Raw genomic sequence first — 54300 nt, forward strand, 5'->3', positions numbered from 1 at the left:
TCACAAGGGTGGCAGGGGCTGCCGTGCCGTGGGTCGTGTGCTCCGTCGGCACGGCACGGGGCGGGGGGAGGAATCACACGACGCCGCTCTCCCACCACCAGGAGCCGGAGCCGTACGAGGGGTACTGAACCCGGCTGTCCGTGTGCTGCCAGGAGTGGGTGTAGGCCTCCAGGCCGGAGAAGCCGCAGGTCTCGGCGATCTTGTACGTCTGAAGGGTGGTGTGGCCCGCGACCACGATGTCGGCGGCGACTCCGTAGACGTGCATGCTGTTGGAGGCACCGCCCACCGAGGAGTTGTGGGCGATGCTGCGGAAGCCGGAGTTGACGGTGATCGAGCTGTCGCCGGCCTTCTTGCGTACGGCCTCGAGCTTGTACATCAGGCGGCGCACGTTCTCCTTGACCTGGGTGGCGCTCACCTTGCCGCCACCGAACCCCGAGCCGTCCTTGGAGTAGAACTCGCTCCAGTCGAAGTGCGCGGACGAACCGTCGCTGCTCTCCAGGCTGTTCAGGATGCTGTGCGTCTGCGGCCCGACCACACCGTCGGACGTCAGGCCGTAGGCGGACTGGAACCGCCTGACCGCGCTCTCGGTGGCCGGTCCGAAGGCGCCGTCCCAGGCGACACAGGTCTGCTGGGCGCCCGATGCCGCCCAACCGCCCACGCGTACCTGCAGTTCCGTCACGTCGGCGCCGCTCATACCCTGCTGGAGAGTGCGCGTCCAGCCGTACGCCGCAGCCGGGCCCGCCGTCCCCACACCGACGGCAAGCGCCGTCCCCGCCACTGCCGACCAGCCTGCCGCGCCGCGCAGGAAGGTGCGACGGCGCATGCCGTCGTCCGCGCTCCCCGCGGCGTTCAAGTCCGCCATGCCACATCCCTTTCCGCGGTACCTCGGTCCTGGTGATCCCTGCCGCTGCCGGCCGTCCGGCGCGCAGGTGGGTCTCAGCCGAACGCCTTGACCGCCTGGTAGTAGGTCCATGCCGTGCTGTCACAGGCGGTCCTGGTGCCGCCGGTGTAGTTGAGGCAGACGCGCTTGAGATCCTCGTAGAGGGCGCTGTCGAGGCGGTTCTTGTTGGCGCTGAAGGTGCCTGCGGCCTTGTAGTTGCGGTAGCCGAAGTCATGGCGGGCGCAGGACATGGAGAAGGGGAATCCGAACGGGTTGTCCGGGGAGCTGGAGCAGTAGTCGGTGGACCAGTCGAACGCGTAGGCGGACCAGGCGGCCTGGTTCGCGCGAGCGGCGGCCCAGGTGCTGTAGCTCGACGCGCTGGTCTGGGTCCAGCTCGCGAGGACCTGGGACTTGTCCGCGGGCGCGGCGTCGGCGGCGGTCGCGGTGCCGACGACGGTGATGACGGTCAGGGCAGAGGCGGAAAGGCCGACGGAGAGTCTTCGGTGCATCGCAACACCTCCATGAGGCCGCGAACCGCCAGTCGGTTCGCAGGTTCATGACAAGATGATTGAGGCATCAACAGGGCTTGCCAACCCCCCGGCGCTTACCGAGTGGTGAAATCCTTACAGGTCGGCGCCTCCCGGAGCGCGATTCGGATCCTCCAAGTGTGCTGATCAGTGCACCCGGGCCGGGGATGGCGGCCGGCGAAGTGTCAGGGCTCCACGCCCCAGTGCCGTGCGATCGCCTCAAGGCGCTCGAGCTCCCGTCGGGCCGCCGGCAGGTGTGCGAGGTCAAAGGCCATTGACGCGCGGGCGGTGACGTAGACGATGTCCTCGCGGGTGGCGGCATCCAGGCGGGGTGACGCGGCCTGAAGGCGGCGGTTCGTGACCGACAGGGAGATCGCGACGCTGTCGAGGTCCTCGCGGAAGGAGACGGGCAGTGCCGTGCGCCGGTCGTCCTTGGCGTAGTCGGCAGTCACCCTCCACACCCCCGCTGTGCACGGCGTCGGGGCGAGCGCCCCCAGTTCAGCCCTTACTCCAGCAGCCGGTCCGCTGCGCACATGGCGGCTGAGGCGGCCGAGGACGTGTTGAACCACGCCGTCGACGCGGAGATCACCGAGTAGATTCCGGATGAGCGGGTCGCCTGGAGCTCCATCGGTGGGGAGGCGCACCAGGCCGGCGTCGTCACCTTCCACTACATCGACGACCACACGACCAAGATCATGCTGCAGCTCGACTACGAGCCCGAGGGCCTGGCCGAAACCGTCGGGGACAAGCTCGGCCTCGTCAAGCGGCAGGCCACTGGTGACCTCAAGCGCTTCAAGGGGTTCATCGAGTCCCGCGGCGGCACCGAGACCGGCGGGTGGAGCGGCGAAGTCTGAGCACCGCGGACAACAATGGGGCAGGCGGCCGCGGGCGGCGTTCTCGGCCGCCCGTTCGCCATCGGCCAGATCGGCCAGATCGGCCAGATCGGCCAGATCGGCCAGATCGGCCAGATCGGCCAGATCGGCCAGATCGGCCTCGCGGTCCGCGGGGTGCTGACGGATTCGCCCGACCTGGCCCTCGGCAGCCCTCCACCGTGCAGTCGGTGCGGACGGCGTGGTCGATGAGGATCACCGCGCCGGTGGGGACGCCGTCCTGTTATTCGTAGCGGTACTTCAGAGACTCCGCCTCTGCCCGTTCGATGTCGGCGATCGTCAGCTCCGGCATCCGCAACTGGGCGAGCGTCACCTCGGCCGAGGTCGGCTGGCTGTCTGTCGGCAGCCACTGCTCCGGCTTCCACGCCCCGCTGCGCAGGAGCGACTTGGGGCAGTGCGGGTAGACCTCCTCTATCCCGAGCACCAGCGCGCTGGCCGGCGGCTTGCCCACGGCGGTCAGCTGGGACAGCAACTCCGGGCGGGTGGAGACGCATGCCCGGCCGTTCACCCTGAGCGTCGTGGTGCGCCCCGGGATGAGGAACAGCAGCCCGGCCCGTCCGGTGGCGATGACGTTCTGCAGGGTGTCCAGACGCTTGTTGCCGGTCGCGTCCGGTATCGCCAACGTCCGTTCGTCCAGGACCGCTACGAACCCGGCGGGGCCGCCGCGCGGGGAGACGTCACAGTTGCCCTCGGCGTCCGCGCTGGCGACCATGACCAACGAAGAGCATGCGATCAACCGCCGTGTCTGATCGGTGAGTTCGGTCATCTGCTTGCGCACGGCCGCGGCGCCGGGAAGATCGTAGACCCGGCGCAGAGCCTCCTCGTCGGACACGGCGTCGAGGCGGAGCGCGTCGAAGGCACTGCTGGCAAGGGGTGTCGTCATGCACCTGACCCTAGCGGGCCGCATCGCTGTTGATGTTGGTCCTGCGACTGCAGGGGCATCGAGACGCCGCGCGAGGAGGGGGCAGTACGGGCCACCCCAGGACTCCGGGGGATCGGTGATGTGGATCACAAGTTCTGGACCTCAACCATGCTTGAGGAAGCAGGCTGTCGGACATGACGGGGCGGCCGGTCGACGGAAGCCCTCCCCTTGAGATCCAGGAGACGGACATGGCCACGCTGCTTCACATCGACACCTCCCTCAACGCCGAGAACTCGCACTCCCGCGCGGTGACGGCCGCCTTCCGCGAGGTGTGGGAGAGCGAGCATCCTCACGGCACGGTGATCTACCGGGATCTCGACGCCGACCCCGTACCGCACCTGCGGGCCGACGCCTACTACGCGGGGTACGTCGCCCCCGCCGACCGGTCCCCCGAGGAGAGGGACGCCTTCGCGCTGCGCGCCCGGCTGATCGAGGAGGCGGAGGCGGCGGACGTGATCCTCCTCAGCGCCCCGATGTACAACTACTCCATCCCCTCGACGTTGAAGGCTTGGATCGACCATGTCTTCGCCGTGGGCCGTACCGCGATCACCGAGCACCCCTCGCTCGCGGGCAAGCCGGCGGTCGTCGTGACCAGCCGCGGCGGTTCGTACCAGGAGGGCACCCCCCAGTACGGCAACGACTACGTGGAGAGCTACCTGCGACAGGCCCTCGGCGGCGGTCTCGGTCTGAACGTCAGCTTCATCGTCCCAGAGCTGACCCTGGCCCCGAGCGTCCCGGCGATGGCCGATCTGGTTCCGCTCTTCGAGGCCTCCCGCACCGAAGCCCTCGCGGTCGCCGCGTCCCAGGCCAAGGAACTGGCCATCCGTGTGACCGCCTAGCTGCGGTGGACGGCGTGGCCCTTCGACGTTCCGGACGCCACGGCGAACGCTCAGTTCCTCGGGTGGTCAGGGCCGGTGGCGGGCACGCCCAGCGCCAGGCCTGGTTGTCGCCGCGCTCGGCGAACCTGACGCCGTCGTCGGGACCTGGCCACGGACGTGTGTCTCAGGAGCCGTCGGAGAGGAAGTACTCGGCGAGCGGGGTGCCGGCGAACTTCTCGTGCATCAGTCGGGAGAAGAGCAGCAGCGAGTGGCGCGGCCGGTGGAGCACCGCGAGATCCTGGGCCTGCCCCGCCGCGTTGCGGGTGACGGTGACGACGACCTTCAAAGGCTCGCCCTGGACCGACGCGTCGTAGATCTCCAGGAAACCCTTGTCGCCGAAGTCTCCGGCGTAACTGAAGTCCTGGAACTCGTACAGTTCGCGAGCCTTGACCACGATGGTCCGGACCGCTTTCGCTCCGCGCGCCGTGCCGTTCATCGCGGCGCCCTCCAGGGTGGCGTCGTCGGCCAGTTCGTCCAGCCACCACGGGTAGTAGTCCAGCTCTTGGCGATCGGTTCCGCTGTCTTCCGTGCTTGTCATGACGTGTCTTCCTTGATGTTCCGCCCTGGGGACGCGTGTTCGGGGTGGGCTGATGGCCGCTGTCACACCAGCCGGCGGATGCGAGCAGGCTGGAAGGGTCAGCGGCTGATGTGGAAGGTGAGGTGCCTCTCCGTGGTGCCGGCGGGAACGGTGTGGACGTAACCGCCGGCGCCGTTGTAGGTGCCCGATCCGCCCGTGACGGCGACGTCGACGGGGGAGTGGGAGGGCAGGTGGAGCAGAGCCTGTCCGGTGATCTGCCCCCGAGGCAGGGCGAAGGTGCCCAGGCACTGGAGCGCGTCCGGACCGATGTGCACGTAGGTGCACACCACGGCGTGGTCGCCGACCTTCTTCCCGTCCTGGTAGAGGTCTTCGGCCGTGATCAGCTGATCACCGAGGCTGGGCCCCTTCCGGCCGGTGTCGACGGTGTGGGACTGGGTCTGTTTGGCGACCAACTGGATGGTTTCCGCACGCTGGTGTGCGCCCTGTGCGCTGCTCGTACTGGCCGATGCCAGATGAACGCCGGTGAGGACCACGGCGGCCGCGGTGACCGAGAGGAGTGGGCGTAGGTGGAGCTTGCGCATGAAGCGCCTCCTGAAGTGTTCGCACATGTGTTGTCGTTGCCCGCCGGGACATCGCATCGCCGGGAGGGGCGATCCGGATGCTCAGACGAACAGGACGCTCTCGACGTCGTCGTTGGCGACCACGATCCTGGCCGTCGTGCCGACGCGACTGCTGAGCACGGGGCTGATCCGTACAGCGGCGGCTCGTACGACTGCCATGAGCTGTTCCTCTCGAACGGCGGTGAGGCTGCCGGGCGCGCCTCCAACGTCGGGCGGGCCGGCGGATCGAGGCGGGCCGGCCGGAGGGGCGCGCTCTCGGCCCGTCCGGAGGCCGGTCATCGGCCAGGGAACCTCTGCGTGACTTCCTGGAGCACCCAGCCGTTGCCGTCCGGGTCGCTGAAAGTGGCGTAGGAGCCGTAGCTGGCACGCTCGGGGTGCGCTCCGGCGATTCGTCCCTGGCCCTCACCGCCGTGGACGACGTCTCCGGCATCGTGGCCGTGGAAGAAGAGGCCCTTGTCGTCGTGGAACACCTCGCTCACCTCGATTCCACGGCCGACCAGGTCCGCGCGGGCCTCTTGTATGTCCTCGACGACGAGGTACAGGCCCTGAGTCGATCCGGGGGCGGCCGTGGTGAGGCCGTGCCCGAAGATGATCGATGACTCGGACCCCGGCGGCGTGAGGTGGACCACCCGGTAGTCCTCGGTGATGTCCGCGGCGAGGTCGAGCCGGAATCCGGCCTTCTCGTAGAAAGCCCTGGAACGGTCGACGTCCGAGACCGGCAGGACCAGAAGCTCTAGTTTCAAGTTCACTTCTCTGATCACTTTCGTTGTCCTCGTACGCGCACTCGGCGCGGGACGAGGGGCAGTGGTGGTCGCCACCCCGTGCGGCGGCGATCCCCCGGGGAGATGTCAAGCCAGGTAGAAGTCCCTGCGTGCCGCGATGAATTCCTCGATCGTCCGGGCCGGCGTACCTGTGAGGCGCTCGACGTCGTCCGAAGCCCGGTCGTACCTGTTCTGCTGATGCAGGCGGCACATGGTGACGATGTGCTGCTCGACGTGCGGCGGCAGACCGATCGTGGAGAGCACCTCCTCGCGCCACTGCTCCAGGGGGACGTCCACGTACGAGACCGGCCGGCCCAACTCCTTCGAAAAGGCCTCGGCCATCTCGGTCATGTCGACCGTGCGTGGGCCGGTCAGCTCGTAGACGTGACCGCGGTGGGGGCCGGGATCGCGCAGTACGGTGGCGACCACCCTGGCGACGTCGTCCACGGCGATCGGCGAGGTGCGGCCCGTTCCGAACGGCAGCTCGATCGTGCCCCTCTTGCGGATCGTCTGCGCCGGCAGCGTGGTGAACAGGGGGTTGTCCAGGAAAGACGTGGGCCGGATATGGACCACCGGCACGCCCGACCAGTCGAACACCTGCTCCGCAAGCCAATGCAGCCGCTGCTGGCGGGACTCCGCGGTGCTGGTGGCGGTCATCTGCGACACGGTCATCTGCGACATGTCCACAAGTGCGTCCAGCCCGCCGTACTCCCGGGCGACGCTCGCCACGACGGTGGCGGCGAGCAGATGGTCCGGTGATACCGGCATGGCGAAGTACATGCTTCGAGCGCCCTCCAGGGCGGCCGCGACGGTCTCGGGGCGCGTGAGGTCACCGAGGGCGACCTCAGCCCCGAGTGCCCGCAACTGCGCGGCACGCTCGTCGTCCCGACGGACCATGACACGCACCGGTACGTCCCACGTACGCAGCGTCTCGAGGACCTTGCGGCCCACGCCGCCCGCGCTTGTGACGAGGGCGAGGTCTCCGACAGCCATAAGCCTGCCTCTCCTTCTCTGTGACTGGACAAGATCGCAATCGCATCGCATCCGCGGCCGGAATCGGGAGCGCGGCCGTCTCGGCGGCGCCTGCCTGGGTGGTGTCGCGGGCGGAGCAGGAGGGACTCGCTGAGCCCCCTCCTGATAATTAAGAGCATATGCTCCTAATTCTCGAGGCGCAAGGCGTTCTCCTCCGCTGTCGGGTGGACGTGTCCCCAGGCGATCACGGCGCACTCTTGAGCGGACACCCCGCATTCGAGTACCCGGGGGAGCATCCTCGGATTGTGAATGTCGCTCACGAACCTGGCGGCCGGACTCCCGCCTCCGACGACTGCTTCGGCGCTGTTCGAGCCTACGCTCCGGCGAAACGGTAGTCGCGGCCAACGGGGAAGGCGCCGTCTCCCGCCGCGCCGAAAGCGCGCTGTGCTCAGTCGCCGGGGGCGACCTCCCGACAGTTAGGGGCATATACTCGTACCTTGAATTCCGTATCTGGAGGAGAGCATGGCCGGCACCGAGAAGGACGCCACCAGTTCCTGCAACAACCTGGCTCTGCGTAAGGCGGCCCGGTATCTCAGCGCCACCTACGACAAGGCGCTCGCTCCGACGGGCCTGCGCGCCACGCAGTTCAGCATCCTCCAGAAGCTGAGCAGGCACGAGCAGATCACCATCAGCAGCCTCGCCGAGATGATCGCGATGGACCGCACCACCCTGGCAAGCAACCTCAAACCACTTGCTCGCGAGGGCCTGGTCATCGTCGAACCGTCGCCGACGGACCGCCGTGCCCGCATCGTGACCCTCACCCCCGATGGCCTCGCCCGGATGACAGCCGCCCTCCCTTACTGGCGTACCGTGCAGTCCGAATTCGAGGAGAGCTTCGGCGGTGAGAAGGCGGCGCGGCTCCGCGCCGCTCTCGAAGACGTCCTGGACACCGGATTCCACCCCTGGGCCGAGTAGACGGCGACAACCGGAGCATCGAATCGGCCGGCGCCGGCTCACCTCGTGTCGCAGATCCTGGAGCCGAGCCTGGGTGCGGGTGGCGAACAGGTGATCTTGGGCTAGAAGATGTGAAGGAAACATCCGACCGCGACCGCTCCGGCGGCTGCGATCGATGTCAGGCGGACGAGGATCTTCTGGGACTTCACGGCAGCCTCTTTCGGGACCGATGCGGCGGCGTCACGACAGCGCGGTGCTGCGGCTCCCATGAGGGCGCCAGCCGGTGCGATAGGCGGTCTCAGTGGCCTGGACGGGTGACCATCCAAGGCGGCTGGGGCGGCAGGTCACAGGCCCCCCATGCGTATGAGCCACCAATCCGGGTTGTAGACCCCGCTCGCCGAGTCGTGCGTGACGGGTGGACGCACTTCCACGGTCTCCTCGAGCCGGATGCGTTCCGGCAGCTTGGAGAACCGCGGACTGCGCTGCCGCTCCCTCGCGTCGGCGGATGTGCGTTCGTGTTCCATGCTTGCTCTCCTCATCGCGGCGTTCCCGCCGCGCTCGACGTTTCCCCCCGGTCGGCGACCGGGCTCCGGCAAAGGACTCGCGGGGGCTTCGAATGACGTCAGACGACGGCTGCTCGACGTCGCGTGAGTCGGGGACTCAGGCTCAGCAGGGTCCCGGCGAGGACGGCCCACACGGCCAGGGTGATCACGGGGCCACTCAGGTGTGAGCCGTTGTAGTAGCCGAGATCGGCGATGCCCCGCACGGCCGCTCCGGGCGGGAGCAGGGCGGAAACCGCTCGGGCCCCGGCGGGCAGCAGGTCGGCGCCGATGACCGCGCCGCTCGTGGCGTTGCCGACGGTCAGCAACAGCAGCGTGGTGACCGGTAGCCCGATCGGGCCGAGGACGGCACCCATGAGCGTGGTCGTGAACGCCGTCGCGGCGGCCAGCAGGGCGAGGACGAAGATCAGCGGTGCCAGTGGGGCCGGGGTGGCGCCCAGCGCGGGGCCCACGACGAGCGCCCCGACGGCGCCGATGGCGGCGGAGGTGCCGATGAGCAGGACGAACCGGTGGCGCAGGCGCATGACGCCGGTCAGCCCGAGGACGTTCGAACCGAGGACGAAGCCGGCCAGGCTCACGCCGAAGGCCAGATAGAAACCGGCCAGGCCCCGGGCGTCATGCTTTGCCAGAGGGACGACGTCCGCGGTGGTCACGTGCGCGCCGGCACCGCGGGCGTATGCGCCCACCAGTGTGCTCACGGCCGACGTGGTGGACGCGCCGGCGGCTCCGGCGATCTCCAGCTTCAGGTGGCCGGGAGTTGCGGTACCGAGCACGGCCACGACGTCGTGCCGCTCCAGTGCGAGGCGGGCCGTCGCGGCGTCCGAGCTGGGGTGGACCGTGACGGCGTTCCCCAGGGCCTGCTGTATCTCGCCCGGCAGGGTGGATCCGGTGACGGCGATGGGTACCTGGTGGGGCTGTGGGTCGCGCTGAAGGCCGACGTAGCACGCGATGAAGGCGGCCACCACGATCAGGGAGATCAGGAACGGCTGGAGCCACGCCGTCACGGGTGGCCGAAGAGCCCCCTGCCCCTGTCTGTGGGTCTGCTCCACACCCGCGGGGTGCGTCCGCTGCCGCTCGGCGGAGACCGATCCAGTGGGGATAGCCATGGCACAACCTTTTGCTCGGAGAACGCGGGGAGCGGTCCCGGCGGGGGCCGCTTCTGAGATAAGAGCATATGCTCCTATTGTGGAAGCGGCAAGCGAGTGGAGGCCTCGGACAGCGAGTGACCACCACGCGCGGATGCCGACAACAGGGAAAGCTGAGTGATGGCGCGAGAGACCAACGAGAGACAGAGGAGAGATGACCATGCGCATCGCCGTGGCCGGAGCAACCGGAAACATCGGAGCCCGCACCGCCGGCGCCCTGGAGCAGGCCGCGCACGAAGTGGTGCGTATCAGCCGTTCGCTCGGCGTGGACCTGATCAGCGGGGACGGTCTCGACGCCGCTCTGAGGGGCGTCGACGCCGTCGTGGACGCCACGAGCTACGAGGCAGCCGACCGAGACGATGCGGTCGCGTACTTCGGCACCGCCACCCGCAATCTGCTCGCCGCCGAACAGCGAGCCGGTGTCCGTCACCACGTACTGCTCTCGATCGTCGGCATCGACCGGCTCGAAGGCAACGCGCACTACGCCGGCAAGCGCGAGCAGGAGCGCCTCGTGGCCGAGAGCCCGGTGCCGTGGACGATCGTTCCCTTCACTCAGTTCCATGACTTCGCCGCGACGGTCACCAGCTGGACCGAAGAGGACGGCGTCGCCCGTATCCCACCGCTGCTCGTCCAGCCGATCGCACCCGCGGATGTGGCCGACATCCTCGCCGAAACAGTCACGGGCACACCGCGGGGGCGCCACCGCGACGTCGCCGGCCCGGAGCCGCAGGACCTGGTGGACATGGCCCGCCGCACCTGCAGCGCACGTGGACACACGGTCAAGCTGGTTCCGACATGGTCCTCGGTACTGGGGCCGGAGGCGGCCGGGAACGTCCTCCTGCCCGGCGAGGACGCCCGCATCGCGCCAACCACCTTCGACGATTGGCTCGCCAACGCCCGCTGATCGCGCGCCATCAGTCACGGCATCAGCGGGCGGGGCCCAAGAACTTGTTCTGCGGCAACGGCCATGGCCAGTCGGCCAGATGTGAGGCGGCGCGCCGGAGTCAGCGGTCAGCGTGCCGGTGGCGCGCCCAGAGCGGCAGGGCGTACCAGCAGGCCAAGTACCAGAGCAGCACGGCTCCGACGAGCCAGGGTACGAGGGCGTTGTGGGTGGCGACCCGCAGGACGAGCAGGAGCGAGGAAACCATGGTTGCCAGCAGCAGGAGCAGGCCGACGAAGGTCAGGCGCGATGCGAGGCGTACGGCTTCGGGTTTGACCTGCTCCCCGGACACCAGGCGGTGTAGCGACACCGGTCCGATGAGGGCCCCCGTGGCGCAGGCGCCTAGGACCACGGTGACGATGTAGATGACCTGCTCGACGTGGCCCAGCTCCGCGTACTTGGGGGTGAAGACCACGGTGAGCAGGAACCCGAACAAGATCTGCACGCCGGTCTGCGCCACGCGGACCTCCTGGATGAGCTCGCCCCACTTGCGGTCGGCGCGCTCTTCCGCGGTCTCGTCGCGCCCGGTTCGTCTCTCCGTATCAGTCATGGACTCCGGATAGCCGCTCATATGATCGCGCAAACAGGTCGGGATGCACGACGGTGTACGCGTGGGACGACAACGCCGCCACAGCGACTCAAAGGTGGCTAGGAGACGGATCGTTCCGGTGTGGCCGGTGACCGCCGAACTTTGCGGTACGCGCCGCTGCCAGGCCAACGGCTCAGGAGCAGGAGCGAACCGCATCGTCCCAGGCACCGGGGCTGCGGTGCTGCGTTTCCGGCGGCGCGCGATCGGTCTCGGCCTCTGGTCGCAGTCAGACCGTGCTGAGGTCGCAGGCGTACGTGGCGGAGCCAGAACCGGCATAGGCCTCGAGGTCCAGGTAGTACGTCCCGCTGCCCGAGGCCGTGCGGGTGTACGTGAGGGACTCGTCGCTTCCCCGGCCGTCGTTCACCGACCTCGTGAGCGTGGTTCCGGTCGAGTCGAGGAGATAGGCGTCCGCGTCGTAGGCGTCCGGTACAGCGCAGGAGATGGACGCGGTCCTGCCGGAGGCCAGGGTGAACTTGAAGTAGTCCCGGTCGGACGTGGTGCTCAGGGCGCCGGTCAGGGTCACTGGGGGAGTGCTCGACGTGAGGTCGTCGGCGGCCGAGCGGGAGTCGTTCGGCTCGCTCTCGCCGACCGTCGTGCCGCCCCCGGAGGTGCCGCAACCGGTATCGGGTGTGCCGCTGTACAGGTTGGGGTCAGCGACGCCGTTGTTGACGCTGCGTCGGTAATAGCCGCAAGTCGGACGGTTCTTGAAGTCGAATGTCTGGCCGCTGGTGAGGTGCCAGATCTTGTAGTCGGAGAAGGTCAGAGGCTTGCCGGAGACGGCCTGCTCCGGCTGGTGGTCGCCGAGCACGACGTAGGCGTCGCTGCCGAACAGTGTGGCCAGCCCGTTCTTGTCGATGTAGAGGGAGCTGCCGCCCTCGTCGATTCCCACACCCCACGCCTTGCCCTGGCTGGTCAGGCCGTCCTTGATAGCGCGCGCGACGAACGCCATGGTGCGACCCATGCGGTCGCGGGCGACGAAGTGCGAGTCGTTGATGGTGTCGCCGTAGTTCGGCCAGTTGAACATGCCGGTGGTGAACGTGAGGGACTTGTCGTAGGGGTTGGCGAGCGCGGTGGCCGAGGTAGCACTCGCGGTGCAGGCGTCGTACACGATCGAGCTGTTGATGTGGAGCCCGGCACTGCCGCCGCCAGAGCCGCCGCCCTTGGCGACGACGGACTGTACGGAGGCCTGGAGAGAGGTGCCTTTCCAGGCCGCGTAACGGCACTGGTCGCCCCCGGCGAAGTAGACGAACTCCGCGTTGCGGATGTCACTGTTCAGCTGGCTGTTGTTGCCGTCGGACGCGGCAGTCAGCGTCCAGGTGGTACAGGAGTTGACGCCGGAGAGCCCGGTGATCGTGTCGCACTCGGGCGTCTTGCTGCCCGATGTGGGCGCCGAGCCGGCCAGCACGACCACATCGAGGCTTCCGGTGTTGCCGCGGATTGCGTCGATCGCCCTCGTCATGGAGCCGCCGACGACACTGCCGGCGCCGTTCATGGTGAAGGCCGGGCCGGACCAGCTCGATCGGCTGACGTCCGATGCGCTGCCGAGGCGGATGCGGTCGGCGGAGGCGTGGGCGGGGTCACTGGTGACGGCGAGGGTGGTGGCGGCGGCCGCGATCACAAGGAGCGAGGCGAGGGGCCTGCTCAGCGCGCGTGAGGTCATCGGTGCTCCTGGGTTGCGGGAAGAGACGAGTGCGGGGAGGAACGCGCCTCCCCGCATCGCCTTCTGACGGACCGACAGCAGCGTGGCGAGTCGGCAGTAGCGGAACATACAAGCAGTGTCTTGTTACGGGAAGATGTAAGTGCGAATTCGGCGGGATGGCTCTATCGGCGCATCCAAATCGCAATATAAACGGGCATTCAGCAACTTTTTGCGGCAGCGGGATGGGGCTGCGGGGATGTAATTGGCGTTACATCTATGCAAGGTCTCGGGACACCTGTAGTTTCCTGCCTTGTCAGAGGGAGAGGACAGACCTTCCCCGGCAGTACTTCCGAGAGGGACCGATCGTGATGTCACATTCCTCCCGCCGCACCGTGATCAGAGTCGCGACCGCCGTCGTGGCGCTGATGACGGTGAGTGCCTGCGACGACGGGTCGGACACCGGCGAGGCCGCGTCGGCCGGCACCGCGAAGGTCGCCGGCGTGACGGTGAAGAAGGACCAGGCCCTGCACGACGCTCTGCCCGCCGGCATCAAGAAGTCCGGCACGGTCCGCGTCGCCACCGACGTCCCCTACGCGCCCTTCGAGATGTTCGTCAGTGAGGGCGGCAAGGAGCTCACCGGACTCGACTACGACCTCGGTCAGGCCATCGGCGCGAAGCTCGGGGTGAAGTTCGCCTTCACCCCGCAGAAGTTCGACGGCATCGTGCCGGCCCTGCAGGCAGGCAAGTTCGACGCCGCGATGTCGGCGATCACGGACAACAAGGATCGCCAGAAGGTCGTCGACTTCGTCGACTACTCCCAGTCCGGGTCCGGCATCCTGGTCGCCAAGGGCAACCCCAAGAAGATCACCACCCTGACCGACCTGTGCGGGTCGCCGGTCGCCGTGCAGGCCGCGACCAATCAGCTCAAGCTGCTCACCGCGACACAGGCCGACTGCGCCGCGGCCGGCAAGCCGAAGATCGCCATATCCACCTTCCCCAAGGACTCCGACGCGCAGCTGGCGCTCCGGTCGGGGAAGGTCGTCGCCGACGTGCTGACCAAGCCCGCCGCCGGCTGGACCGCGAAGACGGCCGACGGCGGCAAGGCCTTCGAGCTGGTGGAGGACCCCAAGGCGCCCGGCGGCTACAACGCCTCGCCGAACGGCATCGCCGTCACCAAGAAGCTGCCGGAACTGACCGGGGCGGTGCAGAAGGCCCTCCAGGCCCTCATCGACGACGGGACCGTCACCAAGATCTTCGACAAGTACGGCGTCGCCTCGATCGCGGTCAAGGAAGCCACCCGCAACGCGGCGGTGGACTGACGATGCCCGCCACCTCCACGCCTGTGAGTGCCTCACCGCACCGCGACTCCGCCTCCGCGGACATCGACATCGTGCCGGTGCGGCACTACGGCCGCTGGGTCGCCGCCGTGGCGGCCGTGGCCGCCGTCGGCGGACTGATCGGTTCCCTGGCCAAGAACGCCAACCTGCACTGGGATGTCATCGGCCACTACCTCTTCGCCGGGCTCATCTTCGACGGCCTGGCGACGACGCTGTGGCTGACCGCCGCGGCCATGGCCCTCGGTCTGGTGCTCGGCACCCTGATCGCGGTCATGCGTCTGTCGACCAACCCCGTCCTGTACGGACTCTCCTCCCTGTTCGTCTGGGTCTTCCGGGGGACGCCGCTGCTGGTCCAGATCATCTTCTGGGGCTATGCCGCGGCTCTCTACAAGAAGGTGCTGATCGGTATCCCCTTCACGGACATCACGTTCGTCCAGGCCGACACGAACTCCCTGCTCACCCCGGCGGTCGCGGCTCTGCTGGCACTCGGGCTGAACGAGGCGGCGTACGCGAGCGAGATCGTGCGCGCCGGCATCCAGTCGGTCGACCCGGGACAGACAGAGGCGGCTCACTCGCTCGGCATGCGTCCCGCCCTGACCATGCGCCGGATCGTCCTCCCGCAGGCCATGCGGGTGATCATCCCGCCGATGGGCAACGAGACCATCAACATGCTGAAGATGACGGCTCTCGTCTCCGTCATCGCGGCCCACGACCTGATGTCGAACATCCAGGACGTGTACGCGCAGAACTACCAGGTCATCCCCATGCTCGTGGTCGCCAGCATCTGGTACCTGGCCCTGGTCAGCCTGCTGAGCATCCCGCAGGCCTGGATGGAGCGGCGCTACGGCCGCGGCACTTCGGGAGCCGGCCGGGTGTCCCCCGTACAGCGCATGCTCGCGGGCGCCGTCTCGCTGGGCCGCGTGAAGAAGGAGTCACAGCGATGACCACGCCCATGGTGGACGCACAGGGTGTGCGCAAGCACTTCGGGAAGCTCGAGGTCCTCAAGGGCATCGACCTGACCGTCGGCGCGGGAGAGGTGTGCTGTCTGCTGGGCCCGTCGGGCTCGGGCAAATCCACGTTCCTGCGGTGCATCAACCACCTCGAGACGGTCGACGGCGGCCGGCTGTCCGTCGACGGCCAACTCGTGGGCTACCGCCGGCAAGGCGACCGGCTGCACGAACTGCGTGAGGGGGAGGTCGCCTCCCGCCGACGCGACATCGGCATGGTCTTCCAGCGCTTCAACCTCTTCCCCCACCTGACGGCGCTGGAGAACGTGACCGAGGCGCCCGTACGCGTCGCCGGCGTCAGCCGCGCCGAGGCACGGGAGGACGGTATGCGCCTGCTGGAGCAGGTCGGCCTCGCCGACCGCGCCGGGCACTACCCCGCGCAGCTCTCCGGCGGACAGCAGCAACGAGTCGCCATCGCCCGGGCCCTGGCCATGAAACCGAAGCTGATGCTGTTCGACGAGCCGACCTCCGCACTCGACCCGGAGCTGGTCGGCGACGTCCTGGACGTCATGCGGCAACTCGCGGCCGACGGCATGACCATGGTCGTCGTCACCCATGAGATCGGCTTCGCCCGCGAGGTGGGTGACACCGCCGTCTTCATGGACGAAGGTGTCGTCGTCGAAGCCGGACACCCTCAGCAGATACTCGTCGACCCCGAGCAGGAACGCACCCGCGGATTCCTCTCGAAGGTCCTGTGAGCGCCTCGGTCCGTCAGCGGCCGCACACTGCCGCACTGCTGACGCTCGCCCGCGCCCACCAGCCCCGGTACCTGCGGGAACTTGCCGAACTCGTCGCGATCGACTCCGGGTCGTACAGCCCCGCGGGCGTCAACCGCGTAGGCGAGATCGTCGGCGACCGGCTGCGGGCCCTCGGATTCGACACCCGCCGCCTCACCCCGCCGTCCATCGGCACCCACGGCACCGGTGACCTGATCGTGGCGCGGAAGAAGGGGGCGCTCTCCGTCGAGGACGGCGGCCGCCGCATTCTGCTCGTCGGTCACTCGGACACGGTCTTCGAGGACGGGACGGCCGCGGCACGGCCGTTCGGTCTGGTCGGCTCGCACGCCCGTGGGCCGGGCGTGAGCGACGACAAGGGCGGCCTCGTCGCCGGTCTCACGGCGCTGCGCATCCTCGACGAGGCGGGCTTCCAGGACTACGCCGAGCTGGTGTTCCTGGCCGTGCCCGACGAGGAGATCGGCTCCCCGGCGAGCCGTCCCCTCACCGAGGAGACGGCGCACGGGATGCATTACGCGCTGGCCCTGGAGTGCGCCCGCGAGAACGGCGACGTCGTGATCGCCCGCAAGGGCGTAGCCGACTTCCGGCTCACCGTAACGGGGCGCGCCGCCCACGCCGGCATCGAACCGGAGCGGGGTGCGAACGCCGCGCTGACGGCGGCTCACCTCACCGTCGCGCTGCAGGGGCTCAACGGCCGCTGGGACGACGTGACGGTCAACGTCGGGATGGTGCGCGCCGGCACACGCATCAACATCGTCTGCCCCGAGGCAGAACTGCACGTCGAGGTCCGCTCGGCGACGACGCGAGGCATCCAGCAGGCCCGGCGGGCGATCGAGGATCTCGCCGCGCGCCCTGTCGTCGCCGGGACCACCGTGTCCGTGGAGCAACTCGACCTCTGCCCGCCGATGGAGGACACCGCGGCCTCGCGGCGAATCCTGCGGGCCGCCCAGTCCATCGGGGAGGAACTGGGACTGTCCATCGGGGCCGCCGCGACCGGTGGAGTGGGTGACGCGAACCTGATCGCCGGCATGGGCGTGCCCGTTCTGGACGGGCTCGGACCGGTCGGCGGCGGGGATCACAGCCCGCAGGAGTGGCTGGACACCACGACAGTCGTCAGCCGTGTCGCCCTGCTCGCCTCGCTCATCGCCGTACTCGGCTGCGAGCAACCTCCCACCGGCTGACGCGACGGATCCGGCCGCCGACGGCAATTGCGTTTCGCCGGCCGGTGCCGTCGTCCCCGGGCACCGGAGCAGTCCCTCCAGCCGTCGCTGGAGCCGCTCTCGAACAGCCCGCCCCGACAGCACCTCACCCACGTCCGCACACTTCCTGGAGGCACCTCATGCGCACCCCGCACAGAGCCGGTCGCACCGTCCTGGCCGGAAGCACCGCGCTCCTGCTGGCTCTGGCGGCCGCTCCGGCAGCCGTCGCACACCCGGCCGCCGGACACCGTTCCGCCGGGTCGCTCGTCCTGGTCGGCGGCGGGCTGAAGGACGACAACGACCAGGTGTACGGCGAGATCATCGACCGGGCCGGCGGCAAGGGGCACGCGCGCATCGGCGTGCTGACCGCCGCCTCCGTGCCCGAGAGCCAGGACCCGAACGCCGGTGACCCGGCCACATGCTCCAACTCCGCCTGCAACGGCGCCTATTACGCCGACCTGTTCACCCGCCACGGTGCCGCCGACGCAGAATGGATCCCCGTCGACATCGACCACGTCACCGAGGCCGACTCCGACCGTGTCGTCGCCCAGGTCAACAGCATGACCGGCTTCTTCTTCGGCGGCGGCGACCAGTACCGGTACGTGACCAGCCTGCTGCACGGCTCCGCCCACACCGACTCGAAGGTGCTGGCCGCCATCCGCGCCAAGCTCGCCGACGGCGCGGTGGTGGCCGGGTCGAGCGCAGGTGCCCAGATCGCGGCCGGAGCCGACATGATCACCGGCGGCGACTCCTACGAGGCTCTGCGGGACGGCAGCGCGCCGGGCTACTTCGATGACGCCTCCAAGCTCGGCTACCTGCCCGAGGGCGGCTTCGGCTTCCTGCGCTCGGGGCTGCTCGACACACATACCGGCACCAGCGGACGTGAGGGCCGTTCGCTGCGCCTGGCCGCCGACACGGGCCACCACCGGGTCTACGCGCTGGAGGAGAACACCGCTCTCGTCGTCGAGCACCCCGGCTCGCCCGACGAGACCATGCGCGTGGTCGGCCCCCAGGGCCTCGCGGTGTTCGATCTGCGGCACGCTCGCGTGACCCGACACGACGGAGGCTGGTCGCTGACCGGCGCCGCCTACGACTACCTCACCGACGGAGACCGCTACGAGCCGCGCCGTTGGCGGGTGCGGCCGGCATCCGACAAGAAGCGGCTCCACCCGCAGGACCGTACGCCCGTGCCCGCGAACCACGACGTCTTCTACTCCCTCGCCAACGACAACGGCGTCCCTTACAGCTTCCTGGGCACCGCGCGGGCCCTCGCGCAGTCCGCGGGGCAACGGCAGGCCACCGCCACCACGTTCGAGTCCGGGCCACGGTTCACCGTCACCTTCGACAAGAACAGGCACTTCACCCCGCTGACGGACGACGGCAGGAAAGCGGACACCCTCATCGGGATGACCGTGTCCATCACCCCCAACTGACGGCACCGCACCGACAGGGCAAAGGGCCCCTGGAAAGGGACCAGGGAGCCCTCTGCCCCTGGAGGGGCCGCGGTCCTCCGGCGGGCGCTCCGGCCCCTCACCTGCCCCATAGGCTCCACGGACAAAGCCCTCCCGGCTCGGAAAAGGAACATCTCGATGGCTTCTGGCAGGCTCGCCGACGAAATCCGGCTCAAGCTGGGTGAGCTCAGTCCCGCAGAACGCAAAGTCGGTCGAGTCATGCTGGCGGGGTATCCGGCGCCGGGCTTCGAGACCATCGCCACCATCGCCGAACGCGCGGCGGTGAGCGCACCGACCGTCCTCAGGTTCGTCGGACGCCTCGGCTTCCGCGGCTACCCGGATTTTCAGGCGGCCCTGCGCGACGAACTCGAGGAACGCAGCGCCTCGCCGCTGGCGCTCTACGAATCGGCCACCCTGACCCGGTCCGACGAGGCGGACGCCAACGAACCGCTGCTGACGAGCGGCAGCAGGCTGTTCGCGGCCGCGCTCACCCGGTCCCTCGCCGAACTCCCGCTGCACGACCTGGACCGGGCCACCCAGCTCCTCGCCGACCCCAAGCGACGGATCATCCTCGCCGGTGGCCGGTTCACCCACCTGCTGGCCCAGTACCTCGGCCTCCACCTCATGCAACTGCGCAACGACGTGGCTTTCCTTCCCGACCGCGACGTCGAGCGCACCGCCGCCCTGGCCGCGCTGACACGACGCGACGTGCTGGTCGTGTTCGACTACCGGCGCTACGAGGACGACAAGGTCGCCATGGCCCAACTGCTGCGAGAACAGGGCGGCAAGGTGGTCCTCTTCACCGACACGTGGCTCTCCCCGGTGACCGCGCACGCGGAGGTCGTCCTGCCCAGCCAGGTCACGTCGCCCTCGCCGTACGACAGCCTGGTCCCGACCATGGCCGTGATCGAGACCGTCGTCGCATCGGTCATCGTGTCGCTCGGTGAGGCCGCGCACCAACGCCTGCGGCAAGGAGAGGACATCGCCCAGCGGATCGGCCTGGTCTGACCGCGATCCGCCGGGTCCGCTCGACACCCGGTACTCCCTCACCCCGTCGCCCGGCGCACCACACGCAGAGCCCGCAGCACACGCCCGGCCGTACCTCATGGCCCGGCCGTCGTGCGCCCCTCCATGGAAGGAACCGTCATGCCCAGACATCTCACCCTGAGCACCTGCGTCTCGGTGCCGCTGCTGCTGGCCGGCTCGCTTGCACTGACCGCCTGCGGCGGAGCAGAAGAGGCCGGCCGGCCATCCGGCGCCGCCACGTCCGCCGAAGTGATACCGGGAGTGACGGTGGAGACAGACCCGAAGCTGCACGCCGGCCTGAGCGCCCCCATTCGCGAGCGGGGGGTGGTCCAGGTGGCGACCGATGTGCCGTACCCGCCGTTCGAGATGTTCACCCAAGCGGGCAGCCGGCAGATGACCGGGATCGACTACGACTTGGGCCGCGCCATCGCCGCACGGCTCGGCGTTACGTTCACATTCTCCCCGCAGAAGTTCGACGGGCTGCTTCCCGCCGTACAGGCGGGCAAGTTCGACGTGGTGATGTCGGCCATGACCGACAAGAAGGAACGGCAGACGGCGGTCGACTTCGTCGACTACCTCAACGCCGGCCCTGGCTGGCTGGTCAAGAAGGGCAACCCCACCGGGCTGGACGAGATCACCGACGTCTGTGGAAAGCCCGTCGGAGTCCAGAGCGGGACCAATCACCAACAGCTCCTGAAGGAACGCCAGGCCACCTGCAAGGCCGCCGGTCGTCCCCCGATCAAGGTCCTGGCCTTCGCCAAGGACTCCGAGGCCCAGCTCGCGCTGCGCAGCGGACGGGTCGTGGCGGACTACCTCGACGAGGTGACGGCCGCCTGGGTCGCCTCGACCACGGACGACGGGAAGACGTTCGCGACTGTCACGGGCGACAAGGCGGTGGGCCCCCACAGCCCTTCTCCCATGGGCATAGGGATCTCCAAGACCGACCCCCGGCTAGCGAGGTCGGTACAGGCGGCGCTTCAGTCCCTGATGGACGACGGCACCTACATGAAGATCCTCGAGAAATACCATGTGCCGGGAATCGCCATTCCCAAGGCCACGGTCAACGCCGGTCTCTGACGGTAGGCGAGGACGCCCTCGGGCGCCGGCGTCCCACGCCTTGCCCCGCCGCCGCGGCGGGCCGGAGGTGCTGGTCCGCGATGCGGCTGGTTTCGTCGCCAATTCCCAGTCTGCGGCGGTCAAGAATCTCACCGTCAACGCCTTCGAAGTCTATGAGCGGGACGGCTGAATTTGAAGATTTCAGCGACGGATCCGCCGGGGCGTCGCTTCAGGTGTGTGCGACCGCTATCAGTCAGCGCAACCCGTCACGGTGCCGCGAAGCAGCGAGAGACTGGTCGCCAGCCCCTGCCGTGCGTTGTCCAGGATCGTCGGCGGTGCGCTGATGCGGAAAGCAGACGTCCAGCAGTTGCCCGACTGATATTCGAGCGCCCGCCGGATCGTGGAGCAGGCCGTCCCGGCTGAGCGTGTAACGCGTGCGCCGTCCACGGCGCTCACGGCTGAGGTATCCAGCCCGCTCCAGGTCCGCGACGATGCTTTGGGCGGTGCGTTCGGCGATGTGGCAGACGGCGGCGATGTCGCGGAAACGGATCTCGGGGTCGCGTGCGACAGCCAGGAACACGTGGGCGTGGTTGGTGAGAAACCCCCACCTGGCAGGGTGATCATTTACCATATTCTGCCTTTGCGTCACGAAGCTTGCGAGGAGGCCGGCAATCCAGGCCCGACCGCCGCAGGCCGCCGGCCGCAGCCTCCCACCGATGAGGGCCGTGCCGGAACGCAGCACGTTTTGTCGACCTCTCTTCCACCTGCGCTCGCGCACCGGATGCACTGGACAGTGCCCCTTGGCTGCACCACGGTGCCGTCCACGGTCGGCGAGCGGCCGGTCACCAGGCCACGGAGGCTACGGGGGCGGTGTGCTGCTGATTCGCACAGGCGGGTGATCAGGTGCAGGCCAGGTCCGCCGCCGTTACGGGTCGGACACCCGCAGCCGGGCCGCGGTGGGGGAGGAGTCACGGACGGTGACGCGCAGACGGCCGGGGAGGCGGAAACGCCAGCCGCGCCTTGACATCGCTCGCTGCCCCAGATCAACACTTCGTCCCCCCGACGGCGCGTCCTCGAGCACGCGGACTGCCGAATACACAGGGACAGCGCGGTCAGGGCCGCAGCCAGTACAGGGATGCGAGGCGACGACGATGATGGTGAACGACAAGCACTTGCCAGTGACGTCAGGTGTCCATCAGGTGTCGGTGATGAGCCTGTCCGGGCCACTGGATGCCGACAGCTGCGTCCAACTCATGCGGAAGCTGCGCATGGGGCATGGCAGTCGCACGGAAAGGCGGGGACGGCCACTGATCCTCGACATGGCCGATGTGCCGCTGATCTCCCCCTCTCTCCACCGCACCCTTCGGAGGGCCATCGAGCAAGCTGATACGCCGGTCCTGGTGGTCGCCGCGCCACCACGAGTCCGCAGAGCCCTCGAACGCTCCGAGATCACCGGCATTCGCCAGTACCGCACCCTGGCCGAAGCACTTACCGCGCTATCCGCACCCGACCTCAACTCGCAGACAGGGGCCCCGCTCGCCTCTGGGCAAGAGGAGCCCGAAGTGCTGCGTGAGCAAATGCTCCACATACAAAGCAAGGCCAACACCAGCGGCATGATCGGTGTAGCCCAAGGGATCCTGCTGACCCGCTACGGCCTGCCGAAGCCCTCCACGGCACACGACCTCCTCGAAGAGACCTCTCAGCACTTCAACGTGCCGCTGCGCGTCCTCGCCTCCGCCGTCATCACCGCTCCACCGCCGCGAAACACCGATCAATGGTTCTTCGGGCACACCACTAGACCCGCACCACCGACGGCTGCCTTCCTGCGTGGCCACCGCGCAAAGCCTTCCCATCGGCGCCAGGTACTGACCGCGGCCATCTCCAAGGCGGTGACGGCAGCCGATGCGGACGCAGCCGAGCTGCACCTCAAGGACGCTGCGCAGGACGACGCGCTCATTCTGGAGCAGCACCACGGCCTGGACGCCGCCTACCGTGCTCGAGCCACCCTGATCCTCGGCCCGCCCGCGGTATGCGCGCGGGTACAGCGGCAACTCGAGCCGGTGACGGTGCCTGACATCGCGACCGACGCCGCACTGCCGACCCACCCCGTCGGCCGGGCTCTGCTCGAGGCGGGCACCCGGGCCGTTCACGGCCTTCCGCTGATCACGCCCGACGGGCACTGCACCGGGACACTGACCGTCCACCGCTGCCAACCGGGCACTTGGCTGTCAGGCTTCCAGCAGCACGCACTTGGCGTCCTCGCGACCGAAATCGCGTCATGGAACTCTTGGTATCACCGCACGATCATCCGCGACGCCCTTGAGTACCTGCACCGGCACCGCACACACCGGCCCGGAACCCGCTGATGACACGGGGACGAAGCCCGCGAGTCACTGTCGGGCCAAGCAGCAGCGCGCGTAGCCGCCGCAAACAGCCGCAAGTGGACGTCGTTCGTCCCGACAGGGAGCCAGGCGCGTTCGGCGGCAAGGCGGACGGCCTTTCCAAGCCAGTCCCACGGGACCCAACCGGTGCACCGCCCTTGATCCGAGGCCGGCCACGGCCTCGCTCGCGAGGCGACCCGTATCTCGGCAGTTCGTTTGGGACGGTCCTCCGTACAAATGGATCACTTGAGGCATCGGGTCGCAGGGGTGATCGTCCCAGGGCAGTGGTCCGCTGTGCTGTGGCCGCTCATCCGCGGGCTGTCTTCCTCGCCGTTCGAGGTCAGTCCTCGCCGGCCTGGACCATGGCTGCGTGCAACAACTTGGCCATCGATCGTCCCGCCACCCGCAGGGGTTCCGGATCACGGGCGGCGCGGCTGAGCATGAAAGCCCCCTCCAGCATCATGACCATCGAGTAGGCGAGGGACTGCGCCGCCTTCGGTTCGGCCACCCAGCGTTCGAACCACCGCGTCGCCGTGCCGACCCACTCCTCGAAGACCTCAGCCGTCGCGACCCGCAACACCTCGTTGCTGCTCGCCACCTCGAGGGCCACTGTCCCGATCGGGCACGCGTCGGCATAGTCCGCCGCCGCAAGGTCGTCGGCAGCCGCTTCGAACGCACGCACGAGGGACTCCGCCGGGTCCGGCGCGCTGTCCAGCAGAGCCAGGACCATTCGGCCGTACTCGGTTCCGGACGTGCGGATCATGTCCTCGGCCAGTTGCTGCTTGCCGCCGGGGAAAAAGTGGTAGACGCAGGGACTTCGCCAAATTCGCCACCGGGGCCCCCGGGCGCAGGACCCTGCTCGCCTGGAGCGAGCGACTGCGTGACTTCGACCGCCCGGTACTGGTCGTCTGGGCGACCGAGGACCGATTGATGCCGCGTGAGCACGGCCCCCGGCTGGCCGAGCTGTACCCGCAGGGCCGGCTGATCGAGATCGCCGACTCGTCCACCCTCGTCCCCGAGGACCAGCCCGAACGACTCGCCCAAGTACTCACCGACTTCCTGAGCCAAACCGGAGCGGAACCGGTCCGCCGCCTCTCCTGAGTGCGGGAGCGACGGGCGGGCGCATCCGGCGCCCGCCACCGCCTTTCCGCCGAGGTGGGAGACGTCGACCGCTCCTGGCCGTATCGAGCGCTCGCTGTGATCGTGTGCGGCGTTCTGAGGAGACCTGGCGGACAGCGGCATGCCCGCCCGCTCGCCCAGGCTGTCGCTCATCCACTGCGAACGTCCTCATCGGCTGAGTCGTGGAGCTGAGGTGCCTGGCCGGCGCACGGCATGCGCTCCACCACCCCTTCGGCCCCCTGACCGTGATCCCTATTCGTAGGTGGAGAGGGCCAGTCCGAGACCGAAGAAGGTGGGGGCCCATTCCCCGACGAAGATGCCCCACCGGTCTGCGCGCTCCTCACCCTTCTTCTCCACCTGCATGGAGGCGGTCCAGGAGATTACGGACAGGCCGATTGAGACGAATGCGGCGGCGTAGGCGTGCTCGGCTCGGATGCCGGACTCGTGCAGCTTCTTGACGATCATCGCAGGTTCGCTCCCTGGCTCAGCTGAAGTGATAGTTCAGCCTCAGCGCAGACGGCCGTCATCGGCGAGTGCTGGGGGACCGTTTGGTCCACTCGTGCACACGGCGTCGTCCGGTGTCGGCAAGCCGCGCTGCGCGGCCTGATCCCAGCCACCCGGGTAATCGTGTGGTAGTCGGCCTGCCTGGTTGCTGCGTCGGTGGGGTGGTAGGGCGGTGACGTGCGCTGCGCCGTCCGCCACCGCCCCGACGCCGAGAGCGGTGGCGACCGTTTCCCGGTGACCCTCCCCCCAGGTCATCGGATGGCCGCGCCCCTGGACAGCTGCTTCGGCCTGAGGGCGCGGCGTGAAACCCTGACCACCGCGAAAGGTGGATGTCGACGGCCGGGGTCCGCTCGGTGACAGCGGCGAGGTAGGGCCGTGACTGGCGGCCAAGCAGGATCGCCGCGGCCTCTCGTCGCGGACCCCCGGTCCTCAACCGGCGTAACGTCCACGGACGATGCTCTTGCCGGAATGATCGGGCTTGCCGTTGTAGGGCTGTACGGAAACGTCGACGACCGAGTACTCCCTGAGGTCGATGTTCTCCGGCACCGGCAGGGTGGCCTTTCCGTCGGGGTTCAGGACGCCCATGGACACGAGGTTCGTGTGGGAGCGGTCCATGAGCCACACCTCGAAGTAGCCCGAGGTCGTGGGAAGCCCCTTGACCTGTATGGTCAGGCTGCGGTGCGCTCCCGTACCGCGGAGACTCGCGTAGCCCGTCGACGAGGGGCGCAGGGAGTCGAGCGGCCTGCTGTGGGTGGCGGCCGCCGTACTGTCCCCATGAGTCACCCACCACGTGACCGTGCTCCCCGCCGTGGCGCCGAGCAGTGCCGCGCACGCGGCAAGAGCGACACTGAAGCGCGCGCGGCGTGAAAGCAGCGGCCGACGCGCTGCTCGTGGGGTGGGCGCACCGTGCTCGGCAGGAGACGCGATGCGCTCTTCCTCGGCAGCGGCGGTGACCGCATGAGGTCCTTCGGCGACGGCGGTGACAACGCCGGCAGGCGCTTGGGTCAGGGCGAGTTCGTCTGCGATCTCGGTCCACAACTCCGCCGGTGGCTCGAGGAGCCCGATGTCCTCGAGCTCCGGCGCCCGGCTCGCCGTGACGACGCGTCGAAGCGCTTCGAGTTCGCTGCGACAGGCCGGACAGGTCTGCGGGTGGAGGTCGTCGCTGTCTGAAGGGAGCTCTCCGAGCGCCATCAGGGCCAGCGTCTCCTCATCAGTGTGCTTCACCGTCCACCTCCAGTCGATGCTTCAAGCGCATCATCCCGCGCCGTGTATGACTCTTGACCGTTCCTAGCGGCATGCCCGTCCGCTGGGCGATCTGCGACTGGCTCAAGTCGTCGTAGAACGCCAGTCTCAGCACTGTCTGTTGAGGTGCGGGCAACTGGTCGAGCTCATCCATGATCACGATGTGGTCGACTACCGCATCCGCCGTCGCGGCTGATTGCACCTCGTTGTCAAGGGACGCGAACTCGGCGACAGCCTCATGGTTCCGCAGATTCCGCGACCGTCGCTCCAGTGCGTCAGCGGTCTTCTTGTACGTGATACCCACGAGCCACGTCTTGAGGGAGCCACGGTCAGGATCGAAGCCCTTTCGGCCCCTCCATGCCCCGACGAACACCTGCTGCGTTACATCCTTGGCCTCTTCGGAATCACCAAGCTTGCGAAAGGCCATGGTGAACAGCAGAGCCCCCCAGCGCCGGTAGGCCTCGGTCAGACATGCCTCGTCCCCATCGGCGAACCCTTGGGCCAGCAGATCATCGGACAATGGTCTGGTCACGGTCGCAACTTTAGCCGCCAGTACCTCAGATCCCGCCCAGAGCGCTGTCATCGGTCCACCCGTCCCGCCTCGATCACCAGATCGTTTCGGTAGCCCCTCACCTCGGCGGAGTACGGTCGGGTGCACGTCATTCGCGGCAACGCCGCCGCCCCCTCCGGACCGAACGCGCTCGCTGCCCCCAAGTGGTCCCTAGCGACCCCCTGTTGTCCTGCAGATATGACACGGGCCACCACCGCTGTCGATCCCAGAACCGATGAGCAGCGCCACCGGCCCTTTCGCTGAGGCTCGGCGGATTGCCCGGCCTGGGACGACTCCCGCACGCTCACCGCCTCGTTCGCACCGATCACCACAGGGCCGGACCTTGACGGCGGGGGAGCCGCCGAGGATTCAGAAGTCCCGCAGGACGCGCCGGCGGCGGGTCGACCCGATGACGCACAGCAGCATCGCGGCTCCGAACGCGACCAGCGATGCCGCGCCACCCCGGGGTGGCGGAGACGCATGCTCGATACCCGTAGAGAGCGCCTCGACCCGGGCCTGCTCATGAAACACCGCCATTTCAGCGTAAGGACGAAGGGCGCTGCTGCGCTGCGTGGGTGAATGAGTCGAGGACACATTCCGCCCTCGAGCCCGTTTCGGTTGCAGATCTACGAACGATCAAGGAAGTACAGGGGCCTGAGCGCTCAGGGAACTCCCAAAAACCGATGATTGGGTATGAAGCGGACTCATCTTGTGCATTCAAAATGCTGGGCTGTCGGCTGCATCCACTCCCGCGGCGGTGGCGGAATACGTCCCCGTCATCCGCTTCACCCGGTACAACACGGCTCAGGAGTGAACTGCCATGAACCGCACCGTACTTATTTCCGCCGCGTCTGCTGTCGCGGCTCTGGTGATCGCAGCGCCCACCGCCTCGGCGACGCCCCACACCGTTCACATCAAGGGCGGCCACACCTCCGTGACGGTGGCTCCGGCGATCGCCAAGGCGCTGCTGTCCAACGGAATTGTCCCGATCGTCACCCGCCCCGGTAAGCCCAGCCTCACCACCGTCGGTGGCCAGCCCACGCTGAAGGCCACCTACCCCGTGACCGGCGGTTCGCTGACCACCAGTCCCCTCGGCGGAAAGATCAAGCACAGCGGCGGGCTGAAGTTCACCAACGTCTTCAACGGCCGCTCTCTGGAGGTCAAGAACTTCACTGTCGACCTCACCAAGGCCAGGCTGACCGGCCTCGTCGCCGGCACCAAGACCCGCGTGCCCGTCTTCAAGCTCGACCTGTCAACCGCCCACGTCAAGCTCGGCAAGCACAAGGCCGACGCCACCAACGTCACCCTCAAGCTCACCAAGGAGGCAGCCGGCGCCCTCAACACCACCCTCAAGACCAAGGTCTTCAGCACCGGCCTGACCGTCGGAACCGCCGACACCCAGCCCACCTTCTGACCCACCCCCAGCAACACCAGCAGGCGGTGCCTGCACCTTCCGGCACCGCCTGCACCACTTCGTCAAGTCACCCATCGCCCAACTGCTTCACGGGCGCACCGGCGGCGGGACGGTCCATCCAGCCCGACCGCTCGGCGTCCTGGCGCAGGCGTAACTGGTGCCTGCTACAGGCCCGAGCCACGAACGGCGCTCTGACGGCTGGCTCGGTAGCGGCCCGGAGTGGTGCCGATGATGCTGGTGAACGCGGCGATGAAGCTGCTGGGGTTGGCCCATCCGCAGGCGTGGGAGGTTTGGGTGATGTCGTGCCCGTCGGCGAGAAGTACGAGCGCGTGATAAACGCGCAGCTGGGTGCGCCACTCGTAGAAGGTCATGCCGAGTTCCTCGCGCAGCAGCCGGCTGAGGGTGCGAGAGCTGGCTCCTGTCGTCTTTCCGAGTTCGGTCAGCGAGGCGTTGTCTGCCGGCTTCTCGGACAGCAGCCGCGCGATGGCTTGCAAGCGGTCGTCCTGTGGCTTCGGTAGGTGCAGCGGCTGCTCCTGCGTTTCCCGGAGTTCATCGATGAGGACCCGGAGGAGTCGAGAACGAGCGGCGCGGCTGTGAGTCGACCCGGCATGGCGGTATTCGTGCTGCTCGGTCAGTGCGAGCAGGACCTCGCGCGCCAGGCCGGAGGCCAGGAAGACGGCCGGTCGGTCCGGTATGAGTCGAGCCAGGGATGGGGCGAGAAAGACGATCCGCATGTCGGTGTCGCCGTGGGCGCGGTGCTGGTGCGTGTATCCCGCGGGCGTCCAGGCGATCCGGTCGGCCGGGACGATCGACGTGCCGCGGTCGGTATGAACCGCCAACACGCCGGTGGCCGCGTAGACCAGGTGTCCACGTGCGTGCGACTGCACCGCGCTTGTTCCGCCGGACGGCCAGAGGTGGCGTCCGCCGGATGGCCACACGTCTGACATTGTGGCGGTGATTCTGGGCGGTTGGCGGCTGTCGGGCATCAGGTGGCAGTTTATCGGTGGTCAGCCATGCACCGACGTGATGATCTGAAGTGGCTAGGAGCTGAACGACGCCCCGCAGGTCACTTCGCCGACGGCGCGCCCCGATGCGGTGGTTGGAGAGAGGAGAAGCCCATGGCGACGTTCGTCCTCGTCCCCGGCGGCTGGCACGGCTCATGGTCGTTCGACGCGGTGGTTCCGCTGCTGGAGCGTGCGGGGCACACCGTCCACGCCCTGACCCTGACCGGACTGCGGCCCGACGACGACACCGCGACGGTCGCGACCGCCAACCTTGACACCCACACCGACGACGTACTGCGCCTCCTCGACCGCGCTCACATCGCCGACGCGACGCTGGTCGGCCACAGCTACGGCGGCATGGTGATCACCGCCGCCGCCGATCGTGCCCGCGGCCGGGTCTCACGACTCGTGCATCTCGACGCCTACGTCCCGCGCGACGGCGAGTCGTGCTGGACGCTGACCACCGAGCGCTACCGGCAAGCTTTCATCACCGGCGCTGCCGGCACCGGCTACGCCGTGCTTCCGCCTGTCGGCGGCGATCCCCGCCGCCGTCCCCATCCGCTCGCCTCGTTCCTGCAGAGGGTCCGGCTTACCGGTGCTGTCGACCTCGTGCCCCGTCGCGAGTTCATCTTCTGCTCCGGATGGATGGACCGCACTCCCTTCACCGAAGTCCGCGCCCGACTTCAAGTGGATCCGGGCTGGCACGTGCACGAACTCCCCACCGGCCACAATGCGATGGGTGAGGCCCCGGACGCCGTCGCCGAACTGCTGACCTGAGTAGCCCGGGGCCGCCTCTGTCGTCAGGCGAAGGCCGGTGTTCTCAGCCCGGACACGGCACTGGTCATGCTGACCATTGGCGGAAACGACATCTCGGAGACCGCGGGCGCCCTTGGGGAAGTGGACGACGACGAGGTGACGACGATGGCGGAAACCCTCGGAGGGAAGCGCCCTCATCCACCCTTCCGGCCTTGCCGCTACTCGAGTGCGGCCGCCTCGGCTGCCGCCATCTCCGCCTCTTCACGGCGTCCGAGCTCGGCCAGGTGGTCCGCCTGCTTACGCAGGGCCTTCGCAAGGAGGGGGATGAACATGCCGGGCCGGTCAGTGGCCAGACGGCGCCGGATGGTGACGGCCTCCCTGACGGCCGTCACCGCCTCCTCGTGACGGTCCAGAGCGAAAAGCCGCGACGAGCGGTTGCTCAGGGAGGTGGCGAGGTGGGGCTCGTACACGGTGGGCTGAACGATAGTCAGGCGGCGGCGGATCGCCACGGCCTCGGTGATCGCTGCGAGAGCTTCTTCACGACGATCGACCTTCCCCAGACGGACGGCCAGGTTGTTGAGGCTGAAGGCCAGCGCGGGCAGAGCGGCGTCCGGAAGGCTGTCGGCGAGCCGACGGCGAAGCTCCACGGCCTCCTCCGAGGCGGCCAATGCCTCCTCGTACCGGCCAACGGCCACCAGGCGGGTGGAAAGAACGGTCAAGTTGGTGGAAAGGGCGAACCAGTATTGCTCGGGCTGTGCGGCGACCAACTCGCGACGGATGGCCACCGCTTCCCGCACCGCGCTCAACGCCTCCGTTGCCCGTCCATCCCGCCCCAGCCGAACCGAGAGGTTGTTGAGACTTTTCGCGAGATCATTGCGATACCGGTCGGGTCGTTCACTGGCCAGTTCCCCGCGGATCTGCACGGCTTCCTTGATGGCGGTCAGCGACTCCTCTTGTCGGCCCAGCGCGGCTAGGCGCAAACTCAGGCCGTTGACACTTTCGGCGAGGTGCGCCCGGTCTTCGATCAGGGGCGACGAGCGCCGCGCGCACAGCTTGCGCCAGATGGCTACAGCCTCCCGACTGGCGTCCAGTCCCTCCTCGTACCGACGCAGCACCGCAAGTCGCTGCGAGGCGCGGTCCAGGGCGCGCGCGTACGCGGCCGGCCGGGCGGGGCCGTCGATGTGGCCGCGGTGGTGCTGCACGAGGCGTAGCAGCAGCTGGGCCGCGACGTCAGCGAGGTGGTGGCTGTGTTGCGGCAGACGGTCGGCCAGGTTCTCCAAGAGGGCACCCGAGACGGCCGGGTCGTCGGTGACACGGCGCAGGGCCTCCACCAGCGGCCCCGGATTCTCTGTGCGGGTGGCGACCTCGACGGCCGGCGCGGCGAGCAGGCCGGGGTGCGCGGCGCACAGCGCAGACAGATCGGGGCCGAGCCGGTCGCGTAGGTCGGGCTGGGCGGCCGCCCGGGTGAGGACGGTGAGCAGGCGGGTGGCCTGGGTTGGGCCGGATCCTGGCAGCAGACTCTCCAGCAGGCGCGGATGGCGGTCCAGGTGCTGCCCGAGGAAGCGCTCGGCGAGCCGGTCGGGCTGGAGGCCGTCCCACACACGGGCATCGTCGGGCGGATACAAGGCGCGGATCCAAGCACGCACGGCGCCCCGCCGGTCGCGGGGCTGGTCGGACAGGTTGGGTACCCTCGCCAAGAGCTCGTCCGCCTCGTCCCCGTCGTCCGCCCCGAGAAGGAACGCGGCGGCCAGGGCGTCGACGAGGGTGCTCATGGTGAGCTGCGGGTGGAGATTGTGCGCCTTCGCCGCGGTCGTCCAGTATCGGCGTTCGTGACGCAGCAACCTGTCCTCGACAGTTTCGGTGCCACCGGCGCCAGGGACCGGCCTGTCCACGTAGTCGGTAGCGCCCAGGTCATCGGTAGCCGTGCCGGTGGCCGCGTCGAGGAGATCGGCCAGGACGGTCATGTGCAGGGTGAGGGCGCCCGCGAAGCCGGGCGCGCCCAGCACCGGCACGGACAAATTCGCGGTCAAGTCGGACCAGGGGTGATCTTGCCAACCCCGCACATGCCCCAGTTCCGTGGCGAATCCGTCCGCCGCCTCGCGGTAGGCCGTCTCCCGGTCGTCTGCTTGCGGCTCCAGCGGTTTGAGCGCGGTCACGGGAGCCCCATCGAGCAGGTCCTCAGCCTCGAAGGTGTCGCCGCGCAGATCATCCCACCAGCCTTCGGCGGTCCGGGCCAGCAGGACCAGCTTGATGCGGGTATGGCCGCCGTTCCGGGCCAATACGGCCAGCAAAGCAGAGACTTGGCGGGGACGTGTCTCGGCGTAGTCGACTACCACCAGGGTGGGGACCGCGGCTGCTGCAAGTACCGCCAGGCCGTCGATGGGGGCGTCGGCATGTAGCCACAGGGTGGCCCACCTGGGCGAACCTTGCTCGAGTTCGGTGGCGAGTTGATGGGCCAGACGCGTCTTGCCCTGGCCGGCCGGGCCGTGTACCAGCCAGGCGCCGAAGCCCGGCTCGTCGCACCACGCGTGCATTCGTCTCAGCAATTCCCGCCGACCCCGAAACGGCACGACAGCCCGCCGGGCCCGCAGCATGACGGCGGGGGACGCCAGAAGGCCCCCCGTCGGGCGACTGTCGTTGGTGTCGGCCAAATGCTGCCACTCCACCGGGTCCAGCGGTTCCCCGCCATACCGTGCCGCGCCGTGCTCGGCCAAGGCCGCCCGGAAGGCCGGAGCGTGGTGGAGGACGTAAGCCGGCACGACAGCGAGACCAGCGTGCCCGAATCCAGCTAGGTCGGCAGCCACTACCCCGGTGAGCAGGTCACCGCTGAAGACCGCAGCCCCGGACACACCACTCCAGGGAGAAGTGCCATCGGGCGTCGGAGCGGGCACTTCCCGCAAGTTGACGACGTGCCGGTTGTCGACCCGGCCGGTTAGTGGGTTAAGGGTGCCGGTCGCCTGCCATACCTCGCGAGGACGGTCGGAACGCTGAATGATCTCTGGCATCCCAGCAATCTCACAGGGCGTGCCGGGACGGTCGGTCACCAGTCGCCCCCAGGCAGGCGCGGCGCCGTCCGGCGGAACCCATGCCGGATCGGTGATGGACAGCAGAGCCGCATCGTCCCGGCCACCAGGAGTGCCACGCCAGGCCACACTGGCCCGGTACCTGGCTCCGTCGCCCGGCCTGAGCACCTCTGTCTCCGCAGCATCCGGGACGACGTGTGCCGAGGTCAGAACAAGTCGGGAACCGATCACGTACCCTGAGCCTCGCGTGCGTGCGCCCTCCACGGCCACCACACGCTGACGGTGCATCGGGTCCTCCTCCCGGACGCTTCGGTGAGCCGCGCAGGACAGCTGCGAAGTCGTCCTCCGTACCCGGATCAGTCCGGGATACGGTCCTCCGCATGCGCGGGAATGGTGGGCTGGTCGGCGGTACCGCTGACAAGAAGGTCACCGCCGGTCGCCTTGCGCGGGGTAAGCGTGAACGACACCCGGTGGGTGCGACCTCGGGACACGCCCGCCTCGGTCTCCGCGCCGACCGTCCAGAGCCGGAAGCCCGCCTTCGCCTTCGCGTCCGCCCGGATCTCCACCTCGAACTCCATCTCCACGGGCCCGACCGCAAAGACCAGATCGGGGTGGCTGCTGCCCGCACCCGCGGCCTCGATCAGCTCGTCGCGCACCGCAGCGACCGCCTTCACCAAGGGAATGTCCACGAACCCCGCCCCTCTTCGTTCCGCCCCCGCCGTCCGGACACCACCGTAGAGCGTTCGAGTCCCTCACGCAGACGAAAGCTGAGGCATGATGCGGCAGCACGCCGCCCAAGCGTCACGTGACCTGTGGCAGCTCAGCATCGGGTACCTGACGGAGACTCACCAGGTGCGGGGTGAGGCGGTGCGGCCCAGTGGCTACGAACACTTCCCTCACATCCGTCGGACCGTCGGCGATCTTGTCGCCGTCATGGAACCGGATGAGGTCGTACCAGTCGCCGCAGACGTTGAGGGAGTCGACCTCGGACCGGTGGCGCACCGCGCCCCGGTGACGGCCGACGGGGGCCGGGACGGGGAGCTCGGCGCGCTGGAGCCCGAGGGTGACCTCGCGCTCGCAGGCGGCCATTGACTTCGTGCAGCTGCCGCACCCGGCTGATCAGCGGGGCCGTGCCAGGCGTTCCTGGAGGCGGGCGTGCCGGAACTGATACACCGGGCCGGTCGCCCGGAGCAGGTTGCGGCGGCGGGCGTCCTCCAAGAACGCCATCAGGCGCACGGGGGTGCCCTCGCGGGCGGAGAGCTGAAGGGCGGTGGCGGCGGTGGCGACGGCCGTGTTGCAGGCCGGGCCGGCCATGACGGCCGTCAGCAGCCCACCCGAGAACGCGGCCAGCGCGCCCAGGGGCGAGCCGAAGAACCAGGCGACCAGAGGCCCAGCCAGCAGCCCTGCCGCGACCCCGGTCAACAGGCCGAGGACGAGACGCAGTCCGAGGTGATGCCGCCATACATCCCTGGGCCCGACCGAACGGGTGTCCTGCAACGGTGGGCGGTTGTAGTGGTCCCGTACATCGTCGTACCAGGAGCCCGCCCCGGCGGACAGGAACGGCACGCCCACCACGATCTGGTGGCCGCGGCCCGTCACCAGCACCCCGGTGTACCCGAGCGGCAGAGTGGTGAGAAAGCAGAGCCACGCGGGCGGCGGGTTGTCGCCCGGGAGCAGGGGGGCGCTCAGTGTCGTCGCGGTGCCGAGGACCAGCCACTCCACCACGCCCGAGGCGATCGCTCCCGGAGTGAAGATGTCCCGCCAGCCGGCACTCTGCAACGGCTGCGGATCACTGAGTTCCGCGAAGCGGTCGCCGGCCGCCCAGCCGCCCAGAACCGCGCCCGGGACCGCGAGCAGCACGGTGGACAGGGTGGGGGACGTCAGCCACATCACGACGAAGGTGGGCACCCCGCACACCACGCTGACCAGCGCCCACATGGCGAGCCGTCTGGGTCGGACCTCAGCCCACCCCGTCATGTGCCACCACCGCAGGTCCCGGTCTCCTTCGCCGGAGAGGCGCCGCGCGACGAACCGCAGGGTCAGCTCCGCCGTCTCGGCGGACCAGCGGGGTGCCGGCGTGCCGGGCCGCGGGGCGTAGGCGGCGGTGACGGCGTGGTCCAGGAGATGGTTCTCGACTTCGGTGGACGTGCCGAAGCCGGCGCTGTCGAGGAGTTCGTCCACCGGACCGTCGTCGGCGTAGATGTCCCGCACCAAGGTGATCGCCAGCGGCTTGGCGAGGGCGCGGGCCACCGGGCTGTCCGGTGCGTGGAGCAGCCGGTCGGTGAGCGCCCGCCACGCGGCGGGCGCCGGGTCGGGCAGCTGGTCGAGCAGGTAGGTGGCGGCCTCGGCCGGCTCGACGGGCTGGATCTCCAGCGCCACGGCGCTGCCCAGCCGGGCGCACCTCTTCGCGGTCAGTACGGCCTCCAGCGCCCGGGAGACCAGCACCAGCCGGCACGGAGCCTGCGCCAGCGCGGTCACCATGGCGCCCCGCAGCTTGTTGCCGTCGACCTCGTCGAGCCCGTCCAGGAACAACGCCACCCGTCCGGACTCCAGGAGCTGCCGGGCCCGCCCGCGCCCGCCCCGCCCGGCGAACAGCGTGTACTCCCGAGCCAGCCGTTGCGCCGCCCACTCCGTCGGCTTCTCCCGGGCCGGGTCCCAGCCGTCGAGCGTCAGCAGCACCGGCACCGGGACACGTGCCCGCTCCTTCGCACTGAGGTCCGGCCGGGCGCGGTGGCGCAGCGCGGCCAGCAGAAGCAGCACCGTGGTGGCCGTCTTGCCCACCGCAGGCGCACCCAGCAGAAGCAGCCGACCCGAGGCCAACCCGCCGTAAACGGCGTGCAGTTCGTCCAGCCCGCCACCGGCCCGCAGCCGCTCCTGGGTCACCGCCGCCAGGCCGGGCAGCGGTTCGAACCGGGCCCACCGGCCCTTGGCGGTCGCCGCGCCGACGGGGCCCGACAGGTCCCGGCCGGTCACCCGCCAGCGCGGCGGCAGCGGAGGCGGCTCCAGCAGCCGCCGCAGCCCGGCCTCCTCCTGCCACTGCGTCCAGACGGCGCGGGCCAGCTCGTCGGCTGCGGCGTCCAGCGGGGACGGGGGCTCGGATCCGTGATGGTGATGGACGTTCTGTGTGCTGCCGGCGCCGGTCTGCAGGGCGACCGGCCCGTGAAAGGCGTTGCCGCCCACCCCGTCCGGCCCGGCACCGGACCCGCTCATCCCGCCGTCCCGAAGCGGATGTCCTGGGTGCTGTGCGCACCCGTCTGGAAGGCGACCGGCCCGCGAAAGGTGTTCCCGGACACCGCCCCGCCGGTCTCCTCGCCCCCGGCCCGCGTCCGCAGTGCGTCGATTCCGGCCAACAGCTCCTCCCGCTCCGCCGCCGCCACACTCGCCAGCAGCGCGGCGAACTCCCCGCGCCACGCGCGCGCCTGCACCTCGCGCTGCCACTCCCGTCGCCCCTCGTCCTCGCCCGACGCCAGCGCGGCGGCGGTGCGGTCCAGCCGCTGCAGCGCCTCACCCTCCCGGTCCGGGTCACCGCAACCGACCAGTCGGGCACACCTCGTCCGGAACCACGCCCACAGGTCCGAACCGGCGGCTTCCACCACTGCGGTGCCCCCCGCCGCGGCGGCAGCCGTCATCACCTCGTCAAGCATCGTCAAACCCCCCAGTCCGGCTTTAACTTCCTGAACGTCCTGAATCAGGACAGGGACCCTAGCGCGGCGCGCACTCGAACCAGATGGTTTTCCCGATTCCAGGACCGGGCACCACGCAGAGGCGTCCAGTCGATGTGTCGCGGCTTGTCGAAACCGGCGCGCCGGCACCGGTGGTGCTTGCTGCGCATGGCTGTGACCCACACTCTCGAAACACGCCCCAGCGCTCGCTTCGTGCCGAGCCAGAGATCGTCAGCTGCACGAGGTTGATACGCAGGGTGTCTGGCTGAGATCCACGAATATGGCGGAGACGGGGCCCGGAATGGGTACCGTCGGTCGCGCGGGTTGCTGTTGAGCTGGGCCGAAGTTTCTGCGCGGGAACGGGACGCGATCCGAGGCCATCGGGCTTCCGGCAAACCCTGATCGATAGCGTGTTAGCGTCGCGGAGGAGGCTCATAGGTGCCTGCCCCGGACGAGATGTGAGCCGTGCCCGGCCCGCTAAGACGACGCACTCAAGGAGACGTCATGGGTGCCGATAGTTCCCTGATCGACTTCGAGGGGGCCAAGCCGAGGCCTGGTGCGCTGGACGTGCGGTGGATTCACGGCTCGCCGTCGGCCAAGCACAACGCCGATCCGGACATCCAGGTCCACGGCTGTGACGAGCACACGTTCATCCTCCGGCAGAACATGGCGATCGACTACGAGGCGCCGTTCTTGTTCCTGCTGTTCGGCAATGAGCGGGCGGTACTGATCGACACCGGTGCCACCGAATCCGCCGAGTTCTTCCCTCTTCGCCAGGTGGTCGACGAGCTCATGGAGTCCTGGCTCGCGTGTCACCCACGGGACGGCTACCAATTGCTCGTGCTGCACACTCACCCGCACGGTGATCATGTCGCAGGTGACGACCAGTTCTCCGATCGTCCTGACACCACGGTTGTCGGTGCGGAGTCGGCCGCCGCCTGGCCGTATTTCGGATTTGCCACCGACCCTGATGCTGTGGCGCGCATCGACCTCGGGGGGAGGGTGCTGGAGTGTCTGGCGACCCCGGGCCACCACGAAGCGGCGGTGACGTTCTACGATCCGTGGACCGGTTTCCTTCTCACCGGTGACACGGTCTACCCCGGCCGGCTCTACATCGACGACTGGCCGGCATTCATCCGGACGATCGATCGCTTGATCGACTTCTGCGACCACCGGACGGTCACCCACGTCCTCGGCTGCCACATCGAGATGTCCCGGCAACCTGGTGTGGACTATCCGATCCGTACTGTCTATCAGCCTGACGAGCCACCGCTGCAGATGACCACCGACCACCTGCGCGAGATCCGCAGAGCGCTGGAAGAGATCGGCGACCAGCCGCGTCGTCGGGCCTTCCCGCTCTTCGTCCTGTGCCCTAGCACCTGAGGGCATCGCGGTTGGCCGGCAGCATGAGGCCAGAACACGTCGCGGCTGGGGCGGTCTGCCTGACGACCTCAGCCAGGCAGTGTGGCGCGAGCCTTGAAGATCGTGGCTCCAACATCGCCGCGTTGCCGCACCCGGTTGCGCACTGTGGCCTGGTCAGGGGCTGTAGCGGCCTTGGCGCGACTCCAGCGGAACGCAGGGGTCCTTCCACACGGTCGTAGAAGTTGCGCAGCGCCACCCGAGGCGAGGGTGCGCATTCATTGCGCAGCCCACGTGTGCGGCGCCCACCGGTGGACATTCTCGATCCGCAGGTTGCCACGTGGCCCGATGGGGACCGGGGATCCGCCGTCATGACTCAGGAATTGGAACCGCCTCGGCCGACTGCGGCTGCGTGACGCGGTCGCGGGCGTCGGATGTCGGAATGCGTCCAAGACCGAGGCGGGCGGGGAGTTGGCGGGCGACTGCTGCGAGTTCATGAGCGGGGGGCCGACGGGTGACCATGAACAGGGTGAGGAGGCCGGGCAGGGGAGCGGGGGACAGGCGGTCGGTCTGCTGTGCGTAGGCGCGTGCGAGTCCTCGGGGGAGTACGGCCGGGCACTGCAGGAGGTGGGCCATCCGCACGGCGGTCTCCGCGGTGGCAGCGGTGCGGACTCTGGCGCCGAGTTCACTCAGTCGTTCATTCATGCCGTCGGTCGACATGTCGTAGGTGTAGGCCACGACATCGAGCCCGGCGAAGGGGCGCCGGCCTGTGCCGACCGCCACGCCGGCGGGAGTCAGGACGGTCAGCCTGTCGCTGCCGACGGGCACCGCACTCACCGTGGCGGGTAGGCGCATCTGATTGGCGACGGCGACGAAGGCCGCGTCGAGTGATCCTTCACCGACGTCTGCCGTCAGCCGGTCGCCGTGGTCGACGACTTGGTGCACGGTGGCGTCCTCCAGCAGTTCTTCCAGGGCCGGGAACAGCCGTGGCGCGAGGCTGCTGAACGTGCCGACGGTGAAAGTACGCGTGTGTGCTGCTGCCCGGGTGCGGTCGAAGATCGTGCCGAGGTGGTCGAGCACGTGCGCTGCTTCCACACACAGCGCGCGACCCGCCGGCGTAGGCCTGGCCCCGGTGGTGTCGCGGTCGAAGAGCCGTTCCCCTATGCGGCGTTCGAGGGCGGCCAGGCGGGTGCTCACGGCCGGCTGACTGATGAGCAGTTCCCGTGCGGCCGCACCCAGCGAGCCGTGGCGCGCGACGGCTTCGACGAGTCTGAGATCCGGGACAGAAGGTAATGAGCTCATAGGCTCAGCTTATGAGGAGTCACTCCGATTCTCCGGCTACCAGAGGCTGTCCGCCCGTCGGAAGATCGAGACGTGAACACACGGCGCGCCCACCTGAGCCAGGTGAACCGCCTGCTGACCACACGGCAGCACCGGCCACGGTGCCAGTCGCTGCCCCGATGCGCCCTTCGGTACAAGGAGAACAACCGTGGTTACAACCGCCCCCTCCGCCGTGCTCGTACGTGCCTCCCAGGCCGAGACCCTTGCGGACGGCCCCACGAGCCTGATCACCCTGCTCGCGGACGCCGAAGCGACGGGCAGCGCACTGACCGCGAACCGCGCCACATTGCAGGCGGGTTCGGCCGGGACACCCGCGCACTTCCACACCCGCGCCAGCGAACTGCTGTTCGTCCTCGGCGGCGAGCTTCGGGCCCTGGCCGGGGAACAGGTACACACCCTGACTGCAGGGGACTTCCTACTGCTCCCCCCGCGCCTGCCGCACGCCTTCGCCCCCACGCCGGGGCGGGACGCCGACGTACTGGTGGTCTTCACCCCAGGACTGGCCAGGTTCGACTACTACCGACTGCTTGAGCGTGTCGCGCGGGGGGAGGCCACCGTGCAGGACATCCGTGACTCCTCCGAGCGCTACGACAACCACTACATCGACAGCCCCGCTTGGCGCGAAGCCCTGCAAGAACGCTGACGGACACCACGGCACGGCCTGTCGGGAGAGGCGGCGGTCCCCTCGGCAGGTCGATGTCGCAGGTCCTGCTGCGGGGGTGCGGCGGGTGCGGGGCAAGCGCGGACCGCCAACGGCTGCGACCCGGACATCGTGTGGAGGACCGCGGCCACGATGGCCGCTTGCTCCGGGACGTTGCTGCGAGAGCGTTGCTCGCTCGTTGAGGCTCATGCCGTCACGAGCGGGGGCAGTGGTTCGCAGGCGGCGTGCCAGGCAGGAGCGAGCGCGGCGACGCCCGCGCGTGCGGCGATCACCCCGCCGGCGACAGCGCAGGTGACGTCGGTGTCGCCGCGCCCTGCAACCAGGAACCACGGGCCCTTGTGCAGGTCGTCGAGGTGTCCCGTCGCGCACCACAGGGCGTAGGGGGCGGTGTCGGGCCCCCACATCGGGTAGTCGGAGCCCAGGACCCCGAGGCGTGCCGAACCGAAGTGTGCGCCGGCCTTCGGGCGGCGATCCGTATTCCCGCCAGGGCTCGCCCGAACCGATCCGCGCGGCCCGCCGCGCCGTGCTCATCGACGGCATACCCGTGTCCACCTTGGGGGTGGTAGCCCTGGCGCTGGGCAGCAATCCCGATCCGAGCACCGCCCAGAAGGCCTGGTGGATCGCGACCACCGCCGTCTTCACCCTCGCGATCGCCTGGGTGCTGCTGCGGGCATTCCGGCGCACGGACGAATACCTGCGCAGGATCCAGTTGGAGAGCATGGCCATCGCCTTCGCCACGGTCCTCATTGGGCTGCAAGTGGCTACCCTGCTCGATGCAGCAGGCGTCATCCGGCTCCACCAGCTCGCGCAATTGATCCTTCTTGGCGGCGTGGCCATCTGGATGACGATCGCCGACCTGCGTACCCGCTTCAACAGGTGACGGCACACTGTGAAGAACCGACTACGCGAATTGCGTGCAGCTCGTCGGTGGAGCCAGGCCGACCTGGCCGACCGGTGCCAAGTCTCCCGGCAGGCCATCAACGCCATTGAAACCGAGCGGCACGATCCCAGCCTGACCTTGGCGTTCACCTTCGCCGACGTCTTCGGCCTGAGCATCGAGGAAATCTTTCATCCCGACCGGGCGGAAACGACGGGCAACCCGGCCTCGCGGTAGGTCTTTTCAGTCGAACCCTTCGGGGAGCTTCGTCGACCAAGTAAGCCGAAGGGCAACCGCTGACATCAACATCTCCGCAGCCGGGGCGCCGGGCTCTCCGCTGAACCCACAGTTCAGCTCAGGTGAACGACGGAGCACCGGCGTCGATGCCACGGGCTCTGTCTCGCACGCCACCGTGACCGCCAGCACCTCCGGCGACGCCGAGACCCAGCCCGCCCCGTTCACCCAGAGCCTGGACGCCGCCCTGCTGACCAACGCCTGGCGAGCACGCGAACGCTCCACGTCCCTCCCACCCGTTGGGTCGCGGCCCCGCTGGGTCTATCGTCAGACTTCTGAGGTCAGGACGAGGAGGACAGCCGGTGATGCCGCAGGACGACGCCGTGATCGGCTGCACGGGCACGGTGCTCATCGGGACGCGGGGGCCCGCGGGCCCCGGCGAGATCCTGGTGCGGGTCCGAGGCGGCTCAGAGACCTTTCTGGCCTGGTCCGAGGACCCCCTGCCCGCGGGCACGACGGTCCTCGTGATCGAATCACGCGGATGCCGGAAAGTCGGCGTCATCGAGTGGGTGGATCCATTGGACGCGCTCGGCGGACAGGCCGCCGGCGCAAGCTGAGGAGTACAGCATGTTCGGATACCGCGTTCCCGCTCCCGACGAGGCGATGTTGATCTCGGGGGGCCGGCGGGGACTGGGGGGCGCGCCGTTCCGAGTGGTCACGGGGCACGGGAAGTTCGTGCTCCCGGTCTTTCGCAAGGTCCGCTTCCTCACCCTGTCGATGTGTGAGGCGGAGGTCACCGAGACCTGTGTGACCAAGCAGGGCATCTCCCTGCACGTCCGCGCGGTCATCGCCTTCAAGGTCGGCAACGACCACGAGAGCATCATCAATGCCGGTCAGCGGTTCCTCTCCGACCAAGATCAGATGTCGGTGCTCACCGGCCGGATCTTCGCCGGCCACCTGCGGGCCATCATCGGCTCGATGACGGTCGAGGAGATCGTCACCGAGCGGCAGAAGCTCGCCGCCGAGGTGCTGGACACCTCCAAGACGGAGATGGCGACGATCGGCCTGATCGTCGACTCCCTGCAAATCCAGTCGATCGACGACGGCGACACCGGATACATCGACGCGATGTCGGCCCCGCACAAGGCGGCGATCCAGCGGCAGGCCCAGATCGCCCAGGCCCAGGCCACCCAAGCCTCGGTCGAGGCGGAGCAGGAGGCCGCCCGGAAGCAGGCCGAGTACGCCCGGCAGACCGCGATCGTAAAGGCCGAGTACTCGGCCGAGGTGGACCGCGCCCAGGCGGAGGCCGCACAGGCGGGGCCGCTGGCCCAGGCCCACGCCCAGCAGGAGGTGCTGGCCGCCCAGACGGAGCTGGCCGAGCGCCAGGCGGAGCTGCGCCAGCAGCAGCTGGTCGCCGAGGTCGTCAAGCCGGCCGAGGCCGAGGCCGAGCGGGTGCGGATCCTCGCGGCCGCCGAGGCCCAGCGCATGAAGATCCAGGCGGAGGCGGCGGCCTCGTACGACCGGGTCGCGCTGGACCGGATGCTGATCGACCAGCTTCCGCAGATCGTGAAGGAGGCGGCAGGCGGCCTGTCCGGCGCCAACGTCAACATCTTGAACGGAGCGGACGGCCTCGGCGAGATCGCCGCCGGCCTGGTGTCCCAGGGGCTGACGATCCTCGACTCGGTGCGGCAGAACATGAGCGGGCAGGACCAGGACACCAAGGAGGACGGCGACACCGGCGCCAAGGGGCTGCTGCAGCTGCGCTCGGGCAGGGAGCGGAAGGCGGACGACGGTCCGGTGAACGTCGACTAGGTCATCCGGTGGCGTGGACGACAGGCGACGGCAGAACCCGTGCCGTCACACCCTGACACCAGGCGGATGAGAGACGACGACGCTGGTCAACCGCTCCGCGTGTCACACGACGCCGACACGGCAGCCCCTCCACACAATGAGGCGATGGCACTCGAAAGGACACGACAGCGGCCGGTCCGCCACCGCACCCGCCTCACCAGCCCGACCATGGATGGCGGCCGACGATGAGCGGGCAGCACCCCCGCGACCAGAGCGGCCGGCACGAGCCCCGGCAGGCGACGTACGGCGAGGCTCGCTGGCCGATGGCCGCAGCTGTCGTCGCCGCCGCGGTGCTGACGCTGCTGCTGCCCGACGACCTGCGCCTGGGGCCCCGCTGGGCGCTCCCCCTCGTCGAAGGGCTGCTCCTGGTGGCGCTGATCGCCGGCGACCCGGGTCGCATCAGCCGCCGCTCGGCCGCCCTGCGCGCGATGTCGATCGCCCTGGTCGGCGTGCTCGCGTGCAGCGCCATCTGGTCGACCATCCGGTTGACCGACGACCTCGTGCACGGCGGCAATGAGACCAACACCGCCGACGCCCTTCTGCAAGCCGGCGGCAGCGTGTGGGCCTCCACCGTCCTCGCGTTCTCCCTGCTGTACTTCGAACTCGACAGCGGCGGACCCGCCGCCCGGGCCCACCATGTGCCGCCCACCCCCGCTCTCGCCTTTCCCCAGCACCTCAGCCCCGAACTGAACGCCCCCCACTGGCGCCCCCGCTACATCGACTACCTCTACCTCGGCTTCACCAACGCCACCGCCTTCAGCCCCACCGACGTCATGCCACTGGCCCCATGGGCCAAGGTCGCCATGGCCCTCCAGTCCGTCGTCTCCCTGCTCATCCTCGGACTCGTCGTCGCCCGAGCCGTGAACGTCCTCACCTGACCGCTGTTCCCCACCCGGCCGGGCAGCAGGCAGCGTGCGCAGCCGGGCGTCACCTCGTGGGTGTCAGCGCTGTCAGCTGAAGGTGTTGCAGCCGGCGATGCGGCCGGAGCGGTAGCCGGTGGAGAACCATTGTCGGCGCTGGCTCGCGGAGCCGTGGGTCCAGGTGTCGGGTGTGACCTTGCCCTGGTAGCGCTGCTGGATACGGTCGTCTCCGACGGCGGCGGCCGCGTCCAGCCCGCGGTTGATGTCGTCCTTCGTCAAGTCGGTGATCAGTGGCTTACCGCTCTTGGGGTCGGGGGTGGTGGTGGCGTGGTGGGCCCAGACTCCGGCGTAGCAGTCCGCCTGCAACTCGAGTTTCACCGAGCCGCTGTTCTGGCCCTTTCCGCTGCCGCGGGAGATCGTTCCGCTGAGGTCCTGGACGTGGTGGCCGTATTCGTGCGCGATGACGTAGGCCTCGGCGAACGGGCCGCCCTCGGCGCCGAACTTGCTGCTCAGATCGTTGAAGAAGCCGAGGTCGAGATAGACCTTGTCATCGGCTGAGCAGTAGAAGGGGCCGACGTCGGAAGTCGCGTTCCCACAGCCGGTGTTCACACTGCCGGTGAACAGGAACGTCGGAGCCTGCTGGTAGGACTTGCCGGCGGCCGTCTCCGTCTGCTCCCAGAATGCCTGCACGCTGTCGACCACGGCGACTATCCGGCACTCCTCCTTGCGATTGGCGTCGGCACCGGTCCGGCAGTCCGCCGCGAGGTCCGCGGCTGACTCGGCGGATGAGGACGTGTCGCTGCTGCCCGAGCTGAAGATGCCAGGATCGACGCCCGAGAGCACGGAAGCGACCACCACCACGAGCCCGACCAATCCCCCTCCGATGGTCTTCCCGCCGCCCGGAATCCCGCCCAGCGCTCCTCCCCGACCATCCTCGACCTCGGACGTGTCGAGAGCAGCATCGTCGTCGAATTGCATGCGTCGACTTTCTCTCAAGCAGCGCGCCGGACCGCCCCGCGTCGTGCCGCTCGCCTACCCCGTACGAGGACATCCCCATCCCGTCAGCTTCCTGCTCCGCCAGGCCGCGACCCAGTAGTGGGCGTGGGCGTGAGGATGACCGTGCAGGTCGACTCCTGGTCATGGCGATGCAGCAGGTCGCGACCACCACGAATAGCGCCCACCACCGCCACTAGGGGGCGTCTCTCCGATCTTCGCGGACCCACGAAGATCGGGGAGACGCCCCCTAGGTCCACTTTTCGGTCCCCTGGGGAGTCAGAGCCGCAGGACCGGGTCCGTGATCCCTCCGGGGCACGCGAGCGCCGTGACGTCCCAACCGGCGCGTCCGGCTCCGGCCCGGTAGGCGCTGTCGTAGAAGGCGAGGACGGCCGCCCGGGGATCGGTCTCGCCGCGGGCAGCGTCGTAGCGCAGCACGGCCAGGTGGCTGTCGCCGCGCGCGAGCCATTGCGCGGACGCGGGGCTGAGCGGCTCGCTGGCCAGGCCGGTGGGCTCGGGGGCGGTGTAGGAGTAGAAGGCGGGCTCGGTGAAGGTATCGTCGCCGAACCAGAAGCCGAAGCTGATCACTTCCCGCGAGTACGCCTCCCGGGTGACGGGGTCCGTCTGCCGGGGCTGGTCGATCTGTCGCCCGGAGAACCGGCTGTGGGCGATGTCGAAGGTGTGCCAGAAGTGGTGTACCGGGCTGTGCTTCCCCGAGTAGCCCGCCGCGAACTCCTCCAGTGTGGTCGCCACCTGGCTCAGGACCCGCCAGTAGCGGTTGGCGGCCACGGGGTCGTAGGTCGCGTGCTCGGTGTCCTCGGCGAACGGCCGACCGGTGTCGGGTAGGTCGAAGGGCCTGGGAAGGGCGATCTGCACATGGATGCCCAGCGCGGCCAGAGCGGCCAGGGTCGCGTCGTGGAAGGACGCGACGGAGTGGCCCGGAAGTGGGAACGACCTCTCTTCGCCGTCCAGTGTCGCGATGACGAGCCGGTGGGCGACGAAGTCGAAGTCGATCGTGAAGATCAGATCTCCGTCCACCGGGCGCATTGGGCGCGTGGTGATGCCTCGCCCCGTGACGTGGAACGGGACGTTCCACCAGTGGTTGCACCGGGCGCTCGCCGCCAGGCGGATCTTGCCGACGATCTGCGCGTAGCGGTGCAGTGTCTCCTTGGTGTCCCGCCACTCCGTCAGCGGCATCGGGGGGAACAGCTCGGTCACGTTCCCATGATGACGCCGCAGGCGGCGTCCGGCACCTGAAGCGTCGGCATCCCAAGGCAGGGGGCGCCCGGCCGGGAACTACCGCCGGGCGCACCCACAGCTTCCCGTGGCGGGAACTAGTCCACTGACGCGATCGCCGTCTCGCGGGCGGCCGTCTCCGTGCCGTCGGCGAGGGTGGCGGTCACGCGGTAGTACGTGGTCGTGCCCTTGGGCATGGTGGTGTCCACGGACGACCAACTGGTGCTGTCACCGAGCGTCTGGACGTCAACCTTGTCGAAGAGGCGGGTCGACCGGTTCCAGCGGTAGACGGTGAAGCTGGTCACCCTGCTGCCGTTGGCGCCCGTGTCGCTGCCCAGCCACCAGCGGACCGAGCCGTACTCGTCGCCGTTGAGGTGGCCGAGCGGGTTGTCGCCCACGGCCGGTGCGGCGTCGGCGTCGGGGCGCAGGTCGAGTTCGGTGACGTCCTGGACGGAGGCGCCGGTCTCGGGGGTGAGCTGGTTGCCGTACTGGTCGACGGCGACGACGCTGTAGCGGACCTGCTCGCCATCGGCGACCGTACGGTCGAGGTGGTGGGTCTCCGTGAACTCCTCGGGCCTGAGGGTCCAGGCGTCGATGAGCGGCTTGTAGACCCACGCGCCGTTGACGAGAGTGCCCCGCATGATGCGGTAGTGGTCGAGACCGGGGTCGTCAGAGGCGCCCCAGCTCAACGAGACGCCGTTCTCCCGGGCGGTGGTGGTCATGCCTGTCACCGGGGGCGGCGGGGTGCTGTTCCCTGCGACGGCGACCGGCATCTCGACAGAGGGGGTGCCCCCGTTCCCCGCGCCGTCCACAGCCACGACCGAGTAGTAGTAGGTGGCACCCGGCGGCGGGGCCGCCTCCGTGAAGGACGTGCCCTGGATGCCCTTGGCCACCTCCACGACCGTGCGCCCGCTCTCCGTGCGCGGCTTGTTGTAGCGCAGGACCGTGTACCCGACGAAGTCCTCGCTGACAGCCTACGACTTGTCCCAGGTCAGCGTGACCCCGCGCTCGTCCTCGACCGCCGTCGCGTTGTACGCGGTGTTCACGGGACCCGTCTTGTCCCGCGTGTAGAACTCCGCCGTGCCGGAGGCCGCCGACTCGTTGCCGTGCGTGTCGACCGCCGTGACGACGTAGTGGTACGTGTCCCCGGTCTGCGGCAGCGGCTGCTCGTACCAGGCGCCGCTGAGCGGCTTGTCGCCGTTCAGCCGGTTCGCCGCGGTGAGCGCGACCGGCCCGCCGGCGGTGGAGCGGTAGACGTTGTACCCGGCGAGGTCCGCCTCGGTGTTCCCGTACCAGGAGAGGCCGACCTTCTCGGAGTAGTCGGGCTTCCAGGCGTCCTCGACCCCCTTCGGCGCTGCGGGAGCGCTCTCGTCGACGGTGGTGACGGACTTGTCCGCCGTACCCGCTGACTCGTTGCCCGCCTTGTCGTAGGCGCGGACCTCGTAGTAGTAGACCGCGCCGTTCTTCGGCAGCGTGGTGTCCGGGTACGAGGTGGAGGTCGTCGTGGCCAGCGGCTTGGTGCCGTACGAGGTGCCCTGGAGCCGGCGGTACACGCGGTAGCCCGCGAGGTCCATCTCCTTGTCGGCCGTCCAGCTGAAGTTGGCCCGGTACGAGGAGTCGTACGTGAGGGAGGTGCCGGTGGGCACGAGGGGCTTGACCGTGTCGACGGTGGCGGACGTGCGGGGCAGGTAGTCCGCTTTGACGTTCGCGGCGCCCGTCCAGTTGACGAAGTCGAAGCGGAGGGCGTGCGCACCGGGCGGGATGGTGATGTTGACGGTCTTCGTCTGGGTCGTCGAGACGTTCTTCCAGAGGTCGACCTTGCGTGTGCCGTCGAGGTAGACGCGCAGGCCGTCACGGGTCGCGACGGGGATCGAGAACGAGCCGCCGGAGCCGAAGTCCCGGGTGACCGTCCAGCGCACGCCGAAGTAGTTGCTGGGCAGCCCGGCGGCGGGGGCGCCGGTACCCCAGTCCTGGTCGATCTTCGAATCGCAGTCGGTCTTCTTCGGTGCACCGGAGAAGGTCGTGTTCGCGTAGAACTGCCTTTTGAAGACAGGCGACTTACAGGTCACGGTCGCCGTGGCGGCACCGGCGGCGGACGTGCACGTGAGCAAGGCTCCAGTCGTCGCGAGGACGGTGCTCGCGGCGAGGGCGGACGCACGAGTGGCTCGGGTCATACGTTCCTTCGTTCTGGGTCGGCGGTGGCAAGACGCCGTCTTCCCACCGCCACCGAGACCTTCGGGAAGGGCGGGGGGTTGTGCGAGTTACCCGCGAGGTAGCGTCTGGATCATGTACACGAGGGCGGGTTGCTGCACAGAGCGGCGGGTCTTCGCACTGCGGGAGGGGCGGGACTTTGAGCTGGTATGTCTTGGTGGAACGGGTCCAGCACGGGGAGTCGAAGCTGTCGAGCAAGATCCCTGTCGAAGGTGGAAGAGAAGCGGCCATTACCCGTGCTGAGGAAGTGGCCCGTTCCAGCACTCCCGCCATGCATCTAGTGGGCACCCCGGTCGGTCGAATGGTGTTCCAGACTTCACCGACAAGCTGGGTTGTCGAGCTGAGCGAGTCGTACTGGACCAAGCGTGACAAGGGACCGACCACGACGGTCGAGCACTTGACTGTCCGGGTGGCCGAGCTCGTCCATTTCCAGGAGCTGATCCCTGCGGAGCCTCCCGGGAAGAGCCGCTTCGGCAGGTGAGCGCTCACTGCCGCCCCAGCTGACCCGGCCGGCGGCGATGCTGCTCCGGGCCCGGCTGGGCATGCGCCGCGGGAGGAACCGGTGCCGGAAGCCCGGCGGAGCGTCGCTGCGCCCAGCGTGCGACGCACTCGTGCAAGCCGCGGGCCGGCCCTTCAAGCACCCGCGCAGCGGCAGGCCGGGTTCGTGGTGGAGATTGCACGCCGGGCACCCGCTGGGCGCCGACTGCACAGTGATCCAGAGTGAAGCCAACCCGATCAGCGCCGATGACGGCTGTCAGGCGCTCACTGGCGATGGGATGTACTTCCACGTGTGCGAGTTCTGCCGTCCGGACGCCCACCTGGGCTTCCCGGTTGGATCGGGGGGGCGTGCTGGTGTTGCAAGGTGGCCTCGCGCAGCGTTGGCGGGCGGGGCCACCCGGTGTTGGAGCCCCGTGTCCGCTCGCGCCTGTCAGCCCGGGTGCGACAACCTGTGAGCTGGGTGACGGGGCCGTGCACAAATACCACCTCAGACCCTGGTCGGGCAGGTTCGGCGCAGCGACTGGGTGACAGGACGTGATCAATGCGAAACTGGGGGAGTGAAGGGGTGATTCCAGTGCCGGACCCGCCTCACAGGTCCGCTCGTCCCGGGCCCGTAATAGATGAAAGCCGGCTGGAGCAGCTGATAGACGAGGCGCAAACGGCGCTGCCGGTCGAGTTGCCTGCACTGGCCAACCAATGCGCCATGGCTGTCGGACTGGACACAGCGCAGATCTACCTGGCCGACCTGCAACAACGGCTACTCATTCCACTCGACGAGACTCTGGAACCGCTGCTGGTGGACCACTCGTCGGCCGGCTGGGCCTATCGCACCCTCTCTCCGCGCGTGGCGGAATCCGACGCCAGCCTGATGGTATGGATACCTCTCGTCGACGGCGCAGAGCGGCTCGGCGTGCTGGGAGTGGGAACCGTCTCGCTCGACAGCGTGCTGATGCGCCGCAGCCGCATGCTGGCCCATCTGTTCGCGATGCTGATCACCTCCAAGCGCGCCTACAGCGACTGGCTCGCTGCCCGCATCCGCACCGCGCCCATGCAGTTGCCCGCAGAGATGGTGCGCGCCCTCATGCCACCACGCACCATCGGATCCAGCAGATGCGTCTCGACAGCGGTGCTTGAACCGGCTTACGAGATAGCCGGTGATGCCTTCGATCACTCGGTGATCAAGAACAAGCTGCACACCGCGATCCTCGATGCCATGGGCCATGATCTGACCGCCGGTCTGACGGCATCGGTCGCGATGGCCGCGGCGCGTAACGCCCGCCGCGCCGGAGCTTCCCTGGCCGACATCGTCAGCTCCGTCGACCAGGCACTCGCCCAGTGGCTACCGGACCACTTCTGCACCGGAGTGCTGAGTCGATTCGACGCCGAGACCGGGCTGCTGCGCTGGGTGAACTGCGGTCATCCACCACCACTGCTGATCCGCAAGGGCAGGGTACTGGCCGGGGCACTGGACAGTCCGCCGCAGCCACCGTTGGGGCTCGCGGGCCCACTCGCACCGGCAACGCGGCAGGTTCAGGAGACGGAACTCGAACCGGACGACTGCGTCCTGCTCTACAGCGACGGCGTCGTGGAGGCCCGGGACGAGAGCGGTGGAGAGTTCGGTCTCGACCGATTCACCGACTTCATCATCCGGTCCAACGCTGCCGGCGAGCGCCCAGCAGAGGTACTGCGGCTGCTCATCCATGCGATCCTCGACTACCAGGGCAACCAGCTGCGGGACGACGCGACCATCCTGCTCTTCGAATGGCGCTCCCAGTCCCGCTGATGCGGTACTGGGCCGAGCCCGACGCGTCCGATGGGCACTCGGTCGTGCCACCGGCCGCCCTGTGGCGTGGGACCCGTCCGGTTTTGCGTCCATGCTGACGTCAACGTTGCGTCTGACGTGTAGCGATGCGTCGCGTAGATGTCCGCGGCCTGCCTGGTGATTAGTGCCCTGGCGTGAGCTGGCATTAAGGCCCGCGCGAACATATGTCCCATGATCAGTGAGTCAAAGGTCGAGATCGCCGGTGACCGGATCAAGGTGTGGTTCCGGTTTGTGCCTCGTGAAGGGTGGTTCCCTCATGACACTGAGGGTCTGTGGGCGACCAGGCTCAGCGCGGACACTGCTCGTGTGAACAACGTCCCGTTCCTTCAGGACGGGGTAGCGCAGGGAGACGTCGTCCGGTTCCAGACGGATGATGAGGGACTGCACTGGGCCAGCGGTCGGGTGAGCACCTCCGGGAACTGCACTGTCCGCGTGGTGCCGATCCCTTCCGGCCCGTTGGGCCGAAGCCCCCAGGCAGTCCACCAGCGCCTCGCGGACTTTCAGCTCGGCGGTGAGGTGTTCAGCGACGAGTTTCCGATGGTGGCGTTCGACGTGCCGGCAGGCACGGACTTCGGCGCGCTCAAGCAGTTCTTGGTTCGCGGGCAGGACGAGGGTTGGTGGCATTTCGAGGTTGGCAGTGGGACCGAGGCGTTCTGGAGCGCCTAGCTTCCCGGTCGCTCGACCAGTTCTGCTTCGAGGTTGGCGATGCGCTTCTCCGCGAAGCGGACGCTAGAACGGGCGCCTTCGAGTCGTTCTTGCAGGGTGCCGGCGGCCGCTGCCTCCGCTTGCTGAGCGGTGAGAACGGCCCCTGACCTGGGTTGATGGTCGGGGGCCGTTCTCATGCCCGTACTCCGAAACTTCCCGCTGTTCCCCGCACTTCCCCGCTCGACCGGGCACCAGTAGGGCACGACACTTGAGGTGCGGCCCCATCCTTATCGATCACGGAGCACCGTCAGCTCTGGGCAACCGCCTTGGCACCTCGATGGACGGTCCGGCCCCGGCCGTCGCTGTCCGCCCTTGCTGCAGACGCTGGTGTCAGAGTCCTCCGCATGCCCGGTCCTCGCGAGGGGCTTGTGTAGGGGTCACCATGATTCGGCCTGCAGGAACAATCTGACCATCTCCACGAAGATCCATATGGAGAACCCCAGACAGGCAAGCCACAGGCCCCACAGGATCCAGCGGGCCTCTCGTCGCATATGCATGAGGCGATCATCCTCACTCCTGGCGCTGTCGTCGGCCAGTTTCACAGCCACGCGGCAGCAGTGGGCGTCACCCTGTAGCACTAGCTTGGAAGAGCCTGGACGCGGGTGGCGGTTGACCTGAGGAGGCCGCAACCTGCGTGTTTTTGAAGCGCTCGCCGTGGTTCCCCGTCCTTTCCCGCCGGGCGTGCTAGCAGCAGTACGCCAGCTGGGGAGGGCTCCACATCTGCGACTGCCCCTCCATGCGTTGCCCTTGACCGCGCTCCGGCGGTCAGGCGTCCTGGCGCGGCCCGCCGTGTCGGAGCTGCTCCATAAGGGCGAGGAAGAGGAAGAGATTCGGGATCTTCTTGACCGGCATCCTTGCCCAGGGCAGTTTCTTGCCGGCCTTGCGCAGCACCAGCACTCCCTGTGAGATCTCGGCCTTCTCGATCTGCGGCCACGTCAGGCTGTCCTTTGAGGTGGCCACACCGCCCAGGTTGACCGAGAGCTCCCCGTAGGTCAGGGTCTCGCCCTGCTCCAGCCCGGCGAGCAGTCCGGGGAGCTGTGCCCGGGTGATCTCCTGTTGCAACGCCTGGCCCCAGCGCTCGGGCTGGTCGTAGAAGCCGGTCACCTTGAGCGTCGTACCGTCCGCGCGATAGAGCGTGTAGACGTAGGTGGTGCCGACATATATGCCGTTCGCGTACCGCTCGGTGATCTCCTGAAGCACCGTCATCGTGTCCCAGCGGAAAACGGACACTTCGCCGCTCTTCCCCACCTCGGCCAGGCCGTGCTCGAAGAAGTGCAGTCGGCGAGCGGCCTGCTTGCGCGAGAGATTGGGCGTCTGGGCAGCGAGCCAGAGGAAGTAGGCGCCCAGGGGAGGAAGGATCAGGGAAACGGTCCCCATGAGTAGAAGGGCAGCGATCCGCACCGGGCCGACACGCTTGGGCAGGAACGTCTCACGCAGTTGTCCGAGCCCTTCGGTCCCCAGAGGTGCCGTCCGGGGGGCTGATGTCTGCCCGGAGTCTTGCTGAGCGGCGGATTTCACCATGAGTCGTGCTCCATACTTGGTGTTTCAGAAATTCAGTGACCATTGTGCGGTCGGACCCGACAGCGGTACGCGTCGGGGGGCTTGGCGGCCACCGGAACCCCCACGCCGGCCGAGGATCCAACGCCTCCGTCTCACCTGCACTCAGCACTCTCCCCAGTTCCCATCGCGTACGCCGTCGACCCACACACCGTGGAGCGGGCGTGGTTCATGGCGTCCAGATTGAGCGCGCCACTGTACGAACGACGGGATGCCAGGGGCGACGAAGGGCCAGCTTTAGCGCACGATCTGACATGGATGTTCCTCAACCCCGTAGTTCCCCGTGAGTTCGCGAAGACTGAAAGCGCTTCAGCGGGAGCCCCAGGGGCTGACGCCCCGATGTGACGGGGTGGACCCGTGGGCTCGCGGTGAAGCCGCGGGTCGGCTTCACCTGGCAACCAAGCAAAGTCGAAACACCCATCGAGTGGATCTTGTAAGGCCTCCCGTTACGTAGGGTCGGGCTTGTCGAATGCCCGCCTGCTGTACGCAAGCAACTCACGTATCCCGGGGCTGTGCGCGCTCTTCCAGATCAGGGCGAGCACTGCGGGTGTATCGACGTCGTCGATGGTGTGGGCGGTGAGCCGGTCGCGGTAGCGCGCGGCCATGGAGTCGCTGAGGATGGCTACGGCGAGCCCGCGGGCGGCGAGATCGGCAATGGCGTCGGCGGCGCTGGCTTGAAGTGTGATCGTGGGTTGGAGGCTCTGCGCGGCGCAGGCCTGGTCGAATACAGTGCGCACGCCAGTGCCGCGCGGCATGCACACGAGCGGGTATGCAACTAGGTCACGCAAGGCGACTCGTCGCTGTTTCGCCAAGGGGTGACCGGCCGGGACTGCCGCGACGAGCCGCTCGCTGATGAGGGTCAGCGCGTCCAGTCCGTCGGGGGTGGCGGTTGCGGCCCCGATGAGTGCCAGGTCGATGGTGCCGGCGCGAACCTTCTCGATGAGCCGGTCGGAGCCGTCCTCCACCAGTGAGATCTCCACGCCGGGATGCGCCTGGTGAAACGTGGCGAGGGCGTCGAACAGCGGAGTGAGGGTGCAGCCGATGACCATTCCGACGGTGAGCCGACCGCGGATCAGGTCGGTCACCTCGCCCACCGCCTGGCCGACCGCCTCAGCGGCGGCGAGCGCGGAGCGGGCGTGTTCGAGCGCGGCCTTTCCCGCGACCGTGAGGGTGACGGTGCGGGCCGACCGGTCGAAGAGCTCGGCGCCGAGTTCCCGTTCCAGCTGGCGGATCTGGGCGCTGACGCCGGACTGGCTGATGTGGACCCGTTCGGCCGCCCGGGTGAAGTTCTGTTCCTCGGCGACCGCGACGAAGTATTCCAGCTGCCTCAGATCCATGACTGCAGATTGTAGCTTGCAGAAGATCCATCTATTGGACTTCTGATCAGGAGGAGGCGACGCTGGGAAGCGCCGAAGCCCGACGTCAGGAGGAATCCATGCCGGAATACGAGAAGGCCATGCGCCCCGAAGACATCACCCGATTGTTCGTCGAACGATCCAACGCCGGTGACGCGGCCGGAGTCGCCGCACTCTACGAAGAGAATGCGGTGATGGCCTATCCGCCCGGCGACCGGACGGTGGGCCGGGAGGCAATCCGTACTCTGTGGGAGAAGGTGCTGGCCGACCGTCCCCGCTTCGAGCGGGAACAACCGCTGCCGACGCTGATCAGCGGCGACATCGCCCTCACCTCGACCCCACCGAAGGACGGGGCTGGCGCCCGGGCGCAGGTCGTCCGGCGTCAGCCGGACGGAAGCTGGCTGCGCCTGCTCGACCAGCCCGAGTTCACGCCGCCCACCCGCTGAGTTCCGCGCCCCCC

The 54300-nt window shown here is 68.6% G+C and carries 57 protein-coding genes, 3 pseudogenes and 1 riboswitch; of the genes and pseudogenes, 28 read left to right on the forward strand and 32 right to left on the reverse strand.

The window, feature by feature from the left end:
• Positions 1 to 73: 73 nt before the first annotated feature.
• The 3 genes from ACWCPN_RS13555 to ACWCPN_RS13565 all read right to left on the reverse strand — a co-directional run bounded on the left by ACWCPN_RS13555 (position 74) and on the right by ACWCPN_RS13565 (position 1859).
• Positions 74 to 862 carry a D-Ala-D-Ala carboxypeptidase family metallohydrolase gene (locus ACWCPN_RS13555; protein ID WP_451205072.1) on the reverse strand — a complete coding sequence of 263 codons (789 nt, stop codon included), beginning with the start codon at positions 860 to 862 and terminating at the stop codon, positions 74 to 76.
• Between the two features lie 74 nt (positions 863 to 936).
• Positions 937 to 1389 (reverse strand): phospholipase, encoded by a 453-nt coding sequence (locus ACWCPN_RS13560; RefSeq protein WP_451205075.1) that lies wholly within the window; start codon positions 1387 to 1389, stop codon positions 937 to 939.
• A gap of 203 nt (positions 1390 to 1592) precedes the next feature.
• Entirely contained in the window at positions 1593 to 1859 is a 267-nt protein-coding gene (locus ACWCPN_RS13565; RefSeq protein ID WP_451205078.1) for a hypothetical protein, read from the reverse strand.
• Between the two features lie 123 nt (positions 1860 to 1982).
• Here ACWCPN_RS13565 and ACWCPN_RS13570 point away from each other — a divergent pair.
• A pseudogene (locus ACWCPN_RS13570) lies at positions 1983 to 2261 on the forward strand (SRPBCC family protein); the annotation flags it as partial.
• A gap of 15 nt (positions 2262 to 2276) precedes the next feature.
• On the forward strand, positions 2277 to 2489 hold the full coding sequence (locus tag ACWCPN_RS13575; RefSeq protein WP_451205081.1) for a hypothetical protein: 213 nt from the start codon (positions 2277 to 2279) through the stop codon (positions 2487 to 2489).
• A gap of 31 nt (positions 2490 to 2520) precedes the next feature.
• Here the strand turns inward: ACWCPN_RS13575 and ACWCPN_RS13580 are convergent, their stop codons facing one another.
• Positions 2521 to 3180, reverse strand: a complete 660-nt coding sequence (locus ACWCPN_RS13580; RefSeq protein ID WP_392403663.1) for an MSMEG_1061 family FMN-dependent PPOX-type flavoprotein — start codon at positions 3178 to 3180, stop codon at positions 2521 to 2523.
• A 227-nt stretch (positions 3181 to 3407) separates the two neighbouring features.
• Here ACWCPN_RS13580 and ACWCPN_RS13585 point away from each other — a divergent pair, with 227 nt between their 5' ends.
• The gene (locus ACWCPN_RS13585; RefSeq protein WP_451205084.1) at positions 3408 to 4058 is read left to right on the forward strand and encodes an FMN-dependent NADH-azoreductase; all 651 of its coding nucleotides are present in this window, start codon (positions 3408 to 3410) and stop codon (positions 4056 to 4058) included.
• Between the two features lie 163 nt (positions 4059 to 4221).
• On the opposite strand, the gene ACWCPN_RS13590 is transcribed toward ACWCPN_RS13585, so the two are convergent.
• The 4 genes from ACWCPN_RS13590 to ACWCPN_RS13605 all read right to left on the reverse strand — a co-directional run bounded on the left by ACWCPN_RS13590 (position 4222) and on the right by ACWCPN_RS13605 (position 7009).
• The gene (locus ACWCPN_RS13590; RefSeq protein ID WP_451205087.1) at positions 4222 to 4635 is read right to left on the reverse strand and encodes a hypothetical protein; all 414 of its coding nucleotides are present in this window, start codon (positions 4633 to 4635) and stop codon (positions 4222 to 4224) included.
• A gap of 98 nt (positions 4636 to 4733) precedes the next feature.
• Complete coding sequence (locus ACWCPN_RS13595; RefSeq protein WP_451205090.1) at positions 4734 to 5216, reverse strand: allene oxide cyclase barrel-like domain-containing protein; 483 nt, start codon at positions 5214 to 5216, stop codon at positions 4734 to 4736.
• 314 nt (positions 5217 to 5530) lie between these two features.
• Positions 5531 to 6004 carry a VOC family protein gene (locus ACWCPN_RS13600; RefSeq protein WP_451205093.1) on the reverse strand — a complete coding sequence of 158 codons (474 nt, stop codon included), beginning with the start codon at positions 6002 to 6004 and terminating at the stop codon, positions 5531 to 5533.
• A 99-nt stretch (positions 6005 to 6103) separates the two neighbouring features.
• A complete protein-coding gene (locus tag ACWCPN_RS13605; RefSeq protein WP_451205096.1) occupies positions 6104 to 7009 on the reverse strand; it encodes an NmrA family NAD(P)-binding protein in 906 nt (301 codons plus the stop codon).
• Between the two features lie 501 nt (positions 7010 to 7510).
• Between ACWCPN_RS13605 and ACWCPN_RS13610 the strand changes: the two genes are divergently transcribed.
• Positions 7511 to 7963, forward strand: a complete 453-nt coding sequence (locus ACWCPN_RS13610; protein ID WP_392294027.1) for a MarR family winged helix-turn-helix transcriptional regulator — start codon at positions 7511 to 7513, stop codon at positions 7961 to 7963.
• A gap of 323 nt (positions 7964 to 8286) precedes the next feature.
• Here ACWCPN_RS13610 and ACWCPN_RS13615 read toward each other — a convergent pair whose 3' ends face one another.
• Together ACWCPN_RS13615 and ACWCPN_RS13620 are read right to left on the reverse strand one after the other, a co-directional pair.
• Positions 8287 to 8466, reverse strand: a complete 180-nt coding sequence (locus ACWCPN_RS13615; protein ID WP_451205099.1) for a hypothetical protein — start codon at positions 8464 to 8466, stop codon at positions 8287 to 8289.
• A 98-nt stretch (positions 8467 to 8564) separates the two neighbouring features.
• Entirely contained in the window at positions 8565 to 9608 is a 1044-nt protein-coding gene (locus tag ACWCPN_RS13620) for a hypothetical protein (protein WP_451205102.1), read from the reverse strand.
• 193 nt (positions 9609 to 9801) lie between these two features.
• Here ACWCPN_RS13620 and ACWCPN_RS13625 point away from each other — a divergent pair, with 193 nt between their 5' ends.
• Entirely contained in the window at positions 9802 to 10551 is a 750-nt protein-coding gene (locus ACWCPN_RS13625; RefSeq protein WP_451205104.1) for an SDR family oxidoreductase, read from the forward strand.
• A gap of 100 nt (positions 10552 to 10651) precedes the next feature.
• Here the strand turns inward: ACWCPN_RS13625 and ACWCPN_RS13630 are convergent, their stop codons facing one another.
• The gene (locus ACWCPN_RS13630; RefSeq protein WP_451205107.1) at positions 10652 to 11137 is read right to left on the reverse strand and encodes a DUF6328 family protein; all 486 of its coding nucleotides are present in this window, start codon (positions 11135 to 11137) and stop codon (positions 10652 to 10654) included.
• Between the two features lie 265 nt (positions 11138 to 11402).
• On the reverse strand, positions 11403 to 12836 hold the full coding sequence (locus ACWCPN_RS13635; protein WP_451205110.1) for a pre-peptidase C-terminal domain-containing protein: 1434 nt from the start codon (positions 12834 to 12836) through the stop codon (positions 11403 to 11405).
• 347 nt (positions 12837 to 13183) lie between these two features.
• Here ACWCPN_RS13635 and ACWCPN_RS13640 point away from each other — a divergent pair, with 347 nt between their 5' ends.
• The 7 genes from ACWCPN_RS13640 to ACWCPN_RS13670 all read left to right on the forward strand — a co-directional run bounded on the left by ACWCPN_RS13640 (position 13184) and on the right by ACWCPN_RS13670 (position 20646).
• Positions 13184 to 14134, forward strand: coding sequence for an ABC transporter substrate-binding protein (locus ACWCPN_RS13640; protein WP_451205112.1), 951 nt, complete (start codon positions 13184 to 13186; stop codon positions 14132 to 14134).
• Positions 14135 to 14136: 2 nt separating this feature from the next.
• Positions 14137 to 15096 (forward strand): amino acid ABC transporter permease, encoded by a 960-nt coding sequence (locus tag ACWCPN_RS13645; protein WP_451205114.1) that lies wholly within the window; start codon positions 14137 to 14139, stop codon positions 15094 to 15096.
• 8 nt (positions 15097 to 15104) lie between these two features.
• The gene (locus tag ACWCPN_RS13650; protein ID WP_451205291.1) at positions 15105 to 15857 is read left to right on the forward strand and encodes an amino acid ABC transporter ATP-binding protein; all 753 of its coding nucleotides are present in this window, start codon (positions 15105 to 15107) and stop codon (positions 15855 to 15857) included.
• Positions 15854 to 17074 carry a M20 family metallopeptidase gene (locus tag ACWCPN_RS13655; protein WP_451205117.1) on the forward strand — a complete coding sequence of 407 codons (1221 nt, stop codon included), beginning with the start codon at positions 15854 to 15856 and terminating at the stop codon, positions 17072 to 17074. Before ACWCPN_RS13650 ends, ACWCPN_RS13655 begins: the two co-directional genes overlap by 4 nt.
• 158 nt (positions 17075 to 17232) lie before the next feature.
• Positions 17233 to 18525 carry a cyanophycinase gene (locus tag ACWCPN_RS13660; protein WP_451205119.1) on the forward strand — a complete coding sequence of 431 codons (1293 nt, stop codon included), beginning with the start codon at positions 17233 to 17235 and terminating at the stop codon, positions 18523 to 18525.
• Positions 18526 to 18681: 156 nt separating this feature from the next.
• Complete coding sequence (locus tag ACWCPN_RS13665; protein WP_199213316.1) at positions 18682 to 19551, forward strand: MurR/RpiR family transcriptional regulator; 870 nt, start codon at positions 18682 to 18684, stop codon at positions 19549 to 19551.
• A gap of 138 nt (positions 19552 to 19689) precedes the next feature.
• Positions 19690 to 20646, forward strand: coding sequence for an ABC transporter substrate-binding protein (locus ACWCPN_RS13670; RefSeq protein WP_451205122.1), 957 nt, complete (start codon positions 19690 to 19692; stop codon positions 20644 to 20646).
• Positions 20647 to 20878: 232 nt separating this feature from the next.
• Here ACWCPN_RS13670 and ACWCPN_RS13675 read toward each other — a convergent pair whose 3' ends face one another.
• Entirely contained in the window at positions 20879 to 21205 is a 327-nt protein-coding gene (locus tag ACWCPN_RS13675; protein WP_451205125.1) for a MarR family transcriptional regulator, read from the reverse strand.
• 571 nt (positions 21206 to 21776) lie between these two features.
• On the opposite strand from ACWCPN_RS13675, the gene ACWCPN_RS13680 reads away from it, so the two are divergent.
• Positions 21777 to 22991, forward strand: coding sequence for an ANTAR domain-containing protein (locus ACWCPN_RS13680; RefSeq protein ID WP_451205127.1), 1215 nt, complete (start codon positions 21777 to 21779; stop codon positions 22989 to 22991).
• 355 nt (positions 22992 to 23346) lie between these two features.
• Here ACWCPN_RS13680 and ACWCPN_RS13685 read toward each other — a convergent pair whose 3' ends face one another.
• The gene (locus ACWCPN_RS13685) at positions 23347 to 23769 is read right to left on the reverse strand and encodes an LmrA/YxaF family transcription factor (RefSeq protein ID WP_451205130.1); all 423 of its coding nucleotides are present in this window, start codon (positions 23767 to 23769) and stop codon (positions 23347 to 23349) included.
• A 44-nt stretch (positions 23770 to 23813) separates the two neighbouring features.
• On the opposite strand from ACWCPN_RS13685, the pseudogene ACWCPN_RS13690 reads away from it, so the two are divergent.
• A pseudogene (locus tag ACWCPN_RS13690) lies at positions 23814 to 24107 on the forward strand (alpha/beta fold hydrolase); the annotation flags it as partial.
• A 270-nt stretch (positions 24108 to 24377) separates the two neighbouring features.
• On the opposite strand, the gene ACWCPN_RS13695 reads toward ACWCPN_RS13690, so the two are convergent.
• From ACWCPN_RS13695 to ACWCPN_RS13705, 3 genes are all read right to left on the reverse strand, one after another.
• The gene (locus ACWCPN_RS13695) at positions 24378 to 24590 is read right to left on the reverse strand and encodes a hypothetical protein (protein ID WP_199213319.1); all 213 of its coding nucleotides are present in this window, start codon (positions 24588 to 24590) and stop codon (positions 24378 to 24380) included.
• Between the two features lie 468 nt (positions 24591 to 25058).
• Positions 25059 to 25853 carry an anti-sigma factor gene (locus tag ACWCPN_RS13700; RefSeq protein ID WP_451205133.1) on the reverse strand — a complete coding sequence of 265 codons (795 nt, stop codon included), beginning with the start codon at positions 25851 to 25853 and terminating at the stop codon, positions 25059 to 25061.
• Positions 25840 to 26403 (reverse strand): sigma-70 family RNA polymerase sigma factor, encoded by a 564-nt coding sequence (locus tag ACWCPN_RS13705; RefSeq protein ID WP_451205136.1) that lies wholly within the window; start codon positions 26401 to 26403, stop codon positions 25840 to 25842. The genes ACWCPN_RS13700 and ACWCPN_RS13705 overlap by 14 nt, the downstream gene beginning before the upstream one ends.
• A gap of 838 nt (positions 26404 to 27241) precedes the next feature.
• Here ACWCPN_RS13705 and ACWCPN_RS13710 point away from each other — a divergent pair.
• Positions 27242 to 27835, forward strand: a complete 594-nt coding sequence (locus tag ACWCPN_RS13710) for a hypothetical protein (RefSeq protein ID WP_451205139.1) — start codon at positions 27242 to 27244, stop codon at positions 27833 to 27835.
• Between the two features lie 164 nt (positions 27836 to 27999).
• Here the strand turns inward: ACWCPN_RS13710 and ACWCPN_RS13715 are convergent, their stop codons facing one another.
• Positions 28000 to 28722, reverse strand: coding sequence for an AraC family transcriptional regulator (locus ACWCPN_RS13715; RefSeq protein WP_451205142.1), 723 nt, complete (start codon positions 28720 to 28722; stop codon positions 28000 to 28002).
• 231 nt (positions 28723 to 28953) lie between these two features.
• Between ACWCPN_RS13715 and ACWCPN_RS13720 the strand changes: the two genes are divergently transcribed.
• The gene (locus ACWCPN_RS13720; protein WP_451205145.1) at positions 28954 to 29616 is read left to right on the forward strand and encodes an alpha/beta fold hydrolase; all 663 of its coding nucleotides are present in this window, start codon (positions 28954 to 28956) and stop codon (positions 29614 to 29616) included.
• 197 nt (positions 29617 to 29813) lie between these two features.
• Here the strand turns inward: ACWCPN_RS13720 and ACWCPN_RS13725 are convergent, their stop codons facing one another.
• The 5 genes from ACWCPN_RS13725 to ACWCPN_RS13745 all read right to left on the reverse strand — a co-directional run bounded on the left by ACWCPN_RS13725 (position 29814) and on the right by ACWCPN_RS13745 (position 36262).
• On the reverse strand, positions 29814 to 32906 hold the full coding sequence (locus tag ACWCPN_RS13725; RefSeq protein WP_451205148.1) for a tetratricopeptide repeat protein: 3093 nt from the start codon (positions 32904 to 32906) through the stop codon (positions 29814 to 29816).
• 68 nt (positions 32907 to 32974) lie between these two features.
• The gene (locus ACWCPN_RS13730; RefSeq protein ID WP_365125627.1) at positions 32975 to 33307 is read right to left on the reverse strand and encodes a trypco2 family protein; all 333 of its coding nucleotides are present in this window, start codon (positions 33305 to 33307) and stop codon (positions 32975 to 32977) included.
• Positions 33308 to 33419: 112 nt separating this feature from the next.
• Positions 33420 to 33707 (reverse strand): hypothetical protein, encoded by a 288-nt coding sequence (locus ACWCPN_RS13735; RefSeq protein ID WP_451205151.1) that lies wholly within the window; start codon positions 33705 to 33707, stop codon positions 33420 to 33422.
• Between the two features lie 30 nt (positions 33708 to 33737).
• A complete protein-coding gene (locus ACWCPN_RS13740; RefSeq protein WP_451205153.1) occupies positions 33738 to 35828 on the reverse strand; it encodes a hypothetical protein in 2091 nt (696 codons plus the stop codon).
• Positions 35825 to 36262, reverse strand: coding sequence for a hypothetical protein (locus ACWCPN_RS13745; protein ID WP_451205156.1), 438 nt, complete (start codon positions 36260 to 36262; stop codon positions 35825 to 35827). The genes ACWCPN_RS13740 and ACWCPN_RS13745 overlap by 4 nt, the downstream gene beginning before the upstream one ends.
• Before the next feature lie 442 nt (positions 36263 to 36704).
• Positions 36705 to 36772, forward strand: a riboswitch (guanidine-III (ykkC-III) riboswitch).
• 12 nt (positions 36773 to 36784) lie between these two features.
• Here ACWCPN_RS13745 and ACWCPN_RS13750 point away from each other — a divergent pair.
• A complete protein-coding gene (locus ACWCPN_RS13750) occupies positions 36785 to 37663 on the forward strand; it encodes an MBL fold metallo-hydrolase (RefSeq protein ID WP_451205158.1) in 879 nt (292 codons plus the stop codon).
• A gap of 345 nt (positions 37664 to 38008) precedes the next feature.
• Here the strand turns inward: ACWCPN_RS13750 and ACWCPN_RS13755 are convergent, their stop codons facing one another.
• Entirely contained in the window at positions 38009 to 38719 is a 711-nt protein-coding gene (locus ACWCPN_RS13755) for a LysR substrate-binding domain-containing protein (RefSeq protein ID WP_451205294.1), read from the reverse strand.
• Positions 38720 to 38755: 36 nt separating this feature from the next.
• Positions 38756 to 38941: pseudogene (locus tag ACWCPN_RS13760) on the reverse strand (helix-turn-helix domain-containing protein); the annotation flags it as partial.
• 187 nt (positions 38942 to 39128) lie between these two features.
• Between ACWCPN_RS13760 and ACWCPN_RS13765 the strand changes: the two are divergent.
• On the forward strand, positions 39129 to 39623 hold the full coding sequence (locus ACWCPN_RS13765; RefSeq protein WP_451205161.1) for a cupin domain-containing protein: 495 nt from the start codon (positions 39129 to 39131) through the stop codon (positions 39621 to 39623).
• A 203-nt stretch (positions 39624 to 39826) separates the two neighbouring features.
• On the opposite strand, the gene ACWCPN_RS13770 is transcribed toward ACWCPN_RS13765, so the two are convergent.
• A complete protein-coding gene (locus tag ACWCPN_RS13770; RefSeq protein ID WP_451205164.1) occupies positions 39827 to 40045 on the reverse strand; it encodes an ADP-ribosylglycohydrolase family protein in 219 nt (72 codons plus the stop codon).
• A 29-nt stretch (positions 40046 to 40074) separates the two neighbouring features.
• Here ACWCPN_RS13770 and ACWCPN_RS13775 point away from each other — a divergent pair, with 29 nt between their 5' ends.
• From ACWCPN_RS13775 to ACWCPN_RS13795, 5 genes are all read left to right on the forward strand, one after another.
• Positions 40075 to 40521, forward strand: coding sequence for a hypothetical protein (locus ACWCPN_RS13775; RefSeq protein WP_451205167.1), 447 nt, complete (start codon positions 40075 to 40077; stop codon positions 40519 to 40521).
• 9 nt (positions 40522 to 40530) lie between these two features.
• Entirely contained in the window at positions 40531 to 40755 is a 225-nt protein-coding gene (locus ACWCPN_RS13780; RefSeq protein ID WP_451205170.1) for a helix-turn-helix transcriptional regulator, read from the forward strand.
• A gap of 362 nt (positions 40756 to 41117) precedes the next feature.
• The gene (locus tag ACWCPN_RS13785) at positions 41118 to 41369 is read left to right on the forward strand and encodes an NfeD family protein (RefSeq protein WP_451205173.1); all 252 of its coding nucleotides are present in this window, start codon (positions 41118 to 41120) and stop codon (positions 41367 to 41369) included.
• Between the two features lie 10 nt (positions 41370 to 41379).
• Positions 41380 to 42564 (forward strand): flotillin family protein, encoded by a 1185-nt coding sequence (locus tag ACWCPN_RS13790; RefSeq protein WP_451205176.1) that lies wholly within the window; start codon positions 41380 to 41382, stop codon positions 42562 to 42564.
• Between the two features lie 224 nt (positions 42565 to 42788).
• A complete protein-coding gene (locus ACWCPN_RS13795; protein ID WP_451205179.1) occupies positions 42789 to 43481 on the forward strand; it encodes a hypothetical protein in 693 nt (230 codons plus the stop codon).
• A gap of 72 nt (positions 43482 to 43553) precedes the next feature.
• Here ACWCPN_RS13795 and ypfJ read toward each other — a convergent pair whose 3' ends face one another.
• The 4 genes from ypfJ to ACWCPN_RS13815 all read right to left on the reverse strand — a co-directional run bounded on the left by ypfJ (position 43554) and on the right by ACWCPN_RS13815 (position 47866).
• Entirely contained in the window at positions 43554 to 44441 is an 888-nt protein-coding gene (ypfJ, locus tag ACWCPN_RS13800; RefSeq protein ID WP_451205182.1) for a KPN_02809 family neutral zinc metallopeptidase, read from the reverse strand.
• A gap of 294 nt (positions 44442 to 44735) precedes the next feature.
• A complete protein-coding gene (locus ACWCPN_RS13805; protein ID WP_451205297.1) occupies positions 44736 to 45653 on the reverse strand; it encodes a DUF5996 family protein in 918 nt (305 codons plus the stop codon).
• 137 nt (positions 45654 to 45790) lie between these two features.
• On the reverse strand, positions 45791 to 46585 hold the full coding sequence (locus tag ACWCPN_RS13810; protein WP_451205185.1) for a hypothetical protein: 795 nt from the start codon (positions 46583 to 46585) through the stop codon (positions 45791 to 45793).
• Between the two features lie 81 nt (positions 46586 to 46666).
• Positions 46667 to 47866 (reverse strand): fibronectin type III domain-containing protein, encoded by a 1200-nt coding sequence (locus ACWCPN_RS13815; protein WP_451205188.1) that lies wholly within the window; start codon positions 47864 to 47866, stop codon positions 46667 to 46669.
• Positions 47867 to 48042: 176 nt separating this feature from the next.
• Between ACWCPN_RS13815 and ACWCPN_RS13820 the strand changes: the two genes are divergently transcribed.
• The 4 genes from ACWCPN_RS13820 (at position 48043) to ACWCPN_RS13835 (ending at position 50889) form a co-directional block, all read left to right on the forward strand.
• On the forward strand, positions 48043 to 48384 hold the full coding sequence (locus tag ACWCPN_RS13820; RefSeq protein WP_451205191.1) for a hypothetical protein: 342 nt from the start codon (positions 48043 to 48045) through the stop codon (positions 48382 to 48384).
• 61 nt (positions 48385 to 48445) lie between these two features.
• Positions 48446 to 48856: a DUF6233 domain-containing protein gene (locus ACWCPN_RS13825; protein WP_451205299.1), complete on the forward strand. Its 411-nt coding sequence runs from the start codon at positions 48446 to 48448 to the stop codon at positions 48854 to 48856.
• An 86-nt stretch (positions 48857 to 48942) separates the two neighbouring features.
• Complete coding sequence (locus ACWCPN_RS13830; RefSeq protein WP_451205193.1) at positions 48943 to 50184, forward strand: PP2C family protein-serine/threonine phosphatase; 1242 nt, start codon at positions 48943 to 48945, stop codon at positions 50182 to 50184.
• 210 nt (positions 50185 to 50394) lie between these two features.
• Positions 50395 to 50889, forward strand: a complete 495-nt coding sequence (locus ACWCPN_RS13835) for a DUF4265 domain-containing protein (protein WP_451205196.1) — start codon at positions 50395 to 50397, stop codon at positions 50887 to 50889.
• A gap of 804 nt (positions 50890 to 51693) precedes the next feature.
• Here the strand turns inward: ACWCPN_RS13835 and ACWCPN_RS13840 are convergent.
• Positions 51694 to 52305 carry a DUF6585 family protein gene (locus ACWCPN_RS13840; protein ID WP_451205199.1) on the reverse strand — a complete coding sequence of 204 codons (612 nt, stop codon included), beginning with the start codon at positions 52303 to 52305 and terminating at the stop codon, positions 51694 to 51696.
• A gap of 626 nt (positions 52306 to 52931) precedes the next feature.
• Positions 52932 to 53822: a LysR family transcriptional regulator gene (locus ACWCPN_RS13845; protein ID WP_451205202.1), complete on the reverse strand. Its 891-nt coding sequence runs from the start codon at positions 53820 to 53822 to the stop codon at positions 52932 to 52934.
• A 98-nt stretch (positions 53823 to 53920) separates the two neighbouring features.
• On the opposite strand from ACWCPN_RS13845, the gene ACWCPN_RS13850 reads away from it, so the two are divergent.
• On the forward strand, positions 53921 to 54286 hold the full coding sequence (locus ACWCPN_RS13850) for a YybH family protein (RefSeq protein ID WP_451205205.1): 366 nt from the start codon (positions 53921 to 53923) through the stop codon (positions 54284 to 54286).
• Positions 54287 to 54300 lie beyond the last annotated feature (14 nt).

This window comes from Streptomyces sp. NPDC002386, assembly GCF_053593175.1.

What these genes read in the sequence shown, in the direction of transcription:
- ACWCPN_RS13555 (WP_451205072.1), bottom strand. Translation starts at nt 862, where the DNA reads ATGGCGGACTTGAACGCCGCGGGGAGCGCGGACGACGGCATGCGCCGT.
- ACWCPN_RS13560 (WP_451205075.1), bottom strand. Translation starts at nt 1,389, where the DNA reads ATGCACCGAAGACTCTCCGTCGGCCTTTCCGCCTCTGCCCTGACCGTC.
- ACWCPN_RS13575 (WP_451205081.1), top strand. Translation starts at nt 2,277, where the DNA reads ATGGGGCAGGCGGCCGCGGGCGGCGTTCTCGGCCGCCCGTTCGCCATC.
- ACWCPN_RS13580 (WP_392403663.1), bottom strand. Translation starts at nt 3,180, where the DNA reads ATGACGACACCCCTTGCCAGCAGTGCCTTCGACGCGCTCCGCCTCGAC.
- ACWCPN_RS13585 (WP_451205084.1), top strand. Translation starts at nt 3,408, where the DNA reads ATGGCCACGCTGCTTCACATCGACACCTCCCTCAACGCCGAGAACTCG.
- ACWCPN_RS13590 (WP_451205087.1), bottom strand. Translation starts at nt 4,635, where the DNA reads ATGACAAGCACGGAAGACAGCGGAACCGATCGCCAAGAGCTGGACTAC.
- ACWCPN_RS13595 (WP_451205090.1), bottom strand. Translation starts at nt 5,216, where the DNA reads ATGCGCAAGCTCCACCTACGCCCACTCCTCTCGGTCACCGCGGCCGCC.
- ACWCPN_RS13605 (WP_451205096.1), bottom strand. Translation starts at nt 7,009, where the DNA reads ATGGCTGTCGGAGACCTCGCCCTCGTCACAAGCGCGGGCGGCGTGGGC.
- ACWCPN_RS13610 (WP_392294027.1), top strand. Translation starts at nt 7,511, where the DNA reads ATGGCCGGCACCGAGAAGGACGCCACCAGTTCCTGCAACAACCTGGCT.
- ACWCPN_RS13615 (WP_451205099.1), bottom strand. Translation starts at nt 8,466, where the DNA reads ATGGAACACGAACGCACATCCGCCGACGCGAGGGAGCGGCAGCGCAGT.
- ACWCPN_RS13620 (WP_451205102.1), bottom strand. Translation starts at nt 9,608, where the DNA reads ATGGCTATCCCCACTGGATCGGTCTCCGCCGAGCGGCAGCGGACGCAC.
- ACWCPN_RS13625 (WP_451205104.1), top strand. Translation starts at nt 9,802, where the DNA reads ATGACCATGCGCATCGCCGTGGCCGGAGCAACCGGAAACATCGGAGCC.
- ACWCPN_RS13630 (WP_451205107.1), bottom strand. Translation starts at nt 11,137, where the DNA reads ATGACTGATACGGAGAGACGAACCGGGCGCGACGAGACCGCGGAAGAG.
- ACWCPN_RS13635 (WP_451205110.1), bottom strand. Translation starts at nt 12,836, where the DNA reads ATGACCTCACGCGCGCTGAGCAGGCCCCTCGCCTCGCTCCTTGTGATC.
- ACWCPN_RS13640 (WP_451205112.1), top strand. Translation starts at nt 13,184, where the DNA reads ATGTCACATTCCTCCCGCCGCACCGTGATCAGAGTCGCGACCGCCGTC.
- ACWCPN_RS13645 (WP_451205114.1), top strand. Translation starts at nt 14,137, where the DNA reads ATGCCCGCCACCTCCACGCCTGTGAGTGCCTCACCGCACCGCGACTCC.
- ACWCPN_RS13650 (WP_451205291.1), top strand. Translation starts at nt 15,105, where the DNA reads ATGGTGGACGCACAGGGTGTGCGCAAGCACTTCGGGAAGCTCGAGGTC.
- ACWCPN_RS13660 (WP_451205119.1), top strand. Translation starts at nt 17,233, where the DNA reads ATGCGCACCCCGCACAGAGCCGGTCGCACCGTCCTGGCCGGAAGCACC.
- ACWCPN_RS13665 (WP_199213316.1), top strand. Translation starts at nt 18,682, where the DNA reads ATGGCTTCTGGCAGGCTCGCCGACGAAATCCGGCTCAAGCTGGGTGAG.
- ACWCPN_RS13670 (WP_451205122.1), top strand. Translation starts at nt 19,690, where the DNA reads ATGCCCAGACATCTCACCCTGAGCACCTGCGTCTCGGTGCCGCTGCTG.
- ACWCPN_RS13680 (WP_451205127.1), top strand. Translation starts at nt 21,777, where the DNA reads ATGATGGTGAACGACAAGCACTTGCCAGTGACGTCAGGTGTCCATCAG.
- ACWCPN_RS13685 (WP_451205130.1), bottom strand. Translation starts at nt 23,769, where the DNA reads ATGATCCGCACGTCCGGAACCGAGTACGGCCGAATGGTCCTGGCTCTG.
- ACWCPN_RS13695 (WP_199213319.1), bottom strand. Translation starts at nt 24,590, where the DNA reads ATGATCGTCAAGAAGCTGCACGAGTCCGGCATCCGAGCCGAGCACGCC.
- ACWCPN_RS13710 (WP_451205139.1), top strand. Translation starts at nt 27,242, where the DNA reads ATGAACCGCACCGTACTTATTTCCGCCGCGTCTGCTGTCGCGGCTCTG.
- ACWCPN_RS13720 (WP_451205145.1), top strand. Translation starts at nt 28,954, where the DNA reads ATGGCGACGTTCGTCCTCGTCCCCGGCGGCTGGCACGGCTCATGGTCG.
- ACWCPN_RS13725 (WP_451205148.1), bottom strand. Translation starts at nt 32,906, where the DNA reads ATGCACCGTCAGCGTGTGGTGGCCGTGGAGGGCGCACGCACGCGAGGC.
- ACWCPN_RS13735 (WP_451205151.1), bottom strand. Translation starts at nt 33,707, where the DNA reads ATGGCCGCCTGCGAGCGCGAGGTCACCCTCGGGCTCCAGCGCGCCGAG.
- ACWCPN_RS13740 (WP_451205153.1), bottom strand. Translation starts at nt 35,828, where the DNA reads ATGAGCGGGTCCGGTGCCGGGCCGGACGGGGTGGGCGGCAACGCCTTT.
- ACWCPN_RS13745 (WP_451205156.1), bottom strand. Translation starts at nt 36,262, where the DNA reads ATGCTTGACGAGGTGATGACGGCTGCCGCCGCGGCGGGGGGCACCGCA.
- ACWCPN_RS13750 (WP_451205158.1), top strand. Translation starts at nt 36,785, where the DNA reads ATGGGTGCCGATAGTTCCCTGATCGACTTCGAGGGGGCCAAGCCGAGG.
- ACWCPN_RS13770 (WP_451205164.1), bottom strand. Translation starts at nt 40,045, where the DNA reads ATGTGGGGGCCCGACACCGCCCCCTACGCCCTGTGGTGCGCGACGGGA.
- ACWCPN_RS13785 (WP_451205173.1), top strand. Translation starts at nt 41,118, where the DNA reads ATGCCGCAGGACGACGCCGTGATCGGCTGCACGGGCACGGTGCTCATC.
- ACWCPN_RS13790 (WP_451205176.1), top strand. Translation starts at nt 41,380, where the DNA reads ATGTTCGGATACCGCGTTCCCGCTCCCGACGAGGCGATGTTGATCTCG.
- ACWCPN_RS13795 (WP_451205179.1), top strand. Translation starts at nt 42,789, where the DNA reads ATGAGCGGGCAGCACCCCCGCGACCAGAGCGGCCGGCACGAGCCCCGG.
- ypfJ (WP_451205182.1), bottom strand. Translation starts at nt 44,441, where the DNA reads ATGCAATTCGACGACGATGCTGCTCTCGACACGTCCGAGGTCGAGGAT.
- ACWCPN_RS13805 (WP_451205297.1), bottom strand. Translation starts at nt 45,653, where the DNA reads ATGCCGCTGACGGAGTGGCGGGACACCAAGGAGACACTGCACCGCTAC.
- ACWCPN_RS13815 (WP_451205188.1), bottom strand. Translation starts at nt 47,866, where the DNA reads ATGACCCGAGCCACTCGTGCGTCCGCCCTCGCCGCGAGCACCGTCCTC.
- ACWCPN_RS13825 (WP_451205299.1), top strand. Translation starts at nt 48,446, where the DNA reads ATGCGCCGCGGGAGGAACCGGTGCCGGAAGCCCGGCGGAGCGTCGCTG.
- ACWCPN_RS13830 (WP_451205193.1), top strand. Translation starts at nt 48,943, where the DNA reads ATGCGAAACTGGGGGAGTGAAGGGGTGATTCCAGTGCCGGACCCGCCT.
- ACWCPN_RS13835 (WP_451205196.1), top strand. Translation starts at nt 50,395, where the DNA reads ATGATCAGTGAGTCAAAGGTCGAGATCGCCGGTGACCGGATCAAGGTG.
- ACWCPN_RS13840 (WP_451205199.1), bottom strand. Translation starts at nt 52,305, where the DNA reads ATGGGGACCGTTTCCCTGATCCTTCCTCCCCTGGGCGCCTACTTCCTC.
- ACWCPN_RS13845 (WP_451205202.1), bottom strand. Translation starts at nt 53,822, where the DNA reads ATGGATCTGAGGCAGCTGGAATACTTCGTCGCGGTCGCCGAGGAACAG.
- ACWCPN_RS13850 (WP_451205205.1), top strand. Translation starts at nt 53,921, where the DNA reads ATGCCGGAATACGAGAAGGCCATGCGCCCCGAAGACATCACCCGATTG.